The 57671-nt window shown below is 72.1% G+C and carries 46 protein-coding genes (2 of these 46 only partly in view); 32 read left to right on the top strand and 14 right to left on the bottom strand.

The window, feature by feature from the left end:
* Nucleotides 1-198 carry the 3' end of an RNA 2',3'-cyclic phosphodiesterase gene (gene thpR / locus WMF26_RS30935; RefSeq protein ID WP_061623114.1) on the top strand. 390 nt of this gene lie to the left of the window's left edge, so 198 of the gene's 588 nt are visible here — the last part of the coding sequence; its start codon lies off the left edge, out of view; its stop codon occupies nt 196-198.
* 100 nt (nt 199-298) lie between these two features.
* Here the strand turns inward: thpR and WMF26_RS30930 are convergent, their stop codons facing one another.
* Entirely contained in the window at nt 299-1915 is a 1617-nt protein-coding gene (locus WMF26_RS30930; RefSeq protein ID WP_437995625.1) for a sigma 54-interacting transcriptional regulator, read from the bottom strand.
* 310 nt (nt 1916-2225) lie between these two features.
* On the opposite strand from WMF26_RS30930, the gene WMF26_RS30925 reads away from it, so the two are divergent.
* Nucleotides 2226-2684 carry a globin domain-containing protein gene (locus WMF26_RS30925; RefSeq protein ID WP_437995624.1) on the top strand — a complete coding sequence of 153 codons (459 nt, stop codon included), beginning with the start codon at nt 2226-2228 and terminating at the stop codon, nt 2682-2684.
* Nucleotides 2685-2697: 13 nt separating this feature from the next.
* Here WMF26_RS30925 and WMF26_RS30920 read toward each other — a convergent pair whose 3' ends face one another.
* Nucleotides 2698-3111 (bottom strand): secondary thiamine-phosphate synthase enzyme YjbQ, encoded by a 414-nt coding sequence (locus WMF26_RS30920; protein ID WP_061623112.1) that lies wholly within the window; start codon nt 3109-3111, stop codon nt 2698-2700.
* Nucleotides 3112-3280: 169 nt separating this feature from the next.
* On the opposite strand from WMF26_RS30920, the gene WMF26_RS30915 reads away from it, so the two are divergent.
* A complete protein-coding gene (locus WMF26_RS30915; RefSeq protein WP_061623111.1) occupies nt 3281-3634 on the top strand; it encodes an HNH endonuclease in 354 nt (117 codons plus the stop codon).
* A 46-nt stretch (nt 3635-3680) separates the two neighbouring features.
* On the opposite strand, the gene pdxH is transcribed toward WMF26_RS30915, so the two are convergent.
* Nucleotides 3681-4268 carry a pyridoxamine 5'-phosphate oxidase gene (pdxH, locus tag WMF26_RS30910; protein ID WP_437331971.1) on the bottom strand — a complete coding sequence of 196 codons (588 nt, stop codon included), beginning with the start codon at nt 4266-4268 and terminating at the stop codon, nt 3681-3683.
* Between the two features lie 249 nt (nt 4269-4517).
* Here pdxH and WMF26_RS30905 point away from each other — a divergent pair, with 249 nt between their 5' ends.
* The 9 genes from WMF26_RS30905 to WMF26_RS30865 all read left to right on the top strand — a co-directional run bounded on the left by WMF26_RS30905 (nt 4518) and on the right by WMF26_RS30865 (nt 16983).
* Nucleotides 4518-6074 carry a serine/threonine-protein kinase gene (locus tag WMF26_RS30905; RefSeq protein ID WP_437995623.1) on the top strand — a complete coding sequence of 519 codons (1557 nt, stop codon included), beginning with the start codon at nt 4518-4520 and terminating at the stop codon, nt 6072-6074.
* Nucleotides 6075-6103: 29 nt separating this feature from the next.
* Complete coding sequence (locus WMF26_RS30900) at nt 6104-7261, top strand: hypothetical protein (RefSeq protein ID WP_437995622.1); 1158 nt, start codon at nt 6104-6106, stop codon at nt 7259-7261.
* A 533-nt stretch (nt 7262-7794) separates the two neighbouring features.
* Nucleotides 7795-9258 (top strand): PQQ-dependent sugar dehydrogenase, encoded by a 1464-nt coding sequence (locus WMF26_RS30895; RefSeq protein WP_437995621.1) that lies wholly within the window; start codon nt 7795-7797, stop codon nt 9256-9258.
* A gap of 250 nt (nt 9259-9508) precedes the next feature.
* Nucleotides 9509-9709 carry a hypothetical protein gene (locus WMF26_RS30890; RefSeq protein WP_061621546.1) on the top strand — a complete coding sequence of 67 codons (201 nt, stop codon included), beginning with the start codon at nt 9509-9511 and terminating at the stop codon, nt 9707-9709.
* Between the two features lie 41 nt (nt 9710-9750).
* The gene (locus WMF26_RS30885) at nt 9751-11904 is read left to right on the top strand and encodes a hypothetical protein (RefSeq protein ID WP_437995620.1); all 2154 of its coding nucleotides are present in this window, start codon (nt 9751-9753) and stop codon (nt 11902-11904) included.
* Nucleotides 11905-12026: 122 nt separating this feature from the next.
* Entirely contained in the window at nt 12027-13535 is a 1509-nt protein-coding gene (locus WMF26_RS30880; protein WP_061621407.1) for an FAD-binding oxidoreductase, read from the top strand.
* 3 nt (nt 13536-13538) lie between these two features.
* On the top strand, nt 13539-14078 hold the full coding sequence (ruvC, locus tag WMF26_RS30875) for a crossover junction endodeoxyribonuclease RuvC (protein WP_437995619.1): 540 nt from the start codon (nt 13539-13541) through the stop codon (nt 14076-14078).
* A 257-nt stretch (nt 14079-14335) separates the two neighbouring features.
* Nucleotides 14336-15025, top strand: a complete 690-nt coding sequence (locus WMF26_RS30870) for a LolA family protein (RefSeq protein ID WP_437331965.1) — start codon at nt 14336-14338, stop codon at nt 15023-15025.
* A 311-nt stretch (nt 15026-15336) separates the two neighbouring features.
* Nucleotides 15337-16983, top strand: coding sequence for a PrsW family glutamic-type intramembrane protease (locus tag WMF26_RS30865; RefSeq protein WP_437995618.1), 1647 nt, complete (start codon nt 15337-15339; stop codon nt 16981-16983).
* 229 nt (nt 16984-17212) lie between these two features.
* Here WMF26_RS30865 and WMF26_RS30860 read toward each other — a convergent pair whose 3' ends face one another.
* Nucleotides 17213-17785, bottom strand: coding sequence for a serine O-acetyltransferase (locus WMF26_RS30860; RefSeq protein ID WP_437995617.1), 573 nt, complete (start codon nt 17783-17785; stop codon nt 17213-17215).
* A 227-nt stretch (nt 17786-18012) separates the two neighbouring features.
* Here WMF26_RS30860 and WMF26_RS30855 point away from each other — a divergent pair, with 227 nt between their 5' ends.
* From WMF26_RS30855 to WMF26_RS30825, 7 genes are all read left to right on the top strand, one after another.
* A complete protein-coding gene (locus tag WMF26_RS30855; protein WP_437331962.1) occupies nt 18013-18720 on the top strand; it encodes a response regulator in 708 nt (235 codons plus the stop codon).
* 175 nt (nt 18721-18895) lie between these two features.
* Nucleotides 18896-19678: an energy transducer TonB gene (locus tag WMF26_RS30850; RefSeq protein ID WP_437995616.1), complete on the top strand. Its 783-nt coding sequence runs from the start codon at nt 18896-18898 to the stop codon at nt 19676-19678.
* A gap of 57 nt (nt 19679-19735) precedes the next feature.
* Nucleotides 19736-20443, top strand: coding sequence for a MotA/TolQ/ExbB proton channel family protein (locus WMF26_RS30845; RefSeq protein WP_437995615.1), 708 nt, complete (start codon nt 19736-19738; stop codon nt 20441-20443).
* On the top strand, nt 20397-20855 hold the full coding sequence (locus tag WMF26_RS30840) for an ExbD/TolR family protein (protein WP_437995614.1): 459 nt from the start codon (nt 20397-20399) through the stop codon (nt 20853-20855). The genes WMF26_RS30845 and WMF26_RS30840 overlap by 47 nt, the downstream gene beginning before the upstream one ends.
* A 10-nt stretch (nt 20856-20865) precedes the next feature.
* Nucleotides 20866-21297 (top strand): ExbD/TolR family protein, encoded by a 432-nt coding sequence (locus WMF26_RS30835; protein WP_437995613.1) that lies wholly within the window; start codon nt 20866-20868, stop codon nt 21295-21297.
* A gap of 236 nt (nt 21298-21533) precedes the next feature.
* Nucleotides 21534-24446, top strand: coding sequence for a TonB-dependent receptor domain-containing protein (locus WMF26_RS30830; RefSeq protein WP_437995612.1), 2913 nt, complete (start codon nt 21534-21536; stop codon nt 24444-24446).
* A gap of 82 nt (nt 24447-24528) precedes the next feature.
* Nucleotides 24529-25926, top strand: a complete 1398-nt coding sequence (locus WMF26_RS30825; RefSeq protein ID WP_437995611.1) for a hypothetical protein — start codon at nt 24529-24531, stop codon at nt 25924-25926.
* 128 nt (nt 25927-26054) lie between these two features.
* On the opposite strand, the gene WMF26_RS30820 is transcribed toward WMF26_RS30825, so the two are convergent.
* The gene (locus WMF26_RS30820) at nt 26055-26918 is read right to left on the bottom strand and encodes a hypothetical protein (RefSeq protein ID WP_437949769.1); all 864 of its coding nucleotides are present in this window, start codon (nt 26916-26918) and stop codon (nt 26055-26057) included.
* Between WMF26_RS30820 and WMF26_RS30815 the strand changes: the two genes are divergently transcribed.
* Together WMF26_RS30815 and WMF26_RS30810 are read left to right on the top strand one after the other, a co-directional pair.
* The gene (locus WMF26_RS30815) at nt 26910-28304 is read left to right on the top strand and encodes a sigma 54-interacting transcriptional regulator (RefSeq protein WP_020738063.1); all 1395 of its coding nucleotides are present in this window, start codon (nt 26910-26912) and stop codon (nt 28302-28304) included. The genes WMF26_RS30820 and WMF26_RS30815 overlap by 9 nt on opposite strands.
* A 1009-nt stretch (nt 28305-29313) precedes the next feature.
* A complete protein-coding gene (locus WMF26_RS30810; RefSeq protein WP_061623305.1) occupies nt 29314-30630 on the top strand; it encodes a GRAS family protein in 1317 nt (438 codons plus the stop codon).
* 45 nt (nt 30631-30675) lie between these two features.
* Here the strand turns inward: WMF26_RS30810 and WMF26_RS30805 are convergent, their stop codons facing one another.
* From WMF26_RS30805 to gltB, 4 genes are all read right to left on the bottom strand, one after another.
* Nucleotides 30676-31092, bottom strand: coding sequence for a hypothetical protein (locus tag WMF26_RS30805; RefSeq protein ID WP_061623306.1), 417 nt, complete (start codon nt 31090-31092; stop codon nt 30676-30678).
* A 596-nt stretch (nt 31093-31688) separates the two neighbouring features.
* Nucleotides 31689-32690, bottom strand: coding sequence for an MDR/zinc-dependent alcohol dehydrogenase-like family protein (locus tag WMF26_RS30800; RefSeq protein WP_437995610.1), 1002 nt, complete (start codon nt 32688-32690; stop codon nt 31689-31691).
* 8 nt (nt 32691-32698) lie between these two features.
* On the bottom strand, nt 32699-34138 hold the full coding sequence (locus WMF26_RS30795; protein WP_437995609.1) for a glutamate synthase subunit beta: 1440 nt from the start codon (nt 34136-34138) through the stop codon (nt 32699-32701).
* A complete protein-coding gene (gltB, locus tag WMF26_RS30790; RefSeq protein ID WP_437995608.1) occupies nt 34131-38738 on the bottom strand; it encodes a glutamate synthase large subunit in 4608 nt (1535 codons plus the stop codon). Before gltB ends, WMF26_RS30795 begins: the two co-directional genes overlap by 8 nt.
* A gap of 255 nt (nt 38739-38993) precedes the next feature.
* On the opposite strand from gltB, the gene WMF26_RS30785 reads away from it, so the two are divergent.
* Nucleotides 38994-39839, top strand: a complete 846-nt coding sequence (locus WMF26_RS30785; protein ID WP_437995607.1) for a metallophosphoesterase family protein — start codon at nt 38994-38996, stop codon at nt 39837-39839.
* Nucleotides 39840-40577 (top strand): 4'-phosphopantetheinyl transferase family protein, encoded by a 738-nt coding sequence (locus WMF26_RS30780; protein WP_437995606.1) that lies wholly within the window; start codon nt 39840-39842, stop codon nt 40575-40577.
* Between the two features lie 30 nt (nt 40578-40607).
* Here the strand turns inward: WMF26_RS30780 and WMF26_RS30775 are convergent, their stop codons facing one another.
* Entirely contained in the window at nt 40608-42212 is a 1605-nt protein-coding gene (locus WMF26_RS30775) for a metallophosphoesterase (protein ID WP_437995605.1), read from the bottom strand.
* A gap of 269 nt (nt 42213-42481) precedes the next feature.
* Here WMF26_RS30775 and WMF26_RS30770 point away from each other — a divergent pair, with 269 nt between their 5' ends.
* The 6 genes from WMF26_RS30770 to WMF26_RS30745 all read left to right on the top strand — a co-directional run bounded on the left by WMF26_RS30770 (nt 42482) and on the right by WMF26_RS30745 (nt 49645).
* The gene (locus WMF26_RS30770) at nt 42482-43717 is read left to right on the top strand and encodes a YncE family protein (protein ID WP_437995604.1); all 1236 of its coding nucleotides are present in this window, start codon (nt 42482-42484) and stop codon (nt 43715-43717) included.
* Entirely contained in the window at nt 43714-44460 is a 747-nt protein-coding gene (locus WMF26_RS30765; RefSeq protein WP_437995603.1) for a c-type cytochrome, read from the top strand. Before WMF26_RS30770 ends, WMF26_RS30765 begins: the two co-directional genes overlap by 4 nt.
* Before the next feature lie 8 nt (nt 44461-44468).
* Complete coding sequence (locus tag WMF26_RS30760) at nt 44469-45095, top strand: endonuclease III domain-containing protein (protein WP_437995602.1); 627 nt, start codon at nt 44469-44471, stop codon at nt 45093-45095.
* 285 nt (nt 45096-45380) lie between these two features.
* Nucleotides 45381-46433 (top strand): 3-oxoacyl-ACP synthase III family protein, encoded by a 1053-nt coding sequence (locus WMF26_RS30755; protein WP_061626547.1) that lies wholly within the window; start codon nt 45381-45383, stop codon nt 46431-46433.
* Nucleotides 46434-46604: 171 nt separating this feature from the next.
* Nucleotides 46605-47414, top strand: a complete 810-nt coding sequence (locus tag WMF26_RS30750) for a class I SAM-dependent methyltransferase (protein WP_437995601.1) — start codon at nt 46605-46607, stop codon at nt 47412-47414.
* Nucleotides 47415-47959: 545 nt separating this feature from the next.
* Nucleotides 47960-49645: a protein kinase domain-containing protein gene (locus tag WMF26_RS30745; RefSeq protein WP_437995600.1), complete on the top strand. Its 1686-nt coding sequence runs from the start codon at nt 47960-47962 to the stop codon at nt 49643-49645.
* 230 nt (nt 49646-49875) lie between these two features.
* Here WMF26_RS30745 and WMF26_RS30740 read toward each other — a convergent pair whose 3' ends face one another.
* Nucleotides 49876-50880: a BON domain-containing protein gene (locus WMF26_RS30740; protein WP_437995599.1), complete on the bottom strand. Its 1005-nt coding sequence runs from the start codon at nt 50878-50880 to the stop codon at nt 49876-49878.
* Between the two features lie 100 nt (nt 50881-50980).
* On the opposite strand from WMF26_RS30740, the gene WMF26_RS30735 reads away from it, so the two are divergent.
* Together WMF26_RS30735 and WMF26_RS30730 are read left to right on the top strand one after the other, a co-directional pair.
* Entirely contained in the window at nt 50981-52765 is a 1785-nt protein-coding gene (locus tag WMF26_RS30735) for a MutS-related protein (RefSeq protein ID WP_437995598.1), read from the top strand.
* Between the two features lie 65 nt (nt 52766-52830).
* On the top strand, nt 52831-53814 hold the full coding sequence (locus WMF26_RS30730) for an aldo/keto reductase (protein ID WP_437995597.1): 984 nt from the start codon (nt 52831-52833) through the stop codon (nt 53812-53814).
* An 88-nt stretch (nt 53815-53902) separates the two neighbouring features.
* Here the strand turns inward: WMF26_RS30730 and WMF26_RS30725 are convergent, their stop codons facing one another.
* Nucleotides 53903-54262, bottom strand: coding sequence for a phage holin family protein (locus WMF26_RS30725; protein ID WP_061626556.1), 360 nt, complete (start codon nt 54260-54262; stop codon nt 53903-53905).
* A gap of 267 nt (nt 54263-54529) precedes the next feature.
* Nucleotides 54530-55882 carry an argininosuccinate synthase gene (argG, locus tag WMF26_RS30720; RefSeq protein ID WP_437995596.1) on the bottom strand — a complete coding sequence of 451 codons (1353 nt, stop codon included), beginning with the start codon at nt 55880-55882 and terminating at the stop codon, nt 54530-54532.
* Nucleotides 55883-56052: 170 nt separating this feature from the next.
* Here argG and WMF26_RS30715 point away from each other — a divergent pair, with 170 nt between their 5' ends.
* Nucleotides 56053-56880, top strand: coding sequence for a GNAT family N-acetyltransferase (locus WMF26_RS30715; RefSeq protein ID WP_437995595.1), 828 nt, complete (start codon nt 56053-56055; stop codon nt 56878-56880).
* A gap of 316 nt (nt 56881-57196) precedes the next feature.
* Here WMF26_RS30715 and WMF26_RS30710 read toward each other — a convergent pair whose 3' ends face one another.
* Nucleotides 57197-57671: the end of an anthranilate synthase component I gene (locus WMF26_RS30710; protein WP_437995594.1), read on the bottom strand. It continues 1700 nt past the right edge of the window; the window shows 475 of its 2175 coding nt (coding positions 1701-2175); its start codon lies beyond the right edge, outside the window; its stop codon occupies nt 57197-57199.

The following is a 57671-nucleotide window of genomic DNA, read 5'->3' as shown; positions in this document are numbered from 1 at the left end:
CTCGCCCGCTCGCGCGACCCGCGCGGCGATCCGGCGCTCGACGCGTGCGCTCAGGCGATCGGCAACGTCGACTTCGGCGAGACGCGCGTCGAGGAGATCATCGTCTACCAGAGCGAGATGACCCCGAAGGGCGCGCGCTACACCGCGCTCGCGCGGGTGCCGCTCGAGGGGATCGGCGCCCCGGAGCAGGGGCGCTGAGCGCCGCCCGCCCGGGCGACGGCGTCGCGTCGCGGCGCCCCGGCGCCCGCGCGACCCGGGATCGAGAACGGGCCCGCGGCGCGCCGCCCCCGCGAGCGCTTCAGCGCTTGCGCGGGACGGGCGCGGGGATGAGCCCGAGGCGCACCGCCTCCTTGTAGGCGAACGATCGGCTCAGCCCGAGCAGCCGGCCCGCCGTCGCCGCGTTGCCGCCCGCGGCCCGGAAGGCGCGCGCGAACGCCTCGCGGCGCGCGCGCTCCAGCGTCTCGGCCAGCGCCTCGACGGGCTCCTCGCCCGGCGCGCCTCCGAGCAGCAGCCGCTCTCCGGCGGTCTCGACCAGCGGCGCGCCCCCGAGCAGCAGCCGCTCTCCGGCGGCCTCGACCAGCGGCGCGCCGGAGCGCTCCAGCGCGCCGGAGGCGATCGTCTCGGCGGGATCGACGTCCTCGCGCCGCAGCACGAGCCGCCGGCCCGCGGCGCCCTTGCCCTCCTCGAGCGTCCGGCGCAGCACGGCGCGCTCCACGGTGTTCTTCAGCTCGCGGACGTTGCCCGGAAAGGCGCCCTGCGCGAGCGCGCGCAGCGCCGACTCGGTGAAGTCCACGCGCTCGGCGCCGAGCTCGGCCGCGACCTCCGCGGCGAAGCGCTCGCAGAGCGCCGGGATGTCCTCGCGCCGCTCGCGCAGGGGCGGCACGCAGATCGGGTAGACCCAGAGCCGGTGGAACAGGTCGGCGCGGAAGCGCCCCTCCGCGACCTCGCGCCGGAGATCGCGGTTCGTGGCGGCGACGACCCGCGCCTCGACGCGGCGCGGCCGATCCTCGCCCACGGGCTGGATCTCCCCCTCCTGCAGCGCGCGCAGGAGCTGCGCCTGGGCCGAGAGCGGGAGCTCGCCGATCTCATCGAGGAAGATCGTCCCGCCGCGCGCCGCCTCGAACCTGCCGGCGCGCGCCGCGGTGGCGCCGGTGAACGCGCCCTTCCTGTGGCCGAAGAGCTCCGACTCGACGAGCTGCGCCGGGATCGCCGCGCAGTTGACGATCACGAGCGGCCGGCTCGCCCGCGGCGACCGCTCGTGGAGCGCGCGGGCGACGCGCTCCTTGCCCACGCCCGTCTCGCCCGTGACGAGCACCGGCACGGACAGCGGGGCGAGCATCGCGATCTCGCGCTCGATCCGCTGCATCGCGGCCGACCGGCCGGGCAGCGCCGGGCCGCCGGGCGCCTCGCGCGCCCCGGGGGCGAGGGCCGGCGCGAGGCCGGCGTCGAGCCGCAGCGCGCCGGCGCAGAGCGCCGCGAACACGCGCGCGTCATCGTCGCGCAGATCGCCGAGTCCGTGGGGATCGAGGGCGTCGAGCGTGAGCAGCCCGGCGAGGCGGCCCTGCACGCGGAGCGGGACGGCCATGCAGGCGTGGATCGGGTGGATCTCGCCGGCGTTGCCGAGCAGCCAGCCGCTGTAGGGGTCGGGCTCGCTCGGGTCGAGGAACCGGATCGGCCCGGCCGCGAGCGTCGCCCTGCGGAGCCGCGGGTGCTCCGCGGGCCGGAAGCTGAGCCCCATGGCGGCCGGCGACAGCCCGATCTGCGCGGCGACGCCGACCGACCCGTCCTCGGCGGCCGCGAGCACCGAGAGCGCGTCGGCCGCCGTCACCTGCGCCAGGGCGCGCAGGATCCGCTGCAGCGCCTCGCCGCTTTCGGGCGCTTCGGACAGGCTGAGCACGGCGTCGAGCAGCGTCACGCGGGTTCCTCGAGGAGACGGATGCGGCGGCGGTTTCCTTCCGGAAACCACCGCAGGAAACACCGAGGGGACCGGCGGGGCAAGCGGCGACGGGCCTCTCGCGGCCAGCGCCGCTGCGCGCGATCGGGGATCCGGGTTTCCTGGAGGAAACCGCCGCGGCTCGCGGCGCGCGCCGAGCCGGCGGGATCGGCGCGCTCGGCCGGAGAAACGCGGCTGGCACAGCCCGTGCGATTCCCTGGGCGCCGGCGGGGGAGCTCGACGGCGAAGGCGATGGGCGCGCGGGCACGGCGCGCGGGCACGGAGGTTTGTCATGGGATTGAACGTGGGTCTGCTGCGGGAGAGCTTCGAGCTGGTGATCGGGAGGGAGCCCAACCTCACTCACCGTTTCTACGGCATCCTGTTCTCGCGATATCCGCAGGTGAAGCCGCTCTTCGGCCGCAACAGCCGGGAGCACCAGGAGAAGATGCTCGCCGAGGCGCTCGTCGCGGTCATCGACCGGCTGGAAGACGCGCCGTGGCTCGAGGAGAAGCTCATGGCGATGGGGGCCAAGCACGTCGACTACGGCGTCACGGACGCGATGTATCCCTGGGTCGCCGACGCCCTGATCTCCGCGATGGCCGAGGTCGCCGCGGCCGATTGGACCCCCGAGCACAAGCAGGCCTGGACGGACGCGCTCGGCGCCATCGCCTCGCTCATGCAGCGCGGGGCGCGGGCGTATTGCGCCGGCCGGCCCGAGGCGCTGGCGCCCGCGGCGCAGGCCGGCGGCTAGAGCGCCGGGCGCGTCACTCGCCCATCGCCTTGACGACGACGCGCTTGCGCCGCTTGCCGTCGAACTCGGCGTAGAAGATTTGCTGCCAGGGCCCGAGATCGAGCTTCCCCGCGGTGATGGGCACGATCACCTGGTGGTGCACGAGGATCGACTTGAGGTGGGCGTCGCCGTTGTCCTCGCCGGTCCGGTGGTGGTGGTAGTCGGGCCCGTCGGGGGCGAGCTGCTGGAGCCAGGCCCAGATATCCTCCCAGAGGCCCGGCTCGTGGTCGTTCACGAACACGCCGGCGGTGATGTGCATGGCGCTCACGAGGACCATGCCCTCCCGGATGCCGCTCGCGGCGACGACGGCCGCGACGCGGTCGGTGACGTTGATGAGCTCGCGCTTGGCCTTCGTCTCGAAGTAGAAATACTCGGTCTTCGACTTCATGGCTCCTCCCGCGCGCGTCACGGGGCGTGACGGAGCGCGCAATCAACGACCGCGCGGCCGCGCCGCCTGTCGCCGCGGGCGCGCGCCGGCTCCGGGGCTCCATAGCCCACCTGCCGGCCCGGCGCGAACCGCGTGCGGGCCCCGCGCCGAGGGGCTACGCTCGAGCGCCGTGAAGGCCGCGCGGCGACGGTTGATCCTCGACATCGTGGCCACCGACGCCACGTTCGAGCGCACGGAGATCCGCGGTCAACCGGCGTGGGTGGGCAAGTGCATCCATTGCCTGTCGCACGTCGTCGTCGGCCTCGACGGCGAGCCGATCCAGCGCGCGACGATCGAGCACATCGTCCCGCGCACGCACGGCGGGACGGACGCGCTCGACAACCTGGCGCTCGCGTGCGGCCGGTGCAATGCTCTGAAGGGAATGCGGCTCGACGTGCGGCGCCGCGACGACCCGAAGCTCGTCGCGATCATCGAGCGGCTCCGGGAGCGCAAGGCGAGCCGCCTCCGCGGCGCCGGGACGTAGCGCGGCCATCCCGCGGCGCGGGGGCAGGGCGCTCGGCGCGCTGCGTTCAGGGGTAGAGGCGCTCGACGCGCCAGCCGTCGCCGTCGCGGAGGTAGACCACGCGGTCGTGCAGGCGGCTCTCCTGGCCGCGCCAGAACTCGATCCGCTCCGGCACCACGCGGAAGCCGCCCCAGAACGGCGGCCGGGGCACGGGCCCTCCCTCGAAGCGGGCCTCGATCTCGCGCACCCGCTCGAGGAGCGCCTCGCGCGAGGGCAGCAGCGCGCTCTGCCGAGACGCCCAGGCGCCGATCTGGCTGCCCCGCGGGCGGGTCTCGAAGTAGGCGTCCGACTCCGCGTCGCTGACCCGCTCGATGCGGCCCTCGACGCGGACCTGCTCGGCCGCCTTGGCCCAGTGGATGCACAGCGCGGCGAACGGGTTCGCCGCGATCTCCATCGACTTGCGGCTCTCGTAGTTGGTGAAGAACACGAACCCGCGATCGTCGATGCCCTTCAGCAGCACCATCCGCGCCGACGGGCGCCCCGACGCGTCCGCCGTGGCCAGCGTCATGGCCGTCGCGTCGGTCGGTTCGGTGGTTTGCCGCTGCTCGAGGAGCTCGCGCGCGAGGACGAAGGGATCGGTCGGCTCGTTCGTCATGTGAAATTGCGGCATTCATATACAGGCAGCGAGCGCGCGTGGCGAACCCGAACGGCCAATATCCGCCGCGCCGCTTCGGGTTGAGCGCCGCGCGCGGCGGCGGCGCCGCTGCCGGCGCGGCGAGGCAACGAACCGCGCGTGGGGTGAGGACGCGCGGGGGAGGGCGCGGCGGCTTTCCTTTCCGGGAAAGCCCGCGTTGTCGCGCACTCGTCGTTTTGATACTAGCGGAGATCCAGAGCGAGGGCGTGCATGGTCGCACCGGTCAACGTGGGGGACGTCCTCGCGGACAAATACGAGGTCGAGCGCGTCCTCGGCGAGGGCGGGATGGGCGTGGTGGTCGCCGCCCGCCATCGCCTGCTCGGCGAGCGGGTGGCCATCAAGTTCCTGCTGCCCCAGGCCCGCGAGCGCGCCGATCTGGTGGCCCGCTTCCTGCGTGAGGGGCAGGCCGCGGCGCGCATCCGGAGCGAGCACGTGACGCGCGTGTTCGACGTCGGCACGCTCGCGCGGGGCGAGCCCTACCTCGTGATGGAGTACCTCGAGGGGACCGACCTCAAGGCCCTCCTGCGCGATCGCGGCCCGCTCTCGGTCGAGCTCGCGTGCGATTACCTGCTGCAGGCGTGCGAGGCGCTCGCGGAGGCGCACGCGCTCGGCATCGTCCATCGGGATCTGAAGCCGGGCAACCTGTTCCTCAGCCAGCGGGCCGACGGCAGCCCGCTCATCAAGGTCATCGACTTCGGCATCTCCAAGATGGCGCTCGCCTCCGAGCCCGCCGCGCCCAGGGCGCACGACATGACCGAGAGCTCGGCGATGCTGGGCTCGCCGCTCTACATGGCGCCCGAGCAGATGGTCTCCTCGAAGAGCGTCGACGCCCGCGCCGACGTCTGGTCGATGGGCGCGATCCTCTACCAGCTGCTCACGGGCGCCATCCCCTTCCAGGGCGACTCCGTGATGCAGATCTACGACCGCATCCTCGAGGGGCCGCCTCGGCTCCGCGGGCTGCGCGCCGACGTGCCCGAGCGCCTCGATCGCGCGGTGCAGCGCTGCCTCCAGCGGAACCCCGCCGATCGGTTCGGCAACATCGCCGAGCTCGCCGCCGAGCTGGCCCCGTTCGCGCCGCCCCACGCGCAGCACCTCGCCGCGCGCGCCGCGCGCGTGCTGCGGGTCCGCCTCGACGCGATCGGGGAGGGGAGCGCCGAGGGGGGCCGCGAGCCCGGGCGGCGCCCGCTCTCCACGGCGCCCGGGCCCGGCAGCGCGCCGCCGCCGCCCGGCGGCAGCTCCGGCGGCCGGGGCGTGCCGGCCGGCTCGGCGTGGGGGGCGCCCACGGCGCTCCTGACGGACGGCGCGGCCACGGATCGCTCCTGGGGCGGTACGCGCGCCTCGTCGGGCAGCGGCCGCGCCGGGGCGCGCGCCCTCGGGATCGCGGCGGCCATCGCCGCGGCGCTCCTGGGCGGCGCGGGGCTCGCGTGGGTGTTCGCGCTCCGCGCTCCCGCGCCGGACGCCGCGCCCGGCGCGCCGACGGCCTCGTCGGCGCCGGAGGCATCGTCGCCGCGCGACACGGCGGAGCCCGCGACGGAGCCCGCGGCCGGCGGGCTCGCGGAGCTCCCCGACGGCGGCGCCGCGCTGCAGCCGGGGGCGAGCGCGACCGTGACCGTCAGCGCCATCGGGACGGCGCGGCCGGCGGCGAGCGCGGCCGCTGCGCCGAAGCCGAGCGCATCGGCGAGGGCGGCGCGGCCGCCCGGGCGGCCTTCGCCGCCGCCTCGGCCCACGCCGTCCCGCCCGGACGATCTTTTTTCCGATCCGCGATGACATCGCGTGCGCCCAGGAGAGGTCCCGTCTTGCTCTGCCATCGTCGTCCCCCGAGCACCTGTCCCGAGGCCGGCTGCCGTGCGGCGGCCTCCAGCGCGCCGCGGACCGGGGGCGCGCGTCTCCGTGCGCTCGCGCTCCTGTCGGCGCTCTCTGCGCTCACCGCGCTCGCGCCGGCCGCGCGCGCCGCGGAGCCCAGCCGGGAGGAGCGCGCCGCCGCGGTCGCGCTGTTCGACGAGGGGCGCGCGCTGATGGCGGCGGGCAAGCACGCCGAGGCCTGTCCGAAGTTCGCCGAGAGCCACCAGATCGATCCGGGCATCGGCACCCTGTTCAACCTCTCCGATTGCTACGAGCGCATCGGCCGGATCGCGACGGCGTGGATCGGCTTCCGCGACGTCGCGGCCGCCGCGCTGTCGGCGGGCCAGACGGAGCGCGAGCGGGTGGCGCGCGGCCGGGCCGCCGCGCTCGAGCCGCGCCTCTCGCGCCTGCAGATCGTGGTCCCGAACGAGGCGGCGATCTCCGGGCTCTCGCTCACGCGGGACGGCGTCGCCGTGGGGCGGGCGCTCTGGGGGACGGCGGTGCCGCTCGACCCTGGCGAGCATCGGGTCGCCGCCGCGGCGCCCGGGCACACGCCGTGGGAGACGAAGGTCGTGATCGACAAGCCGGGCGTGGTGAGCGTCGCCGTGCCCGCGCTCGAGCGCGCGCCGGCGCCGGAGCCCGCCGCGCGCTCGAGCGCCGCGCCCGGCGCGCCCGTCGCGCCGCCGCCGGCCCGTCCGTCGGCGGACACGCCGCCTCCGCCGCAGGGCGGGAGCCTCCGCAAGCCGATCGGCATGGTGGGGGTCGGGCTCGGCGTGGTCGGGCTCGGCGTCGGCACGGCGCTCGGCTTCGTGGCCAAGTCGACCTTTGACGAGTCCATCGAGGGCGGCCACTGCGACGAGGAGGGCCGCTGCGTCGACCAGACGGGGCTCGATCTCCGCGACGATGCGGTCGGGATGGGCAACATCGGGACGGTGGTGTTCATCGCCGGGGCGGTGATCGCGGCCGGCGGGGCGGTCCTCTGGATCACCGCGCCCTCCGCGCCCGACGTCGCGACGGCGTCCGGGGGTGGGCGCGGGCGGGCGGGCGGCGCACCCTTTCGCGCGCGCGTCGGCCTGGGCCCGGGCAGCGCGTGGATCGCCGGATCGTTCTGAGCGGCGCGCGGGACGAGCAAAGATGGCAGATTCGTAATCGTCTGTCTCCACGCTGAGCTCCGACGTACGGAGAGCCGTAGTGGCCACGACTGCCGGTGAGCCCGGGCGGCGGCCCTCGCCGGCGGGATCCGTGCATGCGGTGATCAGAAGGGCGGTGGGCGGGAATATAGCCCTGGCTTCGACCAGAAACGGATTTACGCGTACCGCTCTGCTTCAAATGTCTGCCTCGGAGAGATGGCCGTCGCGCCGCCGGAGCGCCTCCGCCTGTCAGGCGCATTCCGCCTGAACGGCGGATTGACTGCATGAGCAGCGCGATGCCGTTCGATACCGATGGATCGGCGCGGCGCTCCGTCCTTTCATACCGACGTCGACCCGCCGAGCGGGCTTATCGGCGGTCTCCGGTCTTGCGGGCGATGACCGCTGGGACTCCATGCCACGCTCTTTCGCCCTGGCAGTAGATCATGAGTGCGCCACGGCGCCTCTCATGTAGAATGCGCCCCATGAAAAAACAGCGTACGACCTTGGCTTTGTGGATGGCTTTGACGCTGGGTGGCGGCGCGTGTCTCGCGCTGGGCACCGGCGCATGCAGCGATGACGGGGAGACGGGCGGGAGCGGCGCGACCTCCGGCCCGGGGGGGAGCCAGGGCTCCACCGGGACGACGGGAACGGGGGCTGGGAGCGGGACGGGGGCCGGAACGGCGACGGGGACGTCGAGCGGCTCCGGCGGCGCCGGAGGCGGCACATCGGCGAGCGGGGCCACCACCACGGGGACGGGCGGCTCGGGCGCCGGCGAGCCGACGGCGTGCGACGCCAGCGCGGCTCCCGATGTCGGGAAACTGGCGCTCGCTCCCGTCGTCACCGGCGTGGAAAAGCTGACGTATGCCGCGCAGCCGAAGGGCTCGGACGACTGGTATCTCGTGCAGCAGACCGGTCAGATCCGCGTGTTCTCGGGCGGCGCGCTGCGCCCGGGGGTCTTCCTCGACGTGAGCGACGAGATCCGGCTCCAAAGCGGTGCCTTCGACGACGAGCGCGGGCTCATCAGCATCGCGTTCCCGCCCGACTACGAGAGGAGCGGCAAATTCTACATCATGCTGACGCCGACCACGGGCACGAACATGAACCGCGATACGGTGCTCGAGTTCAAGCGCTCCGCCGGCGATCCTTACGTGGCCGATCGGACGCCCACGAAGACGATCCTGCGGCTCGACAGCTCGCAGGTGAACCACAACGGCGGCCATGTCGTGTTCGGGCCTGACGGCATGCTCTACGTCGGCACGGGCGACGGAGGCGGGTCCTGCAACAACGACAAGCAGGGGGCGCCGCAGGATCCGAGCTCGCTGTTCGGCAAGATCCTGCGCCTCGATCCGAACGCTCCCGAGCCGTACGCCGCGGCCGGCAATCCCTTCCCGGGCGACGGCGCGCGGACCTGGCATTATGGCCTGCGCAATCCATATCGCTTCGGCTTCGATCGCGCGACGGGCGACCTCTACATCGGCGACGTCGGCCAGGACTCGTACGAGGAGGTCGACTACGTCCCCGCGGGCGTGTCGGGGCTGAACTTCGGCTGGGCGAAGTTCGAGGGCGACCACGAGGATACCTGCCGCGGGCGCACCCTGCGCGAGGGCTCGACGCACACGCGGCCCATCGTCGACATGGACCGGAGGGCGAGCGCGACGGGGCCGTTCCGCGATTACAAGTCGGTCATCGGCGGCTTCGTGTACCGGGGCGCCGAGGTGCCTCAGCTCAAGGGCGTGTACCTGTTCGGCGACTACACCGGAGGGCGCATGGGCGCGCTCGTCCAGTGCGGGGACAAGACGTCGCCCCTCACGCTCATCCTCAAGAACCCCGATCCGAACACGCCCAACGCTCCGGCGTTCACGCGTCAGGGCGGGCTGCCGACCTTCGAGGGGCTCACCGCGATCGTCGAGGACAACGCCGGCGAGCTCTACTTCGTGGCGAACCGCAACAGCCTGGTGAAGATCGTCCCCGGGACGTGAGCGAGCCCGAGCACGGCGCGAGCGCCCGGATCACCGGCGCCTCGCGTCGTGCCCTGCCCCTGGGGCGCGCTCGCCTCCGGGAGCGCGTCCCCGCCTCCGCGCGCGCCCATGCGCGCCCGCTGCGCCACCCTCACGGCGATCCGCCATCGTTGCAGCCGTCGTGCCGCGTCCGATCGCTGCCGGCGGCGCGCCCCCTACCGAGCGCCCAGCGGATGTGCTTCGCTTGCGCCGCTCATTCAGGAGGCTCCCCATGAAGAATGTCTTGACCGTGCTTGTGGCGCTCGGCGCCGTGTGTCTCGTCGGCTGCGAGGACAAGCCCCAGCAGGTGACGCCCGAGCCGCCGAAGGGCGCGACCACGACCGAGGCGGCGAAGCCCGCGCCCAAGCCGGCCGAGCCCGCGAAGGCGGCGCCGGTCGAGAGCGCCAAGCCGGCGAGCACCGGCGGCTGGTGATCGGCGCGGGGGCTCGGCCCGCTGCCCCGTGGCGCCGACCCATGGCCGCGCGCCCCCTCGCGCTCGCGCTCTCGCTCGGCCTCGCCGCCGCGGCCTGCGACGGCCGCCCCGCGCCGCCGGCCCCCGGCGGCGGCCCCGATCCGCTCGAGCCGCTGCGGCGCTTCGAGGCGGCCCGTCGCGCCGCGACCGACTTCTCCCGCCTGCCCAGCTCCGACCGGCTGCTCGGGCCCGATCCGATCGCGCTCCGCCCCGTGGATCCGCTGGGCCGCCCCGCCGCGCCGGGCGCGCCCGCGCTGCTCTCGCCGCTCCGCGGCCGCGACGCGCTCGTCTTGCTCGACGCGTCGCTGCGCGAGCTCTCCCGCGCCCCCGCGCCGGCCTCGCCGACGGGGGTCGCGGTCATGCCCTCCGGCGAGGTCTTCGCGAGCGGCGAGGCGTCGCCCGCGCTCTTCCGCTACGTCGTGCGCGGCGCCTCGCTCGAGCCCGCGGGGCGCATCGAGCTCGCGCGCGTCCACGGCGTCCGCGACGTCGCCGCCGGTCCCGAGGGGGTCCTCTACGCGCTCGACGAGCGCGCGGGCGCGCTCCTCACGCTGCGCCCCGGCCCTGCCCGCGCGGACGGGCGCCTCGAGGTCGAGCGCTGGGACGAGCCGATCGGCGCCGGCCCGTTCCGCGTCGTCCGGCTCGCGCGCCACCTCATCGTCGACTGCCTCCTCGACCACACGCTCGTCGTGTTCCCGGTCGGCGCGGACGGCCGCCCGCTCCCGGGCGGCGCGGCGCGCATCCGCCACGACGGCCCAATCTGGAGCTTCGACGCGATCGAGACGGACGACGCCGGAGGCGGGCTCCTCCTCGCCGCGGGCGGGGTCGAGGATCGCCCGCTCGACCGGACCGGCGGCTCGTTCGGCTACATCGACTCGTTCGTCTTCCTCTACCGCGTCGCCGCCGGCGCCCGGCCCGAGGCGGCGCTGCTGTCGGCCGTGAACGTCTCGGAGCACGGCGTCCTCACCCCGAAGGCGATCGCGCTCTCGGCGCTCCCGTCCGGCGTGCGCGTGGTCGCGACCGGCTACGGCGGCGACCGCCGGGCCGAGCTCCTCTTCCGCGCCACGGACGCCGGCCTCTCGGCCGCGCCGGAGGTCTCCACGCGCCCGCTCGCCCCCGGCGTCGCCGCCATGGCCGCGCTCGACGGCGGCGCGTTCGCCTACGCGAACCCCCTGCTCGACGCGTGGCTGCTCGACGCGGGCGGCGAGGGCGCCGCGGTCGTGAAGCGGCCGGTCCAGGACGGCGGCGCGGACGCCCGCGTCGAGGAGCTCCGCCTCGGGGAGGCGCTCTTCTTCACGTCGCTGATGGCGCCGTGGAACAGGACCGACGGTCCGCTCAGCCGGTTCACCTGCGAGACGTGCCATTTCGAGGGCTACGTCGACGGCCGCACGCACCACACGGGCCGCGGCGACGTGCGCGCCACGACAAAGCCGCTGCTCGGCCTGTTCAACAACCGCCCCCACTTCTCCCGGGCCCTCGATCCGGACCTCACCACGATGGCGGACAACGAGTTCCGCGTCGCCGGCGCGCTGAGCGGGCACGACCCGTGGTTCTCCCTCTCCGCCGCCGACGCCCCGTGGCTCGCCGAGCTCGGGCTGTCCGACGCGGCGCGCGCCGGGTTGCCCCCCGAGGCGCTCCGCCGCGCGCTCATGAGCTTCCTCATGGCGTTCTCGCACCGCGCGAACCCCGCGGCCCTCGGCCGCTCGAGCTTCACCCCGCTCGAGCGCGACGGCGCCCGGGTGTTCCGGGACCGCTGCGCGCGCTGCCACGCGCCCGTGCTCCGCAGCGACGATCCCGGCTCCGCGGTGCCGTTCGAGCGCTGGGAGGAGCTCGTGCTCGCGCCCGAGGGGGCGATCGTGTGGGGCCGCGCCGGGTACGAGAGGACCGGCGTCGTGCCGTACGTGCACGAGGACGGCGCGCGGGTGCCGTCGCTGCGGCGGCTCTACAAGAAGCGGCCGTACTTCACGAACGGCTCCGCGAAGAGCCTGCGGCAGGTGCTCGATCGGGCGCGCTTCCACGACGGGGGCGGCCGCGCCGACGCGCCGGTCGGCGCCGCGCCGGGCGCCTTCTTCCACGACGGCGCCCCCACCGGCGAGGGCCTCGCCGCGCTGGACGCCGGGTCGATCGAGGCGCTGCTCGCCTTCCTCGATCTGCTCTGACCCGCGCGCGCTCGGCGCTGCGCAGAGGCGCGTCTGTCCCCCTTTTTCGCGGCCGGCCGAGCCCCGGGCCCGCCCGCGCGGATCCCGCAGCATCGCCGCGCGATCCGCGGTAAATAGGCGAGATGCGACTTCACCCCACGTTCCCCCGCCCGTCGGCGGCGGCCATCGACAAGGCGCGCCGGCTCCTCGAGCGCGCGCTCGGCCCCTCCAAGGTCATCACGTCGGCCGAGGGATGCGCCGCGTACGCGGGGGACGAGTCGGATCAGCCGCCGGTGAGCCCGGACGCGGTCGTGCTCGCCTCCTCGCCGGCCGACATCGAGAAGGCGGTGCGGGCGGCGAGCGAGGCCGAGGTGCCGGTCGTGCCGCGCGCCGCCGGCAGCGGCAAGTCGGGCGGCGCGGTCCCCGTGGCGGGCGGCATCGTCATCGCCACGATCGGCATGAGCTCCATCAAGGAGATCAGCCGGGAGGAGCAGGTCGCGGTCGTCGAGCCGGGCGTCATCCTCGCCGACCTGCACGCAGCCGTCGAGGCCGAGGGGCTCTTCTACCCGCCCGATCCGAACTCGCTCAAGATGTGCGCCCTCGGCGGCAACATCGCCGAGAACGCCGGCGGCCCGCGCGCCTTCAAGTACGGCGTCACGCGCGAGTACGTGCTCGGGCTCGAGGCGATCCTCGTCGACGGCACGCGCCTCCGCACCGGCCGGCGCACGGTGAAGGGCGTGACGGGCTACGACGTCACGGCGCTGCTCGTCGGCAGCGAGGGCACGCTGGCGATCACGACGGAGGCGACGCTCCGGCTCATCGCGAAGCCCCCGTCGGTCATGACGCTGCTCTGCCTGTTCCCGGACGTGCGCGCGAGCGGGCGCGCCGTGAGCGCCCTCGTCGCCGCCGGCGTCGTGCCGCGCTGCCTCGAGCTGCTCGACCGCCCGACGCTCGACGCGGTCCGGGCGCGCGGCGTCGGGGTCGACGAGCGCGCGGGCGCGATGCTGATCATCGAGGTCGACGGCGAGCCCGCGGACTGCGAGGTCCAGACCGAGCGGGTGGGGCAGGTCTGCATGGACGCCGGGGCGCTCGACGTGCTCGTCGCGCAGGACAAGGCGCAGCGCGACCGGCTCTGGGAGGCGCGCCGCCAGCTCTCGCCCACGACGCGCGCCATGGCGCGCCACAAGATCTCGGAGGACGTCGTGGTCCCGCGCGACAAGATCCCGGCGCTGCTCGACGAGGTCGCGGAGATCTCGGCGGCGACCGGCGTCCGCATGCTCACGTACGGCCACGCCGGCGACGGCAACCTCCACGTCAACCTGCTCTGGAACGAGCCGGAGCTCGTCCCCCAGGTCGAGGCGGCGCTGTCGCGCCTGTTCCGCGCGGTGATCGGCATGCGCGGCACGCTGAGCGGCGAGCACGGTATCGGGACGTCGAAGGCCGAGTTCCTCGCGCTCGAGCAGTCGCCGGAGCTCATCGCCATCGAGCGCAGGATCAAGGCGGTGTTCGACCCGAAGGGCCTGCTCAACCCGCACAAGATCTTCCCGCGGCGCGCGCTCACCGCCGCCGAGCGGGGCGAGCGCGACGGCGGGGCCGAGCGCGCGCCGGGCTTCCCGACCCACGTCGCGGCGCCGTCGCACGGGGCGTGCTGAGCCGTGCGGGTCCTCGGCATCGATCCCGGGTCGCGCCACCTCGGCTGGGGCCTGCTCATCCGGCAGGGCACGCGCGTCGAGCACGTCGCGCACGGCGTCATCGACATCGACACGAGCGGGACGTTCGCCGGCCGGCTGGTGGAGATCGACGACGAGCTCGGGAAGGTGATCGCCGCGCACGCGCCCGACGCGGCGGCGGTGGAGAGCCTGTTCTTCGCGAAGGACGCGCAGAGCGCGGCGAAGCTCGGCCACGCGCGCGGGGTCGTCTTGCTCCGGCTGGCGCGCGCCGGCGTGCCGATCTCGGAGTACCCGCCGGCGCTGGTGAAGCGGACCATCGTCGGCCGCGGCGCGGCCGAGAAGGCGCAGGTGGCGCAGGTGATGACCGCGGTCCTGCGGCTCGCCGCGCCCCCGCGGCCGGACGCGGCCGACGCGCTCGCCATCGCGATGACCCACCTCAGCGCCGCGGGCTTCGCGGCCGCGCTGGCGGCGTCCGGCGCGCCTGCCCCCTCCCGGGCCCGGCCGCGGCGGGCGCGCCTCGGTTGAGCGCGGCCCGGCCGCGCGCGGCGGCTCGGCACCACGTGGCCCCGCCAGGCGCGACCGAGGCGGTCCGGGCGCACACACCGTGTGCTATGGAGCCTGCATCGGACGCGCCCGCGCCGCGTCCAAAGTGAAAAGTTGCGGCGCGCCCCGGCTTCAGCGAGGGCGGCGGTCGCCGGGGGGACCGGCGGTGATCACCGGTGCCCCTGTCTCACGAAGCGCGGAGGCGACACGCCTCTGGACATCAAAGGAGATCGGGAAGGATGACGCGAACCTCACTTTACCGCCTGGTCGCCGCGTGCCTCATCGGGCTGGCGGCGCCTGTCACGGCCGTGCTCGCGACGCCCGGCGAGTCCCAGGCCGCGGGCCCCACCGCCGAAGAGCTCGGCAGGCGCGTCCAGCAGTTCTACGACTCCACGAAGACCTTCAAGGCGAGCTTCACGCAGACCTACACGATCAAGGTCCAGGACGTGAAGAAGGTCTCCACCGGCAAGGTGATCTTCGAGAAGCCCGGCAAGATGAGCTGGGTCTACGACGCGCCGAACGGCAACCGCGTCGTCTCCGACGGCGAGACGATCAAGGTCTACGAGAAGGACAACGAGCAGATGTTCGAGACGCCGGTGAAGGGCTCCCAGTACCCGGCGGCGCTCGCGTTCCTGATGGGCAAGGGCCAGCTCACGAAGGATTTCTCGCTCCGCCTGCTCGACCCGGCGCAGATGAAGTTCGAGGGCGGCTATGTCCTCGAGGGGACGCCGAAGGAGGCGACCCCGGCCTATCAGAAGATGCTCCTCTACGTGGACGGGCAGACCAACCAGGTGCGCCGAGTGCTGATCCTCGACGCGCAGGGCAACCGGAACCGGTTCGACTTCGCGTCGCCGGTCGTCAACCAGCCTGTCGCCAAGAACGAGTTCAATTTCACGCCGCCTCCCGGCACGCGCGTCGTCCGCCCCTGACGCCACCCCGGCGCGCGGCGGCCGCCGCGCGTCACCTCCGCCGACAGCTCGAGGAAGCGGAGCGTCACGGCGCCCGCGCTCCTCGCCGACCGCGCCGCGCCGGATGCCTCAGGGAGGTATGCCCGGCGCGTCCCGGCGTGGTAGAAATATCGTGTGATGCTTCGATCCGGCGGGTGTGAACGACAGCTCCGAGACTGCCGTTGCCCGCCGCGGATCGTCGCCGCTTCTGGCGGCTCCATGCGTGCGGTGGGGGTCCGTCTCGGCTGAGCGGTCACCCGCTGTCACGAGGATTTCGCGAGAGCGCTCGAGCCATGGACAACGCCCACGGACACCGTCCCGATCTCCGCGGCCTGCCGCAGCAACCCCGGCCGTCGGAGCGCCCGAGCGAGCACGCCCAGCCCGGCGGCGGGCAGGCTCGCCCGGGGTATCCGGCGCACGGCGCGGGGCCGCACTCCCCGGGACAGCCGCCGCACTGGCCGCAGGGGCATGGGCAGGCGCCGCAGGGGCACGGGGCGGCGCCGCAGGGCTACGGACAGGCGCCGCAGGGCTACGGACAGGCGCCGCAGGGCTACGGACAGGCGCCGCAGGGCTACGGACAGGCGCCGCAGGGGCACGGGGCGGCGCCGCAGGGCTACGGTCAGGCGTCGCAAGGCTACGGACAGGCGCCGCAGGGCTACGGACAGGCGCCGCAGGGCTACTGGCCCCCGTCCCGTGCGCCGATGCCCGCGCACGGCCCTGGCCCGCAGCACGGCGCTCCCTCGCCGCACGGCGCCGCGCAGCCTGCGCCCGCGCATCCCCACGCTGGCTACCCTGCGGTCATGCGGGCGGCGCGAAGGCCCGACCCGGACCGGCGGCGGCGCATCGCCGGGCTGTGGCTGTGGGCCAACGGCATCGTCGCGGGCGCGGTCCTCAACGTGATCTTCACGCTCTTCGGCGTGATCGAGTCCGGGGGGAGCATGCTCGGCGCCATGGTCGTCGGCGCGCTCTTCGCGTTCCCGCCGCTCGTCCTCTACCTCTTCGTCCCGATGGTCATCGATCGGTACGATCCGGAGCCGTGGTGGTGCTTGCTGATGGCGTTCCTGTGGGGCGCGCTCGCGGCGACCGGCTTCTCGATCCTGATCAACACTGGCGTGCACGTCGGCGTCTCCAGCAGCTTCGGCGAGCCGATGGGCGAGCTCGTCAGCGCGTCGGTCAGCGCCCCGTTCGCGGAGGAGCTCTTCAAGGGGCTCGGCGTGTTCGGCTTCTTCTACTTCTTGCGCCGCGAGTTCGACGGCATCGTCGACGGCATCATCTACGCCACGTTCTGCGCGCTCGGCTTCGCCGCGGTGGAGAACGTGCTGTACTACGCGCGCGCCTCGATGCAGGGCAGCGACGTGCTCGCCGGCACCTTCGTCCTGCGCGGCGTGTTCACGCCCTGGCTCCACCCGCTGTTCACGTCGATGACCGGGATCGGCTTCGGCCTCGCCCGGGAGTCGTCGAAGACCTGGGTGCGCGTCGCGGCCCCGATCGGCGGCTACCTGCTCGGCGTCGCGCTGCACGCGGTGTGGAACTTCCTCCCGACCGCGCTGGGCCGCGCGATGGGGGATCTCTTCATGCCGTGGCTGCTGCTCTGGCTGTGCTTCGTCGCGTCGTTCTTCGGGATCATCGTGGCGCTCGTCATCCGCAAGGGCTGGGTGATCCGGGATCATCTGCGCGACGAGGTCGCGCTCGGCATGCTCACCCAGGACGAGCTCGAGCTGGTCTGCTCGCCGATCGGGCGGCTCCGGTGCACCCTCGGCTGGCGCGGGGCCACCGGGCGGAGCTTCATCCGCGCCGGCGCGCGGCTCGCGCTCAGCAAGTGGCACACGGCGCGCGCGCTGGAGGGCCGCAACCGGACGCTCAGCGCCGACTTCATCGGCCCGCTCCGGCACGAGATCGCGCAGCTCCGGCAAGAGCTCCTAGCCCGAGCTCCGCGCTGAGCGGCGGCCACCCGCTTCGGATACGGGCCCACCTCGACGTTTTCGGTGCTCAGCGCCCTTCCGTGCGCCTCCGCGCCGAAAACGCCGATCTGGGCCCGTCTCCTGTGCGGGTGGCCGCCGCTCGGGAGCGGCGGCTTCGGAGTGCGCCTCCGCGCCGAAAACGCCGATCTGGGCCCGTCTCCTGTGCGGAGGACCGCCGCTCTGGATCGCCGGCTTTGCGGTTACGCTGTCAGCTCTGCGAGCCGTTCGTCTCGTCGGCTGCGCTGGGCCGCGCGGCGGCCTGGGGGGCGCGGTCCTCGCGCCGCTGCACGGGCTTCGCGGGGATACCGACGACCGTCGTGTTCGGCGCGACGTCGTGCACGACCACGGCGTTGGCGCCGATCCGGGCGCCGTCGCCCACCGTGACGCCGCCGACGATCTTCGCGCCGGCGCCGATGAAGAGATCGCTCCCGAGCACCGGCGTCTGCCGCCGATCCGCGCCGATCGTCACCTGGTGCTCGATGAGCACGTTCGAGCCGCCGCGGACGTTGCCGTTGATGACGACGCCGTTCGAGTGGATCAGCACGAACCCCGGCCCGAAGTCCGCGCCGCGCCCGATGACGCAGCCGCCAGCGAGGTTGGTCGCCTTGTTCAGCAGCATCTCGACCACGGGCATCCGGTGGGTCCGCGCGGCCTGCGTGAACCGGTAGAGGACCATCGCCGCCGTGCCGTCCGTAGCCAGCGTCTTCAGGATCGTCGGCCATGGATCGCCGCCGTAGCACCATGTCGCCTTCTTGCGCACGTCGGCAGCGATGAGTCGCAAAGTACGCAGCATCCCCGCGAGACTAGCGCATCTCGCCCCGCCGGTGCGACCTTTCGCCGCGCGTCCGCGGTCCGCGCGCCCTCGCAGCCGCGCGCAGGGCCGCTCGCCCCCTTCACGACGAACCGCGGCGCGTTCTCCCTGCATTCTCCCCGGAGAAAGCGGCGCACCGCGCTGTTGCCATCCGGTCATCTGCCCGTCACATCGCTCGGGTACACGCGCTCTTCAGCATGGCGCGTATTTTGGTTATCGAGGACGAGCCGGCGCTCCAGAAGGTGCTCGATTACAACCTCAGGCAAGCCGGGCATGAGGTGCTCCTCGCGGGACAGGGCGGTGAGGGGGTCCGGCTGGCCTTGGACCAGCGGCCCGATCTCGTCTTGCTCGATCTCATGTTGCCCGACCTCTCGGGCATCGAGGTGTGCCGCGCTCTCCAGCAGAGCGAGGCCACCCAGCGGATCCCCGTGATGATCGTCTCGGCGCGCGGAGACGAGGTCGACCGCATCGTCGGCTTCGAGCTCGGCGCCGTCGATTACGTCGTCAAGCCGTTCAGCGTGCGAGAGCTCGTGCTGCGCGTGCAAGCCGTGCTCCGCCGCGCGAAGTCCTCCGGGGACGGGGAGCGGAGCATCGAGTTCGGCTGCCTCCGCATCGACGAGGGCGCTCATCGCGTGTGGGTCGATCGCGAGGAGGTCGAGCTGACGCTCCTCGAGTTCAAGCTCCTCGTCGCCCTGTACGAGGCGCGCGAGCGCGTGCAGACGCGCACCGCGCTCCTCGACGGCGTCTGGGGCATCGACGTGAGCATCACGACGAGGACCGTGGACACCCACGTCAAGCGGCTGCGCGACAAGCTGCGCCGCGCCGGCGATTACATCCAGACCGTCCGCGGCATCGGCTATCGATTCGCTTCCTCGCCCGACGTGCCCGAGAGCCGCAGCGCCTGATCGCCATATCGGGAGATTCCCGGCAATCGTTGCCACCACGTCATTCTGGCGTAACGAAAACTGCGTACCGTGTGCGTGTTGGTTCACAGCATGGGCCAACCCATTGAAGCCGGTGGCGCTCGCCTGAGCTCAGGTGGAGCTCTGGCTTTTTCGCCAGCTGGCACCTGGAGCCTCGATGCACCTGGAGACGTGGAATGCGGGGGAGGTCGATCCTGACCGAGCGAGGCGGCTCGCGATCGGGTATGCGGCTGGGCTCCTGCTCTTCGCGGGCATTGCGCTCCTCGCCGCCCGCCTGAGCGGCGCGATTCAACCTCCTCCGCCCGAGGAGGAGGTCGTCGACGTCAAGCTCGCCACCCGGGTCCCCGAGGCGCCGCCCCCCGCGCCGGCGCCGGCGCCCCCACCGCCGGCTGCGGAGGCCCCGGCGCCTCGCCCCGCGGCGCCCCGGCGCCCGGCGCTCGTCGCGCCGACCGCGGTGCCGAAGGAGGCGCCGCCGGAGGCCGACCCGAGCGAGGCCAAGGCGAGCGACGAAGACGCCTACGGAGAGCCGGGCGGCGCGCCGGGCGGCGTGCCGGGCGGGGTCCCCGGCGGCACGGGGACGGCCGCCGTGACGGCCGCGCTGCCACCGCCGCCTCCGCCACCGCCGCCTCCGCCGCCGCCGCCGCAGAGGGGGCCGATTCACCTGCCCGAGAACGCGACGCCGCCGGTCGCGCTCTCCTGTCCGCCGCCCGTCCCCCCTGAAGCTGCGCTGAGCGCGGGGGTGGAAGCGACCGTGGCCGTCCGGTTCGTGGTCACCGAGACGGGCGAGGTCACGAATGTCTCCATCGTCCGCGGCCACCCCCTCTTCAACGACGCGGTCCTCGCGGCGATGAAGACGTGTCGCTACAAGCCGGCGATCTCCGAAGGGAAGCCGGTGTCCGTCTGGAGGACGATTCCATTCCGCTTCAAGGCGAAGCGGTGATTTCCAGCGTACGGCCGCGGAGGCGGCCTCTCGCGAGATGAACGAAGGAGTAGAGTCATGATGCAGTTCGATCTCGGGCACATCTGGGCGAGCATGGGCCTCCTGAGCAAGCTCGTCGCGTTCGCCCTCGTGCTCATGGCGCTGGCGAGCGTCGCCGTCGTGGTCGAGCGGCTCATCGCCCTCGCCCGTCAGGCGTCCGAGACCCGACGCTTCGCGACCGAGGCGCGGCCGGTGATGGAGGCGTGGGACACCGCGCGGCTCGTGGAGATCGCCGGCCAGTACGACCGATCGGCGCTCGCCCGGATCGTCGCGGCGGCGGTGCGCCGGTTCCAGCGCGCCCTCGACGCCGGCGAGGGCGGCGTGCCCCCGGTGGAGCTCGCGCGCCGCGAGGTATCCCGGCGCCGCGAGGCGATCTCGGCCGATCTGCGCCGCGGCCTCTCGGTGCTCGCCACGGTCGGCTCGGTGGCCCCCTTCGTCGGGCTGCTCGGCACGGTCATCGGCATCATCACCGCCTTCCAGACCATCGCGTCGACCGGCTCGGGCGGCCTCGGCGCCGTGAGCGCCGGCATCGCCGAGGCGCTCATCGTCACCGCCCTCGGCCTCGGCGTCGCCATCCCGGCGGTGCTTTGCTTCAACTACCTCACCACCCGCATCGCCGCGGTGGAGCTCGCGCTCGAGCGCAGCGCGGGTGAGCTCATCGACGAGATGGAGAACGAGCATGGGCGTTCAAGTGGAGAGCAAGCGCTCCAGTCGGCAGCAGCCTGAGCCGGAGATCAACGTCACGCCGCTCGTCGACGTGGTGCTCGTGCTCCTCATCATCTTCATGGTCATCGCCCCCCAGATGGAGCACGGCGAGCGGGTCGAGCTCCCGGCGGTCTTCCAGCCGGATCCGAGGTCGAAATCGAAGCTCGACCCCATCTACGTGACGATCACCGGCGCCGGCACCGTGTTCCTGGAGAAGGAGGCCGTCGCCGATCTGCCGGCGCTCGGCGAGCGGCTGCGGGTCATCCGCGCCGCGGAGCCGGAGCGCCGGGTGGTCATCAAGGGCGACTCCTCGGCGAAGTACGGCCGCGTGCGGGAGACCTTCGCGCTGTGCCAGGAGGTCGGCTTCGCCGGCATCTCGCTGCAGGTGAGCCAGCGGGGCGGCGGGGCCTCCGCGGTGCCGGAGGAGGGATAGCGCCGTGGGGATGAGCGTTCCGCAGGGCGGCGCCAGGAAGGGCGGCGTCGCGCCGAGCATGAACGTGACGCCGCTCGTCGACGTGGTGCTCGTGCTCCTCATCATCTTCATGGTCGTCACGCCGCTGCTCGCGAAGCAGCTCTGGCTGAATCTGCCCAAGAAGGACGACACAGCGAAGCTCTCGCCGCCCCCCGACGACGCCACGAGGCCCGTGGTGCTCACGGTGGATGAGCGCGGCGTCATCCGCATCAACCAGGCCGAGGTGCAGCGAGACGAGCTGAAGGAGCGGCTGGCGCGCATCTTCGCGGCGCGCTCGGACGACGTGCTGTACTTCGACGCAGAGGACGAGGCCGCCTACGCGGTCGCGGTGGAGGCCATGGACGCCGCGCGCATGGGCGGGGCGAAGACGATCGCCGTCCTGACAGAGAAGACCGGGCGCTGAGCCGGCGCGGCGCGCGGCCCCGAGGCGGCGTCGAAGAGGCGTTGCGGGGCCGACGCCTGACCGCGAGCGCGCGGCGCGGTGCATAGGAGAGGGTGGCGGGGAGCTGGCTCTCCGCCCTCCTCATCGACGGGGCGCAGGTGCGCCCGGACATCGGATCGGAAAGCGCGCCCGAGCTCGGGGCGTGAAGGGACAGGTGCATGATTCGCAGGAGGATCTCGGGGGTAGTCGCAGCGCTCGTGGCACCGCTTTGCTGGGGGGCCACGGCGCTCGCCCAGGGCGACCCCGGCGCCGCCGCGCCGCCGCCGGACGCCGCGCCGCCGCCGGCAGGCGCGGAGACCCCGGCCGGCGCCCCGCCGGCCGAGGACGCCGCAGGGCTCGACGAGCCGAGCCCGTCGCGCCCGCCGCCGGCAGGGAAGGGCGTCGTGTGGGGCGTCGTCACGGACTCCGCCACGAAGGAGCCCGTCTTCGACGCCCAGGTGTCGGTCGTCGGGACGAAGCTCAAGGTCATCGCGGATCTCGACGGCCGCTACCGCCTGGAGCTCCCGCCGGGGAGCTACCAGCTGCGGGTCTGGTACGAGGCGTACAAGCCCCAGCGCGTGCAGGACGTGCGCGTGACCGCCGGGCAGGTGAGCCAGGTCGACGTCGGCCTGGAGCCGGATCAGCAGGTCGAGGACGTCGTCGAGGTCGAGTTCGAGCCGGAGCGGGCGAGCGTCGCGGCGCAGCTGCTCATCCGGAAGAACGCGGCCCACGTGGGCGACGCCGTCGGCGCGAAGGAGATCGCGAAGACGCCCGATCGCAACGCCGCGGAGGCCGCGAAGCGCATCGTCGGCGCGACCGTGGTGGACGGCAGGTACGTGTACGTGCGCGGCCTGGGCGAGCGCTACACGAACGCGCTCTTGAACGGCGCCCCGCTGCCGAGCCCCGAGCCCGACCGGCAGGCCGTCCCGCTGGATCTCTTCCCGTCGCTGGTCCTCAGCGACATCACCGTCGTCAAGACGTTCACCCCCGACATCCCCGGCGATTTCGCGGGCGGCTCGGTCCAGATCAACACGCGGGAGCTCCCGACCAAGTTCCTCTTCCAGGCCTCGCTGTCGCTCGGGCTGAACACCCAGGCGACGTTCCGGGATCGCGTGAGCTACGACGGATCCGGGACCGACTGGCTCGGGATCGACGGCGGCGCGCGCGCCCTGCCGGACGAGATCCCCGATTACAAGGTGGTGCGCCTCGGCCCCAAGCCGGGCGGCGGCACCATCTCCAGGGACGAGATGACGGCCTACGGCAGGGCGATCAACTCGTCCATGGCGACGACGCGGTCGTTCACCCCGCCGAACGGCAGCGGCAGCGTGGTCGTCGGCGACACCCTGAAGCTCGGCGGCGAGCGGCGCCTCGGCTACATCGCCACCCTGAGCTACGGCCGGAAGTTCTCGCCGCGCGCCAGCGAGATCGCCGGCATCTTCGATCCCGACCCTCGAACCGGCGATCCCGAGCGCATCGGCGACATCGCGACGGGGAACATCCGTGATCAGGTGTCCTGGGGCAGCTTCGGCAGCGTCACCTACAACCCGGATCAGGACCACAAGGTGACGCTCACCGGGCTCCACAGCCGTTCATCGGATGACCAGGTCAGCGTGGCCGACGTGGACCCGAGCAACGGAGACAGCGCGATTCGCGACACGATGCTGCGGTTCGTCTCGCGATCGCTCACCCTGGGCCAGCTCCAGGGCGAGCACCGCATCGAGGCGCTCGACGGCGGGACCGTCGACTGGAAAGCGTCGCTCTCCCTCGCGACCGCGGACGAGCCCGACACCAGGGAGACCGTCTACGTCCGTGACGACGCGAGCGGCGCCTTCTCGTGGGACGAGGGCACGCTGAGCGGCGCGCACTTCTTCAGCGACATGAGCGACGTGAGCTACGGCGGGCAGCTCTCCTACACCCAGCCCCTCGTCCGCGGCGACACCCCGACCCGGCTGAAGGCGGGCGGTCTGCTCAACTTCCGAGCGCGCGAGTTCAACGCGCGCCGGTTCCGGTTCAAGCAGCGCCCGGGCGCGGATCCGGCGCTCCTGCGCCAGGGGCCGGGGCAGCTGTTCTCGGACGAGAACATCGGCTCGGTGCTCGAGCTCGAGGAGATCACGCGCGAGACCGACTCCTATACGGCGAACGACGATCTCTACGCGGGTTACGTGATGACCGACGCCGCCGTGACGCGATGGCTCCGCGTGGTGCTCGGCGCCCGGGTCGAGGCGTCCTCGCTGTCGCTGAGGGCGTTCGACCGGTACTCCGCGGCGAACCCCGAGATCGACGTCGAGAGCGACAAGGTCGATCTCCTGCCAGCCCTCAACGTCATCGTCAAGACGACCTCGAGCTCGAATGTCAGGCTCGGCGTGGCCAAGACGCTGGCGCGGCCCCAGCTCCGCGAGCTCAGCCCGACCCTGTATCAGGAAGGCTATAGCGGCAGAGAGGTGCAGGGCAATCCCGAGCTCCGGCGGACGAGCGTCGTGAGCGGCGATCTCCGCTTCGAGATCTTCCCGACGGCCGGAGAGGTGGCCGCGGTCAGCGTCTTTTACAAGCACTTCCAGGAGCCGATCGAGGAGGTCATCCTCCCGAACGGCGGCAGGGGCAGGCTCACCTACGTCAACGGAGACGCCGGCTATCTCGCAGGCGTCGAGCTCGAGCTCAGGAAGGGCCTCGGCTTCATCTCCCCGCTCCTGCGGGAGGTCACCGCGCTCGGCAACCTCACCTTCGTGACGTCGGAGGTGACGATCGATCCCGAGATCAGCGCGGGAGGGATCACGATCACGAGCAGCCCGACGCACCCTCTCCAGGGGCAATCCCCCTTCGTCGTGAACCTGGGGCTCGACTACACCGGAGAGTCGACCGGCACGAGCGCTCGGCTGCTCTACAACCTGTTCGGCGTCCGGCTCAGGAGGATGGGGAGCAGGCTGCCGGACGAGTACGAGCAGCCGCGGCACCAGATCGACCTGACCGTCGCCCAGCGCCTCGGCGAGCACGTCGAGCTGAAGCTGGCCGGCGAGAACCTCATCGACGCTCCGGTGCGCATCACGCAGGGGAGGGAGAGCGACGGCGACAACATGGCCAGTCAATACAACCTCGGCACGACGGTGACATTGGGCGCCTCGTATACCTATTGAGCGCGTGCCATTGAATCGTCACGCGTCGATCGTCGCGATTTCGCGCGCATGATTCATGGTGGCTCGCCAGGAGGTAATTAACATGCGTACATTCGGAATTGCCTTGGCTTGCGTCTCGGCGCTGTCCGTCGCGGCGCTCGCCGCCTGCGGCGACGACGACTCGGTCTCGCCGACCCCGACCGGCACCTCGGCCACGAGCGGATCCGGCGGCGGCGATGGCGGTGGTGGCGGCGACGGCGGCGGCACCGCCGATTGCTCCGACCCGGTGGAGGTCTCCGAGGCGATCGACGCCGACGCGACGTGGACCGCCGACAAATGCTACTTGATGAAGGGCATCGTCTTCGTCGAGCCGGGCGCCACCCTGACCATCGAGCCCGGCACGACGATCATGGGGGAGAAGGTCAGCCTCGCGACGCTCGTCGTGAAGCCCGGCGCGAAGATCAACGCCAAGGGCACCGCCGACGAGCCGATCGTGTTCACGAGCCAGGGCGAGGAGGGGGACCGCGCCGCGGGCGACTGGGGCGGCGTCATCCTGCTCGGCGAGGCCCCGATCAACGTCGAGGGCGGCAAGGCCACGGTCGAGGGCATCACCGGCGAAGGCACCGAGTACGGCGGCGACGAGCCGGAGGACGACAGCGGCGTCCTCGAGTACGTGCGCATCGAGTTCAGCGGGATCCTGCTCTCTCAGGACAACGAGGTGAACGGCCTCACCCTCGCCGGCGTGGGCTCCAAGACGACGATCGATCACGTGATGGTCCACCACACGCTCGACGACTGCTTCGAGTTCTTCGGCGGCACCGTCAACGCGAAGCACCTCATCTGCGCGCAGAACGGCGACGACGGCATCGACTGGGACCTCGGCTACGTCGGCAAGCTCCAGTTCATCGCCGTCCAGCAGGACCCCTCGGTGGCCGACGACACGAACGGCTTCGAGGGCGACAACGACGCCGACGCGTCGGCCAACACGCCGGTCAGCGAGCCGACGATCTACAACGCGACCCTGTGCGGCAAGAACAAGGACGTCGACAAGCAGCAGTACGGCATGCTGCTCCGCCGCTCGACGAAGGCCCATATCTTCAACACGATCGTGACCGGCTTCGAGGCGGGGGTGGACCTCCGCGACGAGCTCACCGAGGTCGAGCTCGCGAGCTCGATCTTCTTCGGCAACGTCGCGGCGAACATCGCCTACGAGGAGACCGACGCGAACGAGACCACCGACTCGAAGCTGGACGACGACGACGACGACGGGGCGGACGAGATCGCGTGGTTCGAGGGCGAGGCGTCCAACAGCGCCGCGGATCCGGGCCTCGCCGGCTGCTTCGCCGCGAAGCCCGACTTCCGGCCGGCGGCCACGCTCGCCGAGGGCGCGGCCACGCCGCCCGACGACGGCTTCTTCGACGCCGAGGCGAAATACATCGGCGCCTTCAAGGCGGATGACACCTGGGCGACGGGCGCCTGGGTCTCGTTCGACGCGAACTGACGCCGCGCCGTCCGCGTCGGCCCCTCGTCGCGTGAGGGGCGGACCGGATCCGTGGCGAGAGAAATGACGAAGGCCGGCTCATCCGCCGGCCTTTATCGTCTCCAGCGTCGCGGCTCCGCCGCAGGCGCTCAGCGCACGCGCGGCGTGAACCCGGACACATGGCTCCGGTGCTCGCTGCATACGCCTCGCGCGTCCGGGTTGTCCTTGAATGACACCCTCCCGCACACCTCGCAGATGCAGAGGTGTGCGCGATAGAACTCGCGATCGAGCAGGATGTCGGCAGCGAGCAAACTGAGCACAATGTCGCCGAGGAAGTCGATCTCGCGCGGCGAGGCGACCCAGACGGGACGGCCGCCCACCGCGGCCCGGCGGACCCTGCCCCCGTAGATCGCCGCGTTGAGGAACCGATCGTCGGTGACGGGCGCGATGAGGCCCCGCAGCGCCGTGATGACGCGCCCGCGGGCCTTGTGGATCAGCTCCTCCAGGTTGCTGCCGCCGTCGGCGCGCGGGTCGAGCATGACGGGCGTCGCGCCGGGCTCGCGCACGATCTGGGGGCGCTTCATCAGGCCCGGGGCCACGAGGTGGTCCACGAACCAGTCCTGGAGGTCCTTGAGCGTCCACTCGGAGGCCGGCCACTCCAGGAACTCGAGCGCGCCGCGGAGGCCGCTGATGCTCTGGAGGCCGGGATGGGTCGGGAAGCTCGGCAGGGTGCGGGCGGTGTGCAGACGCCGGGGTGAGCGGCGGCCCGCTTCGTCGATGGTGCGGCCGGAACCCATGTTCACCTCGAGGGCGGTCCCCCGGTCCCGATGGATGCGAGCTCTTGCAGAGGCCACCATACCGACCAGACAAGCACAACTCGTGCCGAGCCTGGCGAACGGGACGACGTTGATTTCCCAGGAGTTCTGCCCAGCTAGCTCGAAGGCGATCGATGGGATGGCCGGCCACTGGCCGGCCAGGTTCTTGAACAGGTAAGATAGATCCTGATGGACCACTCCACCGTCCGCGTCTCGGTCCCGCCTGAGCCCTCGGTCGCCGAGCCCGTTCCCGGCATCGTCCTGATTTTCTCGGGGGATCAGCCGCGATGCGCGCCGATCCCGCTCGACCGCGGCGCCGTGGTGCTGGGTCGCGGGGGCGTGGCCGGCGTGCCCCTCGTGGACGACTCGCTCATGTCGCGGCGACACGCGCGCATCGCGTACGACGGGGCCGCGTGGACCGTGGAGGACCTCGGCAGCACCAACGGGACGTCGGTGAACGGCGAGCCCATCCGCGGCGAGGTGCGGAGGGACGCGATCCAGGTCGTCGGCGCGGGGACGTCGGTGTTCCTCGCGCTCGCGGACATCCGGAGCTTCGCGCGCGGCGCGGTGCGCATCGAGAAGGAGAGCGTCCTCGGGCCCAGGCTGCAGCTGGTCTACGACACCATCATCCGCGCCGCGGCCGCGGGCGACAGCCTGCTCGTGACGGGCGAGAGCGGCACCGGCAAGGAGCTCGCGGCGCGCGCCTACCACGAGGCGGGGCCGCAGGCGCGCGGCCCGTTCGTGGCCGTCAACTGCGCGGCCATCCCGGAGGGCCTGGCCGAGCGGCTCCTCTTCGGCGCCCGGCGCGGCGCCTACTCCGGCGCGACGCACGACACCGAGGGCTACGTGCAGGCCGCTCACGGGGGCACGCTCTTCCTCGATGAGGTCGCCGAGCTCGACGCGGCGGTCCAGGCGAAGCTGCTCCGGACGATCGACACCCGGCAGGTGCTCGAGCTCGGCGCGGTCGCGCCTCGGCCGGTGCAGATCCGCATCTGCGCCGCGACGCACGACCTGCGCGCGCGGGTCGCCCAGGGCCGCTTCCGGGACGATCTCTACTACCGCATCGGTCGGCCCGAGGTCCGGCTCCCGCCGCTGCGGGAGCGCCTCGAGGAGATTCCCTGGCTGCTCACGCAATGCATGAAGGCGGTCGGCGCGGCTTATGGCAAGGCGCCGCCGGCGATTCACCATTCGATGATCATCGCGTGCGCGATGCGCCGCTGGCCAGGGAACCTGCGCGAGTTCGTCGGGGAGGCGCGCCGCGCCGTGACGCGCGCGCTCGACGAGGGGCGGCGCACGGTCGAGGCCAAGGATCTCGATCCGCTCGCGGGCGTCGGCCTGGGCCCGGAGGCGACCGATTCGCACGCCCGTCAGACAGGGGGCGACGTCCGGCCGGGCCCCTCGCGCCCGAGCCAGGCGCCGCCAGAAGATGAGATCGCCGAGGCGCTTCGCCTCGAGCGAGGCAATGTGTCTCGCGCCGCCAACAGGCTCGGCGTGCACAGGAATCGAATTCGACGGTGGCTCGAGAAGAATGGCGTGGATCGCTCCCACTTCGCCGAGGGGAGCGAGCTGTCCGATAACGACTGATCCGCTCGCCGGGCGCTGTATGCACAAGTACAGGAGTACGTCAATGGCGGCATTTCATCGCGGGGGAGCGCTTGCCCGCCGCGCTCCCGCGTCGCTGCCGGCGTCGCTCCGGGCGTAGGCGGCTGAGGCCGATAGGGCGGTCGTTCCATACATTGCCTCCACCAAGCGCTCTGGCCTTCAGGGCGATTGCGGGCCGAAGCGCCGCTCTGCACCGGAAGCAGGCCCGGCCGGTCGGGGAGCACGGTCGTCGCAGGGTTGCCTCCATCCGGCGACGGAGCGTCGGGCTCGATCGACCGAAGACCCATGTATAGGGACTTTACAGACCTGGTTATGCAGGTTGTAATGTAGTGTGTAAGCCCCGTCTCCCAGCGAGGTGCTGTCACGACCACGGTCAAGTCAACGAGTCCTGCGCGCGCGGCGCGCCAGGTCGGAGGGCGCGATGCGCTCTAAAGAGAGCAGCGGTGAGGTGCGCCGAGCCCCGCGCCCGCGCCTGGCGGCGACGCCGCGGCGCGCGCGCCGCGCGTCCTGCGCCGACGGCGCTGCGCGGCTCGCGGTCCGCTCGCGGCCTGCGGCGGGTGGGGACTCCCCCTGCGGGGCGGCGGCGGTCGCCTCGTACGGTGCCTACGAAAGCCTACGTCTGCCGCCGGAAGGTGGGTTCGGACGTCCCGAGGCGCGCGGGGGAGGGGGCGCGATGCACAATCATGATCTTGCACTTGACCGGACGAGCGGCTTCATCGATGTACAGAGAGTTGTCTGTCGGGCCCTCGTGCGAGCTCAGGTCCCGTCGCGTCATGGGCGGGCGCTGCGCTTCGCGGCGTCGCCGCGGGCGCGCGGCTGCCGAGCGCCTGTCCCCGGCTCGCCGTCGGGCCCTCCCGCAGCGACATCAGCAAACATTGAACCCCCCGGCTCCTGCGAGGTAGTCGACGTCATGCGTTCGCGCTTGAAATCGTCCCATCGTGGAGAGCCCAGCCAGGACGGCGGGCTGCCTGGTTGAACAGCCCAGGACACCATGAACGCGATCCGTAGACACGCATCGGCCGAAGAGGCGTCTGTCAGCCTACGAGCGCACGTCGAGGGGCCCACCAGCTCGGCCGCGTCCGGCCCGGGGCTCGGACAGCAGCCGAGCTCGGGCACCCGGCAGACCCACTCGCGCCGCCGCCCGTTCCTGAGCCGCCTCCTCTCGGCGGGCGAGGCGATCGACGCAGGGGACCTCGAGCGCGCGCGGGCCCTCGTGGAGGGCATCCTGCGGGCGGAGCCCGATACCGGTGACGCCTCGGAGCGCATTTCAGGCGTGTTCGGCCGGGCGTTGCTCGCCCGCCTGGACGGAGATCGCTCCGGCGACGGCAACCTCTACCTGCGCAGCGCTGGGCCGCGGGACATGCTCGCGGCGTTTCAGCTCCTCGTGCACGCGACGCCGCTCATCCGTTTCGGATACCTCAGCGCGAACGCGGCGATCGTCGAGGCGTTCCAGCACGAGGAGGAGATCCACGTCATCGACATCGGCGTCGGGGGCGGTACGCAGTGGCCGTTCCTGCTACACCGGCTCGCGACGCGCCCCGGCGGCCCGCCGCGCGTCCGGCTGACCGGCATCGACCTGCCTTGTCGGGGCCCGGACCCCGAGCAGCGGCTGCGGTGGGCGGGCGCGTTCATCGGGGGATGGGCGGAGCGGCTGAAGGTGCCCTTCGAGTTCCACGGGGTCGCGTCCTCCGTGGAGCGCGTCGACTGGAGCCGTATTGCGTCCCGCTCGACGGCGCCCATCGCCGTCAATGCGGCGTTCGCATTGCACCACGTCCCCGACGCCTCGGTGCACGCCACCGCGAACCGCGACACCATTCTCACGAGGATCCGCGCGCTGTCGCCGCGCGTGCTGACGCTCGTCGAGCCGGACGTGGAGCACAACGCGCTCCCGTTCCTCCCGCGCCTGTCCGAGGCGATCGGCCATTATTATGCGGTCTTCCAGGCGCTCGAGGCGCTGCTCCCGCCGCACATCGCCGCGCGCGAGACGATCGAACAGGTCTTCTTCGGGCAGGAGGTGATGAACGTGGTGGTGGGGGAGGGGGCCGCGCGGGTCGAGCGGCACGAGCGCCGCGGCGCCTGGCAGCGCCGACTCCGCATGAACGGCTTCGAGCCGCTGCGCGTCTCGCCGCACGAGTCGATGGTCCGCGGAGGGCTCCGCCTGAACACGGGGTTCGACGTGCGGGCGGACGAGCCGGCGCTCCTGCTCATGCGCAACGGGGTGTCGATCGTGGCCGCGTCGGCGTGGCGGCCGCGGCAGGTGCCGCCGCCGTCGCGGTTCATCTCCGGGCTGTTCCGCCGGACCGGCTGACCGCTGCCTTGCCAGGGACGCCCGCGACGCGGGCGGCCCGTCGCGTCAACGCCTCAGGCTGGCGAGCGCCGCCCAGAGCGCCAGCGCGCCGATCGCGAGGGTCGCGAGGACGAGCCACAGCGCGCGGCGGCCGCGCGGCGCGAGGGCCCGGAGCTCGCTCGCGAGCTCCGAGAAGAAGCCGAGGCAGCGCCAGGTCCTGGGCCGTACGCCGCGAGGGGGCAGGGGGCTCAGCCCATGACGTCGGACCATATCGAACAGCACGGAGCCGCGCTCCTGGGCGCGCGCGAGGCGCTCCAGCATCTCGCGACGGCAATGAGGGCAGAACGCCGACGCATCCTCCTCGATGCCGTCGAGGCCGAGCTCCCGCAGCTGCTGCTGCTCCCAGCTCTCCCTGGCTTGACGGGCCTCGTCCGAATCGTCCGTCGGGCGGTCGTGATGGTGTGGGCTGTCCTTGGCGCTCATCGATGCTCCTGATCCCTGCCGCAACCTGCGACTCCTACGAGGATCTATTCCAGTCAGCCGGGGGGATTTCTCACGCGTCGTGCTCGGGGGAGCATCCACAGCCCGGCCGACAGCGCCGAGCTGGCGCCGTTCACGCGAGGGGCGCTCGCGCTCGCGCTCGCGTTCGCGATCTCCTCTTTACGGATGCTCTGAGAATTTCGTTTCGAAATAGTGAGGATCTCCGAGCCTGATCCTGGGTGTGCCGGGGCGCGTCGCTGCACAGCGATCTGTGGCCGCAGCCGCGCACCTCGGGCGTTGGGATGCCGTCGAATCGAAGCAGCGCCCGCCTGGACGCGCGCGGCGCACGGCGCGGTCGGGCCCGCGCTGGAGGCATTGACGCCGACCGAGCGGATCCCGAGTCACCCGCGGTCGCAGACGAGCACCACCGGCGCGGGCGGCCCCTGGGCGGACGGACCGCGGCTTCACGGGCAGGGGATGCAGGCGGACGTCGTACCGGGTGAAGGTGGGCGCCCTACCAGGTCGAGGTGGGCCGAAGGAGGCCCTGTGAGGTGTGTAAATGTCGCGTGATGTGTGTGTTGTCGGGCTCGAGACCGAGCTCAGCGGGTCACGAGCACCTTGAGGGCGCCTGGCGCGGCCGCGGCCCGCAGCGCCTCCTCGGCGCGCTCCAGCGGGAGGCGAGCCGACACGAGCGAGCGCACGTCGACGGTCCGGGCCGCCAGGGCGCGCAGCGCGGGCTCGAACAGCCCGCAGCGCGACCCGACCACGGTGATCTCGTGGATGACGAGCTCCGCCAGGTGGACGCTGGAGAGCCCGGCGACGGTGCTCTTCAGCACGAGCGTTCCGCGCGGCCGGGTCGCGCGGACCGCCCTCATGAACCCCTCGGCGGTGCCCGTGGCCTCGACCACGAGCTCGGCCGGCTCGCCGGCCCAGGCGCCCTGAGGAGGCGCGGCGCCTCCGCCGGCGTCGGCGGAGGCCAGCGCGGCCGGGCGCACGAGCTCGGTCGCGATGCCCCGCGCGCGCAGCAGGGCGAGCTTCTCCTCGTGCTTGCCGACCGCGAGGACGCGGGCGCCGGCCTGGTGCAGCACCTGGGCGATGAGCAGGCCGAGCTTCCCGTCGCCGAACACGAGCGCCGAGGTGCCCGGCGCCACGCGCACCTGCTCCAGGATCTCGAACGCCGCCGCGAGCGGCTCGGTGAACACCGCCTCCTCGTTGTCCACCCGGTCGTCCACGGCGTGGAGGTTCGCCACCGGCACCGCGACGCGCTCCGCCAGCGCGCCGTCGGCGCCGGCGATGCCCATCACCGTGCGCGCCGGGCAGTGCCGCCCCAGCCCGCGCGCGCACGCGTCGCAGCGGCCGCACGCGAAGTTGATCTCCCCGACCACGCGACGGCCGCGCCATTCGGCGGGCCCCTCCGCGACCTCCCCGACGAACTCGTGGCCGAGCGTGCCGCGGAAGTCCATGTAACCTTTGGTGATTTCGAGATCCGTGTTGCAGATCCCCGCGCACCGCACCTCGACCACGGCCATGCCGGCCGCGATCGAGGGCGGGGCGCGGTCGGTGACGCGCGCCGCCGTGCCGTCCCAGACCAGCGCTCGCACGGACGAGCCTAGCCCGCCGCGAGCGCCAGCCGGCGCTTCGCCGGCTGCATCAGGTACGCGTCGACCGCCTCGGCGGCCTTGCGCCCCTCCGCGATCGCCCACACGACGAGGCTCTGGCCGCGCGACATGTCGCCGGCGGCGAAGACGCCCTCCACGCTCGTGCGTCCGCCCGGGGCCTTCACGTTGCCGCGCTGGTCCATCGCGACGCCGAGCTGCTCGAGCAACCCCTCGCGCTCGGAGCCGACGAAGCCCATCGCGAGCAGGACGAGCTCGCACGGGATCTCGAACTCGCTCCCCGGGACGGGCACGAACTTCCCGCCTTCCAGGCTCACCCGCGTCGCCTTGAGGGCGCGGACGTTCCCGTGCTCGTCCCCGGCGAACCCGATGGTCGACACCGACCAGTCGCGCTCGCCGCCCTCCTCGTGCGAGGACGAGGTGCGGAGGATGAGCGGCCACGCGGGCCACGGGTTCGTGAGCGAGCGCTGCTCGGGCGGGCGGGGCAGGAGCTCGAGCTGCGTCACGTGCGCCGCGCGGTGGCGGTGGCTCGTGCCGAGGCAGTCCGAGCCGGTGTCGCCGCCGCCGATGACGACCACGCGCTTGCCCGTCGCGAGGATCGCCTCGCTGTCAGGGACCACGTCGCCGGCGACCCGCTTGTTCTGCTGCGTCAGGAAATCCATGGCGAAGTGGATGCCCTTGAGCTCCCGGCCCGGGACCGGCAGGTCGCGCGGCCGGCGCGCCCCGCCGCAGAGCACGATGGCGTCGTACTGCTCGCGCAGCGCGTCGCCGGTGACGTCGACGCCGCAGTGGACGCCCGTGCGGAAGGTCACCCCCTCGGCCTGCATCTGCTCCATGCGGCGGTCGATGAGGTGCTTCTCCATCTTGAAGTCGGGGATGCCGTAACGGAGCAGGCCGCCGATGCGATCGTCGCGCTCGAAGACCGTCACGTCATGCCCCTTGCGCGCGAGCTGCTGCGCGGCCGCGAGGCCGGCCGGGCCCGACCCGATCACCGCGACCTTCCTGCCCGAGCGCTGCTTCGCGATGACCGGCGCGACCAGACCCCGCTCGAAGGCGCGGTCGGCGACGCCGCGCTCGACGTTCTTGATCGTGACCGGCTTGCCCTCGATGTTCAGCACGCACGCCGCCTCGCAGGGCGCCGGGCACACGCGCCCGGTGAACTCGGGGAAGTTGTTCGTCGCGTCGAGCGCCGCGATCGCCTCGGGGAGGCGCTCGCGGAACATGTGATCGTTCCAGTCGGGGATCAGGTTCCCGAGCGGACACCCGTCGTGGCAGAACGGGATGCCGCAGTCCATGCACCGCGCCGCCTGATCGCGCAGCTCGGCGTCGGGGATCGGGAGCTCGAACTCCTGCCAGTCGTTCAATCGCTCGGAGACGGGCCGCTTCTTGATGTCGACCCGCTGGATCTCGAGGAAGCCTCGTACCTTACCCATGGGCGGCCGACCTCTCTCCCGTGCTCGCGGGACCCGCGTTGGCGGGGATGTAACGTCCAGTGGAAACGTAGGGGGTGGAGGGTGAAAGGAGGGACACGATCCCGCTCGACGCGTCGGCCCCGTTCGTCGCGGGCGACGCCGCGGCCTCGAGGGCCCGCCGGTATTCGCTCGGGACGACCTTGACGAACTTCGGCAGGACCGCCTGCCAGGAGTCGAGCAGCTCGGTCGCCTTCCGGCTGCCCGTGCGCCGCACGTGCTCCTCGAGCAGCGCCCGCACCGACTCGGCGTCGGCCGCGGTCATCGTCTCGAGCTGCACCATCTCCTTGTTGCAGCGCGCCTCGAAGAGCGCGTCCTCGTCGAACACGTAGGCGAGCCCGCCGCTCATGCCGGCGCCGAAGTTGCGGCCGGTCGTGCCGAGGATGATCACGGTGCCGCCCGTCATGTACTCGCAGCCGTGGTCGCCCACGCCCTCGACGACGGTGGTGGCCCCGCTGTTCCTGACCGCGAAGCGCTCGCCGGCGCGGCCGTTGAAGAACGCGCGGCCGCTCGTGGCGCCGTAGAGCACGACGTTGCCGACGATGACCTGATCGTCCGGCTTGAACGGCGCCACGCTCGGCGGGCGCACCGCCACGACGCCGCCCGACAGGCCCTTGCCGACGTAGTCGTTCGCGTCGCCCTCGAGCTCGAGCGTCATGCCCTGCGACGCGAAGGCGCCGAAGCTCTGGCCGGCGCTGCCGGCGCACTTCACGACGATGCTGTCCTCGGGCAGCCCGGCGCTGCCGTGGCGGCGCGCGATCTCGCCGCTCAGCATGGCGCCGATCGTCCGGTCCGAGTTCCGCACGCGCGTCTCGATGACGACGGGCGGCCCGCCGTCGATCGCGGCGCGCGCCTGCTCGATGAGCTTGAGGTCGAGCACCCGGTCGAGCTTGTGGTCCTGCGGCTCGACGCAGTGGTTCGGGCTCGTGAGGGCCTCCTTCGGGCGGTAGAGCACCTCGGAGCAGTCGATCTTCCTCGCCTTCGCGTGGAGCCCGGTGCGCCGCTGCACGATGCAGTCCGAGCGCCCGACCATCTCGGTCAGGGTGCGGAAGCCCAGGCTCGCCATGATCTGCCGGAGCTCCTCCGCCACGTAGAAGAAGAAGTTGATGACGTGCTCCGGCGCACCCGTGAACTTCTTCCGGAGCTCCGGGTCCTGCGTGGCGATGCCCACCGGGCAGGTGTTGAGGTGGCACTTGCGCATCATGATGCAGCCCGTCGCGACGAGCGGCGCCGTGGAGAAGCCGAACTCCTCGGCGCCGAGCAAGGCGGCGAACGCCACGTCCCGGCCGGTCATCAGCTTGCCGTCGGTCTGCACGATGGCGCGGCCGCGGAGCCCGTTCATCACGAGCACCTGGTGCGCCTCGGCGAGCCCGAGCTCCCACGGCACGCCCGCGTGGTGGATCGACGTGAGCGGGGAGGCGCCGGTGCCGCCCGAGTCGCCGCTGATCAGCACCACGTCGGCGTGCGCCTTCACCACGCCCGCGGCGATGGTGCCGACGCCCGCCTCGGCGACGAGCTTCACGCTGATGCGCGCCTTCGAGTTGATGTTCTTCAGGTCGAAGATGAGCTGCGCGAGATCCTCGATCGAGTAGATGTCGTGGTGCGGCGGCGGCGAGATCAGCGTCACGCCGGGGGTCGAGTGGCGCACCTTCGCGATCACCGCGTCGACCTTGTGGCCCGGGAGCTGGCCGCCCTCGCCGGGCTTGGCCCCCTGCGCCATCTTGATCTGCAGCTCGTCGGCGTTGACGAGGTACTCGGCCGTGACGCCGAACCGCCCCGACGCGACCTGCTTCACCGAGCTCCGCTTCGAGTCGCCGTTCGCCAGCCGGATGAAGCGCGCCGGGTCCTCGCCGCCCTCGCCGGTGTTCGACCGCGCGCCGATGCGGTTCATCGCGACGGCGAGGGTCTCGTGCGCCTCCTTCGAGATGCTCCCGAAGGACATGGCGCCCGTGGCGAAGCGCTTGACGAGCGAGGCGGCGGGCTCGACCTCCTCGATCGGCACCGGCGGGCCCGCGGGCCTCAGGTCCCACAGCCCGCGGAGCGACATCGGGTGCTCCTGCTGCTCGTTGATGATCGCCGCGTACTCGGCGTAGCTCTTCGCGTCGTCGAGGCGGACCGCCCGCTGGAGCGACGAGATCGACTGCGGCGTCCAGAGGTGCCGCTCGCCGAACACGCGGAAGTGGTGGTGGCCGCCGACGTCGAGGTGCGCGCGCGCCCGCTCGCCGTACGCCGCCTGGTGGCGCGCCAGCGCCTCCTCCGCGATCTCGCGCAGCCCGACGCCGCGGACGCGCGACGCCGTGCCGGTGAAGTACGCGTCGATGACGATCTGGTCGATGCCGATCGCCTCGAAGATCTGCGCGCCCTGGTAGCTGGACAGCGCGCTGATCCCCATCTTCGACATGATCTTCAGGATGCCCTTCTTGAGGGCCTTCACGTACCGCGAGCTCGCCGCGGACGGCGACAGGTCGGGGCCGAGGGTCTTGTCCCGGCACATCGCCGCGATCGACTCGAACGCGAGGTACGGGTTCACCGCGCCGGCGCCGTAGCCGATGAGCAGCGCCATGTGGCCGACCTCGCGCGCCTCGCCGGTCTCCACGATGATGCCGGCGCGCGTGCGCGTCCCCTCGTTGATGAGGTGGTGGTGCACGGCGCCCATGGCGAGCAGGCTCGGGATGGGGGCGAGCGTCTCGTCGATGCCGCGGTCGCTGAGGATGAGGATGCTCGCGCCGTCGGCGATCGCGCGGCTCGCGTCCTTGCAGAGCTTCGCGAGCGCGCTGCGCAGGTTGTCCTCCGGGTCGCCGTCGACCGAGAAGTACATGGGCAGCGTGGCCGCGCGGAAGTCGGGGAAGACGTTCTTGCGCAGCTTCGACAGGTCGTCCTGCGTGAGGATCGGGTGCGGCAGCTCGAGCATCCGACACTGGCGGGGCGTCTCCTCGAGGAGGTTGCCCTCGCCGCCGACGCAGCTCACGAGCGACATCACGATCTCCTCGCGGAGCGGGTCGACCGGCGGGTTCGTGACCTGGGCGAACAGCTGCTTGAAGTAGCGGAAGAGCAGCTGGGGCTTCTCGGAGAGGACGGCGAGCGGGATGTCGATGCCCATCGAGCCCACCGGCTCCTCGCCGAGGGTCGCCATCGAGGCGAGGATCATCCGCTGGTCCTCGTCGGTGTAGCCGAACGCCTGCTGCAGGGTCCGGAGATCCGAGTGCGGGATGGTGTAGAGGCTCGGCACGTCCTCGAGGGCGCGCAGGTCGATCTTGTTCTCGGCGACCCACGCCGCGTACGGCTTCTGGGTCGCGACGCGGCGCTTGATCTCGTCGTCGCTGACGACGCGGCCCTCGCTCGTGTCGACGAGGAACATCTTGCCCGGCTGGAGGCGCCCCTTCTGGATCACGCGCGCCGGCTCGATGTCGAGCACGCCGAACTCGCTCGCGAGCACGACGAGGCCGTCGCTCGTCACGACGTACTTCGCCGGGCGCAGCCCGTTGCGGTCGAGCGTCGCGCCGATCAGCCGTCCGTCCGTGAAGCACAGCGCCGCCGGGCCGTCCCAGGGCTCGATGAGGCAGCCGTGGTACTCGTAGAACGCCTTCTTCTCGGCCGACATGTCCGGGTCGAGCGCCCAGGCCTCGGGCACGAGCATCATCATCACGTGCGGCAGCGACCGGCCGCTCGCGAGCAGGAAGTCGACAACGTTGTCGAGCGCGGCCGAGTCGGACCCGCCCGGGCGGATGATCGGCTTGAAGTCCTCGATCGCGTTCGCGAACACATCGCTCTTGAGCAGCGCCTCGCGCGCCGACATCCACGCGGTGTTGCCGCGGAGCGTGTTGATCTCGCCGTTGTGCGCGATGACCCGGTAGGGGTGCGCGCGCTCCCACGTGGGGAAGGTGTTCGTCGAGAAGCGCGAGTGCACCATCGCGAGCCGCGACACGGTGCGCTTGTCGGACAGATCGGGGTAGAACGCCGCGACCTGCTCCGCGAGCATCAGGCCCTTGTAGACGACCGTCCGCGACGAGCAGGAGGCGAGGTAGAAGTCGTCCGAGTGGGCGGTGCGGCCGGCGCGCTTGCGGATCGCATAGAGGACCTGCTCGAAGGACTGGCGGGGCGCGACCCTGCCGATGAACAGCTGGCGGATCGCCGGGCGCGAGTCGCGCGCGACCGGGCCGATCGCCCCGTCGTCGATGGGGACGTCGCGCCAGCCGAGGACGCGCTGGCCGTGGTGCACGACCGCCGCCTCGAGGATCGCCTCGCACTGGCGGCGCCGGGACGGGCTCTGCGAGAAGAACGCCGTCGCGACCGCGTAGTCGCCGGGAGGAGGCAGCGCGATGCCCAGGGAAGCTAGGGAGGCGGCGTACAGCTCGTGCGGGATCTGGAGGAGGATGCCCGCGCCGTCGCCGGTGCAGGGGTCGCAGCCCGCGGCGCCGCGATGGGTTAGATTTTCGAGGATCTCGAGCGCTTGGCAAACGACCTCGTGCGTCGCTTCACGGCGGAGCGTGGCGACGAATCCGAGACCGCATGCGTCGTGTTCGAAAGCCGGATCGTAAAGACCTTGTCGTTGGGGCAGAGGCATGGTGCTGACTTCACACGCGCGTAGCACATGTTGCACAAGGATTGGAGCCCTAGTTAATGCGGCGCGCCAGCTCACCCGGAACCGGGCGCAAAACCCGGGGGGGAGCGGCCCCCCGCTCCCCGGGCCGGATGGGCCGCTCCCCGGGCCGGATGGGCCGCGGCGCGCGGGCGCGCGGCAGTGGACGCCCGTCGCCGCCCGTGGTGAAGGTGGGCATGGCCGGCCTGCTGGCCCGGCCGCCGGTGATGTGTCATTAGCATGAAGCTCTTCGCACTCAGTGATCTCCACGTCGGCTATGCGGAGAACCGCTGGGCCCTCGAGCGCGTGACGCCGCGCCCGAACGACTGGCTGATCCTCGCCGGCGACCTCGGGGAGACGGAGCAGCACCTGCTCTACGTGCTCGACACGCTGGGCCCCCGGTTCAAGCAGCTCGTGTGGGCGCCGGGCAACCACGAGCTCTATACGATGCCGAGTGAGTGGGGCGGGCCGCGCGGCCCGGCCCGCTACGATCGGCTGGTCGAGCTATGCCGGAGCCGCGGGGTGATTACGCCCGAGGACCCGTACGTGCTTTGGGAGGGTGAGGGCGGGCCCCACGTGCTGGCGCCGATGTTCCTGCTCTACGACTACAGCTTCCGGCCGGCCGGCGTGGCCGAGCTCGACGCGGTGGCGTGGGCGATGGAGAGCGGCGTCCTCTGCAGCGACGAGGAGCTGCTCGACCCGGCCCCGTACGCGAGCCGGCCTGAGTGGTGCCGCGCCCGCCTCGCCGAGACCGAGGCCCGACTCGCCGCGATCGAGGCGCACCCCACGGTGCTCATCAACCACTTCCCGCTGCGGGAAGAGCTCGTGCGCCTGCGGCACATCCCGCGCTTCTCGATCTGGTGCGGGACGCGGCGCACGCACGACTGGCACACGCGCTTCCGCGCGCGGGTGGTCGTCTCAGGCCACCTCCACATCCCCCGCACCGACTGGATCGATGGTGTTCGTTTCGAGGAGGTTTCGTTCGGCTACCCGCGCCAGCGGCCCATCGGCCTCACCGCCGACAGCTGCCTTCGGGAGATCCTGCCGGGGCCCGCGGCCGCGGCGCCGCTGTCGGGGACGACGTAGATGCTCGAGATCGACCCCGGCGCCGCGCACCTCTGGTACGTCTTCTGCGAGCCGGTCCGCGACGAGGCGCTACTCGCGGCGTACCACCGGCTGATGGCGCCGGACGAGGCGGCGCAGCAGGCGCGCTTCCTGTTCGCCGAGAACCGGCACGAGTACCTGCTCACGCGCGCGCTCGTGCGCACGACCCTCTCGAAGTACGCGGACGTCGCGCCCGAGGCGTGGACGTTCGTCCGGAACGAATTTGGCCGGCCGCAGATCGCGGGGCCGCCGGGGGTGCCGCCGCTGCGGTTCAACCTGTCGAACACGCGGGGGCTCATCGCCTGCCTGGTCGCGCTGGATCGCGACGTGGGGGTCGACGTCGAGGACACCGAGCGCTCGAGCAGCGCGGTGGACATCGCCGACCGCTTCTTCTCGCCCGCCGAGGTGCGCGCGCTGCGCGCGCTGCCGCCGGAGAGGCAGCGCGCGCGCTTCTTCGAGTACTGGACGCTCAAGGAGTCGTACATCAAGGCGCGCGGGATGGGGCTCGCGATCCCCCTCGACCAGTTCTCGTTCCACCTCGACGACGGGCCGGCGATCGGCATCTCGTTCGATCCGCGGCTCGGCGACGATCGCTCGGCCTGGCAGTTCGCGCTCTACCAGCCCTCGGCGCGGCACACGATGGCCGCCGCCATCCGCACGGGCGGCGCGCCGCCGCTGTCGATCGAGCTCCGGGAGACGGTGCCGCTCCGCGACGGATGAGCGGCGGCCGAGGCCGCCCGCGCGGCGCCGTCAGTCCGGCCGCGCGATCGAGAGCTCGACGTTGCGCCACGACGGCTCGCCGCTGCCGTCGCTGCCGAAGCCGGAGGTGACGTCCACGACGGCGCGGCGGCGCCCCTCGGCGGCGACCGGGTCGGCGTCGACGGCGTAGTCGAGGGCGACCCCGCGGATGGCGACGGAGCCGTTGTCCTCGTCCCAGATCTCGATGATGCGGACCTGGTGGGGGTAGTCGGCGAGCGCGGAGGTCTCGAGCTCCCAGTAGGCGTGCCCGCCGCTCGGCGTCACCGGCGTCACCCGGTGCACGTGCGTGTGGCCCGCGAGGTGGAGGAGCACGTTGTCGTAGCCGCCGACGAGCGACTGCCACGCCTCGGCGGTGAGCGCGCCGGGCACGGCGGGGGTGCCCGTCGCGGCGAAGGAGCCGTCCCCGAGCAGGCGCGACGCGTGGTGGGACGCGAGGACGACCCACCTGCGATCGCGCCGCGCGCGGTCGAGGGCCGGGCGGATGAACCGGTCGACGTCGTCCTGGAGGATCACGCCGCCCGGGCCGCCGGTCTCGGCGGCGGTGTCGAGCACGACGACGCGCACGGGCGTGTCCTTCACGTCGAACTCGTAGAACGCCTTCCCGTACGCCTGCGCGTCGGGCCCGATCCCGTGCCCGTCGCCCGCCGCCGCCAGCTGATCGAGCAGCGCGGGGCGGCTCAGGAGCGCCCTCCGCGGATCGGGGACGACCTCGCCGGTGACCACCGGACCGCCGGGGAGCGCCCAGTTGCGCGTCCCGCCGTCCGCGATGTTCCCCGTCGCGATCGCGGCGCGGGTGTCCACCGGGAAGTTCCCCTGGTGCAGGACGTCGTGGTTGCCGGTCACCCAGCGCCACGGCACGAGCAGCCCCTCGGCGACGAACGGATCCTTGGGATCGTTGTCCGGCCCCTGGACGGGATCGTCGTCGTCGCCCGAGTCGCACTCGACGCGCTCGGCGCCGTCGAGGATGGCCGTGAACCACGCGATCTCGTTGGTCTGCGCGCTGTCGGCGTTGTCGCCGCCGAGCAGCACGAAGTCGAGCGGCGTGCTCCGGTGGAACGCGTTGATCGTGCGGACGGCGGCGTTCAGGATCCGGCACTCGTGCCCTTCCTGCGGGCGGAAGGCCGAGCCGATCGCGGGCGAGTCGAAGATCGCGAGCCGCGCGGGCGACTCGTCGTCGGCGAGCTGGGTGTCGGCGAGGTGCACGAACCGCGTGAGCAGCCTCGGCTGCGGGCCGCGCGGCGGCGGGGGCGCGCCGTCGAGCGTCGCCGGCGCGAGCGGCAGCCCCGGCCCGATCTCGAGCTCGCCGTAGCCCTCCGCGAGCATCTGCTCGATCTCCGCCGGCACCGCGGGGTTCCTGTCCGGCGGATCGGCGACCGCGGCGCGCGGCACGAGGGTGCGCTCGGTCGTCAGCGGCGGCGCGTCGGCGAGCGCCGGCAGCGGCATCGGCGCGGGCGTGGACGCGACGGGCTCCTCCGCCGCGCAGGCCGCCACGAGCGCGAGGGACAGGACCGCCGCTGGGCCACCGCGGCGCGCGCGCGCGTCGAGCGATCGGACGAGCTCCGCCGTTACCGTGCTCCCTGCTCGTGTCTGGCTCATCGCTTCCTTACATGACAAGACAGCAGCGCCTGATCAAGAAATGTTCATTCGAGCGGTAGCGCTCGTGATGTCGGTCGCCATCAGGTAATGAAAAGAGACTTTCCGGAATGCGGGTTAACCAACCCACGTGACACGGCGGGCGCCGCGCGGCGTCACGTTGATGCGCACGGGCGGGCTGAACCATGGTAGGGCGGAGCCGCGGCCAGCGCGCCGGCGGCTGCTAGGATGCGGCGCGTCCGGGCGCCGGGCGCTCCTCTCGAGGTCATCACATGGTCCTTTCGCGATTTGTGGGCTTCGCGCTCGCGGCGGTGGCGCTGGCGGGCTGCGGTGAGCCCGATCCCATCATCGAGACGCATTACGGTGCTTACGAGGGGGACGCCTATCCGGATCGGCGCCCGAAGATCACGATTCCGGAGGGGGGCATGGGCGTGGTGAGCGATAGCCGCTCCGACACGCTCTCGCTGATCTCGCTCGCGACGGGGGAGCGGTTCGGCGTTTACCCGGTGGGCCGCGATCCGGTGACGGTCGACGGGCCTCACCATGTCGCCGTGGACGCTCCGGGAAACGCGGTCTATGTCGCGCTGTCGTACCCTGTCCTCGCCGGCACGATCGGCCCCCACGCGAGCCACGGATCGAGCGCGATGGCCGGCTATGTCCAGAAGCTCGCGCTCGACGACATGCGCGTCCTCGGGCAGGTGCGCATCGAGCCGAACCCGGGCGACATCGTGATCTCCGAGGATGGCGGCCGCGTGGTCGCCTCTCATTACGATCTCAAGCGCGCGATCGACAACCCCCAGGACATCGAGGCGGCGCGCTCGTCCCTGGCCGTGATCGATCCCGACGAGATCTCGCGCTCGGGCTCGGCCCAGCCGGTGCTCATCCCGACCTGCATTGCCGCGCACGGGATCGCCCTCTCGCGTCCGGACGGCGCCCGCGCCTACGTCGCCTGCGAGGGCGAGGACGCCCTCGCGGTCGTCGACCTGACCGACCCTGGCGCCGAGGTGAAGCGCGTGCCCGTGGGGCCGAGCCCGGCCGTGTGGGTCCCGTCCTACGGCCCGTATGCCGCGGTCATGTCCCCGGATCAGAAGACCATCGCGGTGAGCAACACCCGCAGCCGGGATGTGCGCTTCTTCGACGTCGCGTCGGAGTCGTTCTGGGAGCCCCAGTCCATCTTGACGCTGCAGGGCGCGCCGTACTTCGTCGCGTGGACCCCCGACGGGAGCCGCCTCTACGTGCCGACGCAGGCGCCCGACGCGATCGCGCTCATCGATCTGGCCGACGGCAACGCCGAGGTCGCCTACCGCGATCTCTCCGGGGACTGCGAGAAGCCGCACGTCGTGGATTACGACGGGGGAGACGGGCTCTTCCTCGTCTGCGAGGGCGATCAGACCGAGACCCCCGGCAAGGTGCTCCGGCTCGATCCCGAGACGCTGGAGACGCGCAGCGAAGCCGAGGTGGGCCTCTTTCCCGACGCGTTCGCGCGCGTCGCCGCGGAGGCGCCGTGAGGCCGCGCTCCCTCGCTCTCGCCGCGCTCGCCTGCGCGGCGCTCGCCTCTGGCTGCACGGGCGATCCGGAGACGAAGATCGTCGACGCGACGGCCGTGGACCACGGCGCGGCGCTCTTCCGGGATCCCTCGATCGCGGAGACGCGCTTCAATCGTTATTCATGCTCGACGTGCCATGAAGCGATCGCCGGGGAGGCGGGGGACGCCATGCTCCCCGGCGCCCCGCTCGCCGGCGCCGTGGATCGCCCGCATTACTGGGGTGGTCAGGAGGTCGATCTCCTCGGCGCGATCAACCATTGCCTCTATTACTTCATGACCAAGGACCTGCCCTGGGCCGCGGACGACCCCGCTGCCCAGGCCATGTACGCCTACCTGGAATCGCTGCCCAGCGACGGCGACGCGGCCGAGGCCGTCCCGTTCACGCCGGTCTACGGGCTGAGGGAGCCGCCGCCCGGCGATCCGGGGAAGGGCGCGCTCATCCACGATCGCGCCTGCGCCTCGTGCCACGGGCGCGCTCGTTCCGGGGAAGGGCGGCTCGTCGAGCGGGCGCCGGCGCTGCCCGATCAGACGCTCGATGAGCACCCGCTCGGCGAGTACACCGAGCGCGAGCGGCGGCTGGTCTTCGTCGAGAAGGTCCGCCATGGCGGCTTCATCGGCTACGGCGGGCAGATGCCGCCCTTCTCCCTCGAGGTCCTCTCCGACGAGCAGTTCGGCGATCTCCTCTCGTTCTACGAGCTGCCCTGACACCGCCCGTGAAGCGCGCCGAGAAAGCCGCGAGGATCGCCGAGATCCTCGATCGATTGTACCCGCAGCCGGCCATTCCGCTGATCCACGAGGGCCCGTATTCGCTGCTCGTCGCGGTGATGCTCAGCGCGCAGACCACGGACAAGATGGTCAACGCGGTGATGCCGGCGCTCCTCGCGCGCGCCCGGACGCCCGCCGAGATGGCGGCCGTGCCGACCGAGGAGATCGCCGAGCTCATCCGGAGGATCGGGTTCGCGCCCACGAAGGCGAGGCACCTGAAGGCGCTGAGCGAGCGGATCGCGGTCGAGCACGGCGGCGTCGTCCCCGCCTCGTTCGAGGCCCTGGAGGCCCTACCGGGGGTCGGTCACAAGACCGCCTCGGTGGTCATGGCGCAGGCCTTCGGCCACCCCGCCTTCCCGGTCGATACCCACATTCACCGGCTCGCGTCGCGCTGGGGGCTGTCGTCCGGGAAGAACGTCGTCGAGACGGAGCGCGACCTGAAGCGCACGTTCCCGCCCGAGCGGTGGAACAAGCTCCACCTGCAGCTCATCTACTTCGGCCGCGAGCACTGCCCGGCGCTGCGCCACGACACGGCCGGCTGCCCGATATGCAGCTGGGCCGCGCGCCGGCGTTGAGGCGCGGCGCTCGACGGCTGTTGACCGGAGGCCGGCGACCGGCGCCGTCCGGCAACCGCCGCCGGCCGGCCCGGCTCGGCGGCGACCCGGCGCCCCCGGGAAGGCGGCAGGCTATCCGGAGCGCCGGCGGCCGTCAAGCTGGGCGCACCGCTCCGGCGGCGGTCTGAATGCGGCGGCGGGGGCGTGCGGCTCGCCGCGTCGCGCCGCTCGGTTTTCGGGCGCGGCCTCGTGCGGTTCCCGGTCGCCGCGGGCGTGCGGTTCGAGTAAGGCAGCTCTGTGGCAAAGATGGGATTTGAGATCATCGGGACCGGGCACTACGTGCCCGGCGAACCTGTCACCAACGACGACCTCGCGCGGGTGATCACGACCTCCGACGAGTGGGTTTACCAGCGCTCCGGCATCCACCAGCGACATTACGCGCCGGACGGAGTCGGCGTGAGCGATCTGGCGTGCGAGGCGGCGAAGCGCGCTATCGAGTCCGCGCGGATTTCACCGTCGGAAATCGATTACATCCTCTTTGCCACGATGACGCCGGACTACATCTTTCCCGGCTCCGGGGCGCTGCTCGGCGCGAAGCTGGGCATCCCGGGCGTCCCTGCGCTCGATATCCGGCAGCAGTGCGCCGCGATGCTGTTCGGCCTCCAGACGATCGATGGGCTCATCCAGACCGGGGCCGCCAAGACCATCCTGTTCGTGGGCGCCGAGGCGCACGCCGGCTTCATGCCCTGGGAGGACTGGGGAGCGCTCGACCCGAAGAACGGCCGGTCCGCCACGCCGGAGGCGCGGGCGCGCGCCGATCGCCACCGGAACCTCGCGGTCCTGTTCGGGGACGGGTCGGGCGCGCTCGTCCTTCGCGCGACCGACCGCGACGCGGGCCTGCGCGGCAACAAGATCTGTTCTGACGGGCGCTTCGCCGAGCTCCTCTACGTGCCCGGGGGCGGCTTCCGCTCGCGGCCGTACTGGAAGCAGAGCTCGTTCGAGGACGACGCCCACATCCCCCGCATGGACGGCCGCGAGCTCTTCAAGTTCGCGGTGACCAAGCTCCCGGCGACCGCGCGGGAGCTGTGCGCCTCGCAGGGGGTCACGCTCGAGCAGATCGACGTGTTCCTGGCGCACCAGGCGAACGGCCGCATCAACGAGCACATCCGCAAGGACCTCGGCGTGCCGGTCGAGAAGCTCCCGAGCAACATCGACCGATTCGGCAACACGAGCGGGGCCACCGTGCCCATCCTCATCGACGAGGAGATGCGCGCCGGCAGGGTGAAGAAGGGCCAGCTCGCCATGGTGCTCGCGCTCGGGACCGGCGTCCACTGGGGCTGCGCGCTCTGGAAGCTCTGAGCTGAGCGGCTGTACATAAATCGCCGGCCCGGCGCCCTGCTGGGCCTGGCACCGTTCTCGCTTCGCCTCCGGGCCGGCGGAGGGGTGCGCCGGTCTGAACCGTCAGATCCCGCCGGATCCTCTGGATCCCGCGCGCCTCGGCCGCCTGAGCAGGGAAGGAGCGCGGCGGGGGTGCACAGCGCGAATCAGCTGGTGCGGTCCGTGTACGACCGGATCGCGGAGCGGTACGACGACCGATGGGGGCGCCACATGAGGGAGCCTCAGGATCGGCTCACGGCGGGGCTCGGGCTCGTCCCCGGCGCGCGGTGCGCCGACCTCGGGTGCGGCACGGGGATCGAGACCGTGGAGATGCTCCGGCGGGTCGCGCCCGGCGAGGTCGTGGGCGTCGACTGCTCCGAGGAGATGCTCCGGGCCGCCCGGGCCCGCGCCCGGGCCGCTGGGCTCGCGCTCTCGACGAGGCGCGCCGAGGCCGAGCTCTTCATCCGCCGCGCGGAGGCGTCGAGCTTCGATGTCGTCACGCTGCGCTTCTGCCTCGCCTACCTGGACTGGCGGTCGGCGCTGCCGTGCCTCGGGCGCATGGTCCGGCCCGGCGGTCGCGCGGGGGTCCTGACGAACCTCTCGAGCAGCACGCCGCAGGCCTACGCGGTCTATTGCCGGATGGTCGACGAGCTCAACCTGGGACGGGTGGAGCTGCCGGTCCCGGACAGCCCCGGGCAGGTCAGCGAGGCGCTCCAGCGCGGCGGGCTCCGCACCGTCGAGGTGTGGACCCACCGGTTCCGGCTGTGGTTCGGCGCCGGGGCGCAGGTGGCGAGCTGGCTGCAGGAGAGCGGGTTCGTGACCCACGCCGCGCTGCGGGAGTTCCCTCCGGAGGTGCTCCAGCCGCTCTGCGACGAGTTCGCGGCCCGGCTGGAGGCCTACCGGGAGCCCGACGGCATCCCGCTCGACTTCGAGCTCGCCGGCGTCATCGCCGCCCGGCGATAGCGCCGCAGCGCGGCCAGCGCGCTGTCGCGCTCGGCAAGGAGCTCTGTCAAATTTTCGACCGAGCGCGCCGTGGCGCGTTGCACGCGGCGTTGTCTTTGTTACGTTTGAATCACCGCCTGCGGCGCGCCCCGCGTCGGCAGTGCGGTCCACCTGGCGCCGTCGCCGGCAGGGGAGCCACATCACGGCTCGGCTGCACCGGCTCCCCTCCGGCGAGCGTCCGTCGAAAGAAGCGCGAAGGGGTCGCACGAAAGCGGCCCACGAGCAGCGATCAACGGGGAAAACGCGGCGGCCGCGCGGAATGCGCGGCCCTCGAGCAGCACAGGTGCGTGACACGCGCGACGCGCGCGACACGCGCTGCCCGAGGGCCTCGCGCGCGTGAGTACGTGTGTTCGGATGTCGTTTTGCATCTCTCTCGACCACACGGTTCCAGGTTTTTCACTTCACCGGGCGCTACTGGGCGCTTGAGCGCCCGTTGGCCCCGATGACGATGACGCAAACTCTTCGTATTGACTCGGACGCACAATTAATGAATTTTGCATACTGAGGTGGGTGTGATCGGAGAACACGGAGCGTCGATCCTCAGAGACACGCCGACCCAGCTTGGGCTCGGCCGATATCGTCCGATTGCGAAGCTCGGCCGCGGGGGGATGGCGGACGTCTTCCTCGCCATGGCTCACGGGCCGGCCTCCGTGAACAAGCTGGTCGTCGTCAAGCGCCTCCGCAGCTTCGCGGACGAGGAGGATCGTCAGGTCCTCATGTTCATGGACGAGGCCAAGCTCTCGGCGCGCATGAACCACCCGAACGTCGTCCAGACCTACGAGGTCGGCAGCGACCAGGAAGGGTACTTCATCGTCATGGAGTACCTGGAGGGCCAGCCGCTGAAGCGGGTCATGAAGGCGGCCATGGATCGGGCGTCCGGCACCGGCGGGCTGGTGCGCGGCACGTGGATCCGGATCGTCGCCGAGGTGCTGCGCGGCCTTCATTACGCGCACGAGCTCTGCGATTTCGATGGCAAGCCGCTCGGGATCGTGCATCGCGACGTCTCCCCGCACAACATCTTCATCACGTACGACGGCGCGGTGAAGCTCGTCGATTTCGGCGTGGCCAAGGCCGCCGTCAACTCCTCCAACACGGAGAGCGGGACCTTCAAGGGCAAGCTCACCTATATGGCGCCCGAGCAGGTCACGGCGGGCAAGACGGTGGATCGCCGGGCGGACATCTTCGCGGTGGGCGTCGTGTTCTGGGAGCTCCTCGCCGGGCGGCGGCTGTTCGAGGGCGACCAGATCACCGTGATGCATCAGCTCCTCTTGGGGAAGATTCCGCGCCTCTCGACCGTCGTGCCGGGGATCCCGATCGCGCTCGACCAGATCGCCGCGAAGGCCCTGGAGCGCGATCCGTCGAAGCGCTTCGCGACGGCGCAGGAGATGTGCGACGTGCTCGAGAGCTACCTGCAGTGGTCGGGCGAGGACGTGCGCGGGGAGTTCCTCGGCGCCTGCATGCGGGGCATCTTCGCGGAGAGCAGGGCCAGCATCCGCCAGCAGGTCAAGGCGCAGATCGAGCGGGTGACGAGCTCGATGATGATGAGCGAGGGCTCGGGCCAGGTGACGCTGAGCGGAATCGGCCTCTCGGCGGGTCCCACGAGCTCTCGCTCGGGCAGCAGGCTCCCCTACGTCGGCGAGCCCAGCAACTCGGGCGTCGAGCGGGGCTCGGGCATCGAGCGGGGCTCGGGCGTCGAGCGGGGCTCGGGCATCGAGCGGGGCTCGGGCATCGAGCGGCCCAGGACCCCGGTGAGCGACTCGGTCAGCCTGCGCGCGACCACGTCGGTGCCCTCGACGCCCTCGAGGCGCGGCTACCTGCTCGGAGCCTCCGGGCTCGCCGTGCTGGCCGCGGTGGCCGGGGGCGCGCTGCTCGTCGCGAGCAAGCAGGCGCCCGCGGTCGAGCCTCCGGTGGCCGCCGCCGCCGCTGCGCGCGGCGCGGAGGCCGTGGACGCCGTCGAGAAGAAGCCGCAGGAGGCCCCCAAGGTGAGCGTGGTGATCGCGAGCGACCCGCCCGACGCCACGGTGAGCTGGAAGGGGACGACGCTCGGCAAGACGCCGCTCAAGACCGAGCTGCCCGTGGGCACGCAGGTCGTGGTCGTGTCCCGGTCCGGCAGCTTCGATGAGACGATCATGCTGACGCTCACCCCGGACGAGTCGGTCGAGCGCTCCGTCAAGCTGCGGCCCACGAACTGAACGGCCCAGGCGGTCCTCCACGGTCGAGAGCACCCCTGGGGGCGAAGGCGGGTAGGGCACCGCCGAGCCAAGGAGAAGAGAGAAGAGAACAGGAACCACCGAGGCGCAGAGGGCACAGAGGAAGGAGAGAGAAAGGCGATTTCTCCCTCCTCTGTGCCCTCTGCGCCTCGGTGGTTCAGATTCTTCTCCTCTCAGCGCGCCCGGCGCTCACGGCAGCTGGAGAGGCGTGGTCACGGCGATGATCCGTAGCGGATCTGGGAGATCACCTTGGTGACGCCCTTGGCTTCCATGGCCTCCTTCACCGCCTCGGTGGCCTCCTTCACGCTGGCGACGTTGCCTTGCAGCGTGACCACCCCGTTGTGCACCGTTACGCTCAGCTTCTTCACCGTTTCGTGGTCGCTGTCCGCGAGCTTGCCGCCCACCGCGTTGCGGAGCGCCTCGTCGGCCAGCCGCTCGCCAGAGCCCTTCGCCTCCTTGGTGGCGACGACCGAGCCGTCGCGGTTGAAGCTGACCTGGTAATCGTTGTCCTTCGCCTCCTGCGTCCACGCATCGCGCGTGCTCGCGGCGGCGCCTCCAGCCTGATCCTTGTCTCTGGCACCGCCGGTCTGCCCCTGCGCCTCGCGGCCTTGCGTGTGGCCCTGCGCCTCGCGGCCTTGCGTCTGCCCCTGCGCCTCGCGGCCTTGCGTCTGCCCCTGCGCCGCTCGGCCTTGCGTCTGCCCCTGCGCCTCGCGGCCTTGCATGTGGCCCTGCGCCTCGCGGCCTTGCGTCTGCCCCTGCGCCGCGCCCTGGTCCCTGGCAGCCGGCGTGGGCGCCGCCTGCTCGCGCGCGCCCGAGCCCCGATCGTCCTTGAGCGCGCCGGTCTGCTCGCCGACCCGGTTCATCTGCTCGTTGGCCTCGCGGCCTACCTCACGCCCTCGCTCGGCCAGCTGCTCGGCCTTCTCGCCCACGCGCTCGGCCTGCTCGCGCGCCTCTCGGCCGAGCTCCTGGCCCTCCCGCGCGAGCTGCTCGGCCTTGTCGCCCACACGCTCGGCCTGCCCGCGCGGCTCCTGGCCGGGCTTCTGGTTCTGGCCTTCGGGCGGCGCGATCTTGTTGCTCGTGGTCCGGTCCCCCGGCTCGCGGACCGCTCCCTCCGCTCTCTCGCTCTCGCTCCTGCAAGCGGTGCCGACGAGGGCGATCGCAAGGACGGTTGAGCCGGAGAACCAGCGTATTCTGCTCATCGTGCAGCGATAGCTCATGGTGCCTCTCCGGCCGCACACCCAGGCAGGCGCCGTGCCATGAACGCGGTCGATCCCGGCCGCCCGGGAACAACCGCGCGGCGCGCGTGTCGGGACCGCCATGCCGAGACCTTCCCTCACCACCGCAGAGCGGCGGCGCCGGACGCCGGACGAGCGCTCCGGCCCGACCCATCGTAGGCTCGAGATCGTGAGCGCGGCGCCGCCGGAACCCGTCCTGCAAGACGCCTCGCCCGGTCAGCGCGCCGCGCCCGACCTCCTCTGCCACCGGCCGGCGCTCCGGGTCGACGCGCGGGCCGTCAAGGAGTCGATGACGTTCGCCTTCGCGGGCGGCGCGCCCGCGGGGGCGCTCGACCGGCACGTCGAGTCGGCGTCGCTGCCCGCGTCGACCTGGGACCCGGCCCGCTTCGCGCAGCACGTCTTCCTCCAGGAGCTCATCGTGGGCTGCCTGCACTTCACGAGCGAGGGGCGCACGCGCATCCCGAGCCCGGCGCTGCTCGGCCGCGCCCTCTCCCAGCCGCCGAGCGACCGCGACACGGTCGAGCTCCGGCGCGAGATCTTCCGGGAGCTCACCGGCTCGGAGGCGCTGCGCCGCGACCTCGCGCGCGCCTACGCGGCGCTGCGCCGCTGGGTGGGCCAGCTGGAGGCGATCTCCATCTCCCGCCGGGAGGGCAGCCGCCGCCGGCTGGACATCCTCGTCGCCGCGAAGGAGGCGTTCGACGCGCTCGCCGACGGGTTCGCGGGCGCCCGCTCCGGCCTCGCGCGGCTCCCCGCGTTCGGCGCGGCGGTGCGCGAGACCGAGGCGTACCGCCGCCTCGCCGACCTGCTCGCGTACGACGAGGAGCTCGCGACGCTCGAGGTCCGGATCCGCGTCGGCTCCGACGGCCACGTCCGCGATCTCCGCGCCCTGTCGATCCGCGAGAACAGCGAGAACCGCTTCTACCAGTCGCCGATCGGGCGCGTGGTCACGAAGCTCGTGATGCTGTGGCGGGGATACCGGTTCAGCGACGAAGAGCTGCTCACCCGCTACGTCAACGGCGTGTTCGAGGGCATCGAGGACGATCTCGTCGCGCTCGTGCAGCTGCTCGGAGATCTCGAGTTCTACCTCGCCGGCCTCGCGCTGCGCGAGCGCGCCCGCGCGGCCGGGCTCGCCGTCTGCCTGCCCGAGCTCGCCTGGCCCGGCGCCGCGCGCGACGAGGCCGCCGGGCGCGCGCTCAAGGGGCTCTTCAACCCGCTCCTGCTCGCGACCTCGGCGAGCATCGTCGCGTGCGACATCGCGACCGAGCGCCACGACGCCACCGTCATCGTGACCGGGCCGAACTCGGGGGGAAAGACGCGGCTGCTCGAGGCGCTCTCGCTCGCCCAGATGCTCGGGCAGGCGGGCTTCTTCGTGCCGGCCGCGGAGGCCCGCCTGTCGTCGTGCCACGGGCTCTTCGTGTCGCTGATCGAGCAGGCGCAGGCCGACCAGAGCGAGGGCCGCCTCGGGATGGAGCTCCTGCGCATCCGGTCGCTCTTCGAGGCGATGCAGGTCGGCGACATGGTGGTGCTCGACGAGCTCTGCTCCGGCACGAACCCGTCGGAGGGCGAGGAGATCTTCCAGCTCGTGATCTCGCTGCTCGCGGAGCTCCGGCCCCAGGCCTTCATCACGACGCACTTCCTCGAGCTCGCGGCGCGGCTCGAGCGGGAGCGGCCCGTCGATCGGCTCGTGTTCCTGCAGGTCGAGCTCGACGCGCAGCAGTGGCCGACGTACCAGTTCGTGGACGGGGTCGCCCGGACGTCGCTCGCGCACCGGACCGCGGCGCGGCTCGGCGTCACGCGCGAGGAGCTCGTCGCGCTCGTCGAGCGGAGCAAGCGCGCGCACCGCCGCCGCGGGTTCGAGCCCGCCTGAGCGCGCGCGGGCCGGCGGAAAGGCGCGCTCGCCGGGGGCGGAAAAATCTGGTTGTATGCGCCGCCATGGAATATCGACCTCTTGGCAGAACGGGTCTCCGCGTCTCCTCGGTGAGCTTCGGCGCCTGGGCGATCGGGGGCACCTGGGGCGACGTCGATGACAAGGAGTCGATCGCGGCGCTGCACCGGGCCGTCGATCGCGGCGTGAACTTCTTCGACACCGCGGACGTGTACGGCGACGGCCGGAGCGAGCGGCTGCTCGCGCGCCTGCGGCAGGAGCGGCGCGAGGAGATCGTCATCGCGACGAAGGCGGGCCGGCGGCTGAGCCCGCACACGGCGGACAGCTACAGCGAGGGGAACCTCACGGCGTTCATCGAGCGCAGCCTGAAGAACCTCGAGACGGACGCGCTCGACCTCGTCCAGCTGCACTGCCCGCCGACGGACGTCTACTATCGGCCCGAGGTGTTCGACACCCTCGATCGGCTGGTGAAGGCGGGCAAGGTCCGCTTCTACGGGGTCAGCGTCGAGCGGGTGGAAGAGGCGCTCAAGGCGATCGAGTATCCCGGCGTCCAGTCGGTGCAGATCATCTACAACGTGCTCCGGCAGCGCCCGGCCGATCTCTTCTTCCCCGAGGCGAAGCGCCGTCAGGTCGGGATCCTCGCGCGGCTGCCGCTGTCCTCGGGGCTGCTCACCGGCAAGATGAGCGCCGCGACGACGTTCGCGGCCGACGATCACCGCAACTTCAACCGCGAGGGCGCCGCGTTCGACAAGGGCGAGACGTTCTCCGGGGTCGACTTCAACCTCGGCCTCGAGGTGGTCGAGGAGCTCCGCCCGCTCGTGCCCGCCGGCGTGAGCATGGCCGCGTGGACGATGCGCTGGATCCTCATGCAGGACGCGGTGACGTGCGTGATCCCCGGGGCGAAGCGGCCCGATCAGGTCGACCAGAACGCGAGCGCGGCGGACCTGCCGGCCCTGCCGCCGGAGACGATGGCGAAGATCCGCGAGATCTACGATCGCCGGCTGCGGGCGGCGGTTCACCACCGCTGGTAGGCCCTCGGCGAGGAGCGCCGCGGCCGGCGGGCGCCGCGGCTCCGCCCGCTGTCCTTGCGGTCCGTGTCGGCCGGGAGGTCGGGGCCGATCAGAGGATGCGCGGCAGGAGCCACCCGGCGAAGGAGACCAGGGCGGCCGTGCCGAAGAGCGAGCCGAAGCCCCGGATCTCGAAGTCGTCGATGAGCTTGTCCGTCGCCCAGAGCAGCACGGAGTTCACGACGAGGCCGAAGAAGAGGTAGGCCAGGCCGAGCGTGAGGATGGCGGCGGGCAGGAGCGCCACGGCGACCAGGAACTTCACGAGCCATCCGAGGAGGAGGTTCAGCAGCGTGAACACGGCGGCGACGACGAGCGCCGTCTGGGTCCTGCGAATCCGCACGCCCGGCATGAGCTTCGCGCCGATGAGGACCGCGATGCCCGCGGCGAGCGCCTGGATGATGAGCGTCTTCATGACCACCTCCCTGGGCCGGCACCGCTCGTGGCGGGCCGGTGTTCGCCCGTACTTGGTGACCCAGGTGCGGGCCGAGCGCAACCCCGCGTGGCACGGGAGGGGATCGCCCGGACGCTTGTTCCGGTTCCGGTGAACAGCTTCAGGTGAACAGCTTCAGGTGAGCAGCTACGGGTGAGCAGCCGGGCAGCTCCGGTGGAGAGGCGGCGCGCGCGCTGGTGAACACGCGCGCGCCCGGCGAAGAGAGAGGCGGCGCGCCGCCTCGCCCGATCACTCCTTCGGCTTGTCGCCGCCGAGCAGCTCGCCGATGGCGGGGGCGCCGCCCGGGCCGAGGGCCTGGGTGCTCTCGATGAGGTGGATCAGGAGCTGACGGTTGTCCGTCACCGACAGGTTCTGGAGCTCGAGCGCGCCGATGCGGTCCTCCGGGGTGAAGTAGGCCTCTTCGACCTTCTCCATCGAGAGCTTGTGCGGCGCATAGGCCATGTAGTCGGCGCGCGTGTTCAGGATGCTGTAGTCGTCGCCGCGGCGCAGCTCGAGCGTCACCTCGCCGGTGACGCCGGGCGCGATCCAGCGCGAGAGCGCGTCCTTCAGCATCATGGCCTCGGGGTCGTACCACTTGCCCTCGTAGAGCAGGCGCCCGAGGCGGCGGCCCTGGGTGAAGTACACGTCGAGGGTGTTCTCGTTGTGGATGGCGGACAGGAGCCGCTCGTAGACGGCGTGGAGCAGGGCCATGCCCGGCGCCTCGTAGATGCCGCGGCTCTTCGCGTCGATCACCCGGTTCTCGATCTGATCGCTCATGCCGAGCCCGTGGCGCCCGCCGATGCGGTTGCACTCGACGAACAGCTCGAACAGCGAGCCGTAGCGCTTGCCGTCGATCGTCGTCGGGACGCCGCGCTCGAACCCGAGGGTGACCGTCTCGGCCTCGATGGCGACCTCCGGCCGGAAGGAGGCGACGCCCATGATGGGCTGGACGATCTTGATCCCGGTGTTCAGGTGCTCGAGATCCTTCGCCTCGTGCGTCGCGCCGAGCACGTTTGCGTCGGTGCTGTACGCCTTCTCCGTCCCCATGCGGTAGGGCAGGCTGTGGCGCTCGAGGTACTCGCTCATCTCCTTGCGCCCGCCGAGCTCTCCCACGAACTTCGGGTCGAGCCAGGGCTTGTAGATCTTGAGCGAGGGGTCGACGAAGATGCCGTAGCGATAGAACCGCTGGATGTCGTTGCCCTTGTGCGTGCTGCCGTCGCCGAAGACGTGGACGTCGTCGTCGCGCATGGCGCGCACGATCGCGGTCGTGGTCACCGCGCGGCCGAGCGGCGTGGTGTTGAAGTATTTCTTGCCGCCCGTCGAGAGGTGGAAGGCGCCGCACTGGATGGCCAGGATGCCCTCGCGGACGAGCGCGTCGCGACAGTCCACCAGCTTGGCGGAGACGGCGCCGTGCTGCAGGGCGATCGGCGGGATGTCGCCGGGGGAGTCCTCGTCCGGCTGCGCCAGATCGGCGGTGTACGCGTGCACCTTGAGCCCGTTGCGCGAGAGCCACGCCACCGCGCACCGCGTGTCGAGCCCGCCCGAGAACGCGATCCCGAGGTGGGTGCCGGCCGGGGGAAGTGAACGGAAGATCCTACTCATGGCGGCGCAGCATAATCGCAACGCCCGCGGAGGCGCGAGCGGAGATCGCCGGGCGGCGGCGCGCCGGAGGGGGCGGGCCGCCTGGGCGGCGAGGTACTAGGATGGTGGGCGCCGTGTCTCGCGAGCTCTTCTCATCTCCGTCTTCTCCGATTCCGATGAGGTACACGCCCATGCCGAAGCTTTCGTACGTCGAGATCGCGCGGATCGAGGAGCGCCGGCTGGCGCTCGGCACCTCCTCCGTGGTCGCCTGCGCCGAGCCCATCGCGGGCGGGTGGATGGCCTTCGATGGAGACGGCTCCTGGGGCAACTTCGCCGCGGGGCTCGGGCTCGATGGGCCCGTCTCCAACGAGGACCTCGATCGCCTCGTGGCGTTCTACGCGGCGCGGGACATGGAGCCGCAGATCCAGGTCTGTCCCTTCGCGCACGAGTCGCTGGTACGCGGCCTCGCCGAGCGCGGGTTCGTGCTGCGCGAGTTCGAGAACGTGCTCGCGCGCGAGATCGCGCCGGACGAGGATCTCCGCGCGCTGGTGCCGCACGGCGGCCCCGCGGGGCTCGAGATCGCGCGCGTCGATCCGGGCGACGAGGCGCAGGTCCGCGTGTTCATCGAGGTGTCGACGAGCGGCTTCCGGGCCGAGGACGAGCCGATCACGCCGGCGCTCTTCGAGATCACCCGCCGCGTGGTCGCGCAGCCCGGCTGCGACTCGTACCTGGCGCTCGTGAACGGCGAGCCCGCCGGCGGCGGCAGCGTGGAGATCGCCGGCGACGGCGCCGCGCTCTTCGGCGCCTCGGTGCTCCCCCGGTTCCGCGAGCGCGGCATTCAGCAGCTGCTCATCGTCCGCCGCCTCGAGCGGGTGCGCGAGCGGGGTCGTCGCCTGGCGTGCATCAGCGCGAGCCCCGGTATCCCCACGGAGCGCAATGCCCTGCGGCTCGGGTTCTTCATGGCTTACAGCAAGGGTGTCTTTGTACAGCGAAAGGAGAGCCAGCGATTGCTGACCTGAGCTTTCCCCGGCGCCGCATGGCTGTCCTTGCGGCGCCCCGTGTTTGCAGGCGTGCAGCGCTGCAATTGCAGAAGCGAAACGATCGCCCCGGATAACCCTGCGAAATGCCCGACGACGACGGAATCACGCCATGGCACGCTCGGTGCTCTAAGGCAGCCCAGCGTCGCTGGCGTGGCCTTTCCCCCCCCGAGGCCCCGGCGGCGCTTTTTCATTTTGTGGTTTGAATCGGTTCAGCCGACCCGCGAGAGGGGGTGCGCCGCGCGGCTCACTCCCTCTCGCGGTGCCGGGCGATCGAGGCGCCCGGCCCGGCGCCGCTTTAACGCTTCACCGCTTCACCGCGCGCCCCGCGGCGCAGCTCGGCCACCGCGTTGCGCACGAGCCGCAGCCCCACGTCGTCGTCCTGCGAGAGGATCGACTCGGGGTGGAACTGCACCGCGGCCATCGGCAGCTCCGCGTGCTCGATCGCCATGACGACCCCGTCCTCGGTCTCCGCCGTGATCTTCAGGGACGCGGGGAGCGCGTCGCGCAGCGCGTAGAGCGAGTGGTAGCGCCCCGCGTGGAACTCGCGCGGCAGCCCCTCGAAGATGCGCCCGCCCAGCACGCGCACCTTCGAGGCCTTGCCGTGCATCGGGTAGTCGAGCACGCCGAGCTTGCCGCCGAAGTGCTCGACCATCCCCTGCAGGCCCAGGCAGACGCCGAACACCGGCAACCGCCGCTCGAGCAGCGCCGAGAGCGTCCCCGAGAGATCGAAATCGCTCGGCGTCCCAGGGCCCGGCGAGAGCACCACGAGA

Source organism: Sorangium sp. So ce185, from assembly GCF_051526825.1.
Lineage (GTDB): Bacteria > Myxococcota_A > Polyangia > Polyangiales > Polyangiaceae > Sorangium > Sorangium cellulosum_D.
This window is presented reverse-complemented; position numbering and strand designations above follow the sequence as displayed.

Coding starts and splice junctions, on each gene's coding strand:
- WMF26_RS30885 (WP_437995620.1), top strand. CDS start 9,751: ATGGCCGCGCGCCCCCTCGCGCTCGCGCTCTCGCTCGGCCTCGCCGCC.
- WMF26_RS30740 (WP_437995599.1), bottom strand. CDS start 50,880: ATGAGCTATCGCTGCACGATGAGCAGAATACGCTGGTTCTCCGGCTCA.
- WMF26_RS30855 (WP_437331962.1), top strand. CDS start 18,013: ATGGCGCGTATTTTGGTTATCGAGGACGAGCCGGCGCTCCAGAAGGTG.
- WMF26_RS30785 (WP_437995607.1), top strand. CDS start 38,994: ATGAAGCTCTTCGCACTCAGTGATCTCCACGTCGGCTATGCGGAGAAC.
- WMF26_RS30880 (WP_061621407.1), top strand. CDS start 12,027: ATGCGACTTCACCCCACGTTCCCCCGCCCGTCGGCGGCGGCCATCGAC.
- WMF26_RS30815 (WP_020738063.1), top strand. CDS start 26,910: ATGGACCACTCCACCGTCCGCGTCTCGGTCCCGCCTGAGCCCTCGGTC.
- WMF26_RS30905 (WP_437995623.1), top strand. CDS start 4,518: ATGGTCGCACCGGTCAACGTGGGGGACGTCCTCGCGGACAAATACGAG.
- WMF26_RS30850 (WP_437995616.1), top strand. CDS start 18,896: ATGCACCTGGAGACGTGGAATGCGGGGGAGGTCGATCCTGACCGAGCG.
- WMF26_RS30825 (WP_437995611.1), top strand. CDS start 24,529: ATGCGTACATTCGGAATTGCCTTGGCTTGCGTCTCGGCGCTGTCCGTC.
- WMF26_RS30920 (WP_061623112.1), bottom strand. CDS start 3,111: ATGAAGTCGAAGACCGAGTATTTCTACTTCGAGACGAAGGCCAAGCGC.
- WMF26_RS30865 (WP_437995618.1), top strand. CDS start 15,337: ATGGACAACGCCCACGGACACCGTCCCGATCTCCGCGGCCTGCCGCAG.
- WMF26_RS30870 (WP_437331965.1), top strand. CDS start 14,336: ATGACGCGAACCTCACTTTACCGCCTGGTCGCCGCGTGCCTCATCGGG.
- WMF26_RS30795 (WP_437995609.1), bottom strand. CDS start 34,138: ATGGGTAAGGTACGAGGCTTCCTCGAGATCCAGCGGGTCGACATCAAG.
- WMF26_RS30890 (WP_061621546.1), top strand. CDS start 9,509: ATGAAGAATGTCTTGACCGTGCTTGTGGCGCTCGGCGCCGTGTGTCTC.
- WMF26_RS30775 (WP_437995605.1), bottom strand. CDS start 42,212: ATGAGCCAGACACGAGCAGGGAGCACGGTAACGGCGGAGCTCGTCCGA.
- WMF26_RS30770 (WP_437995604.1), top strand. CDS start 42,482: ATGGTCCTTTCGCGATTTGTGGGCTTCGCGCTCGCGGCGGTGGCGCTG.
- argG (WP_437995596.1), bottom strand. CDS start 55,882: ATGAGTAGGATCTTCCGTTCACTTCCCCCGGCCGGCACCCACCTCGGG.
- WMF26_RS30730 (WP_437995597.1), top strand. CDS start 52,831: ATGGAATATCGACCTCTTGGCAGAACGGGTCTCCGCGTCTCCTCGGTG.
- WMF26_RS30925 (WP_437995624.1), top strand. CDS start 2,226: ATGGGATTGAACGTGGGTCTGCTGCGGGAGAGCTTCGAGCTGGTGATC.
- WMF26_RS30895 (WP_437995621.1), top strand. CDS start 7,795: ATGGCTTTGACGCTGGGTGGCGGCGCGTGTCTCGCGCTGGGCACCGGC.
- WMF26_RS30715 (WP_437995595.1), top strand. CDS start 56,053: ATGCCGAAGCTTTCGTACGTCGAGATCGCGCGGATCGAGGAGCGCCGG.
- WMF26_RS30810 (WP_061623305.1), top strand. CDS start 29,314: ATGAACGCGATCCGTAGACACGCATCGGCCGAAGAGGCGTCTGTCAGC.
- WMF26_RS30725 (WP_061626556.1), bottom strand. CDS start 54,262: ATGAAGACGCTCATCATCCAGGCGCTCGCCGCGGGCATCGCGGTCCTC.
- WMF26_RS30845 (WP_437995615.1), top strand. CDS start 19,736: ATGATGCAGTTCGATCTCGGGCACATCTGGGCGAGCATGGGCCTCCTG.
- pdxH (WP_437331971.1), bottom strand. CDS start 4,268: ATGACGAACGAGCCGACCGATCCCTTCGTCCTCGCGCGCGAGCTCCTC.
- WMF26_RS30840 (WP_437995614.1), top strand. CDS start 20,397: ATGGGCGTTCAAGTGGAGAGCAAGCGCTCCAGTCGGCAGCAGCCTGAG.
- WMF26_RS30805 (WP_061623306.1), bottom strand. CDS start 31,092: ATGAGCGCCAAGGACAGCCCACACCATCACGACCGCCCGACGGACGAT.
- WMF26_RS30780 (WP_437995606.1), top strand. CDS start 39,840: ATGCTCGAGATCGACCCCGGCGCCGCGCACCTCTGGTACGTCTTCTGC.
- WMF26_RS30755 (WP_061626547.1), top strand. CDS start 45,381: ATGGGATTTGAGATCATCGGGACCGGGCACTACGTGCCCGGCGAACCT.
- gltB (WP_437995608.1), bottom strand. CDS start 38,738: ATGCCTCTGCCCCAACGACAAGGTCTTTACGATCCGGCTTTCGAACAC.
- WMF26_RS30835 (WP_437995613.1), top strand. CDS start 20,866: ATGAGCGTTCCGCAGGGCGGCGCCAGGAAGGGCGGCGTCGCGCCGAGC.
- WMF26_RS30735 (WP_437995598.1), top strand. CDS start 50,981: ATGCCGAGACCTTCCCTCACCACCGCAGAGCGGCGGCGCCGGACGCCG.